At 58.6% G+C, this 56005-nt stretch carries 59 protein-coding genes (2 of these 59 only partly in view); 20 read left to right on the top strand and 39 right to left on the bottom strand.

Annotated features, from left to right (window positions below; all coding sequences use genetic code 11):
* From mnmG to Q0908_RS04955, 4 genes are all read right to left on the bottom strand, one after another.
* Positions 1-397, bottom strand: partial view of a tRNA uridine-5-carboxymethylaminomethyl(34) synthesis enzyme MnmG gene (mnmG, locus tag Q0908_RS04970; RefSeq protein ID WP_299281839.1) — the beginning only. It extends 1475 nt beyond the left edge of the window; only the first 397 of its 1872 coding nucleotides appear in the window; it begins with the start codon at positions 395-397; the stop codon falls past the left edge of the window.
* A gap of 4 nt (positions 398-401) precedes the next feature.
* Positions 402-1685, bottom strand: a complete 1284-nt coding sequence (gene mnmE / locus Q0908_RS04965; RefSeq protein WP_299281494.1) for a tRNA uridine-5-carboxymethylaminomethyl(34) synthesis GTPase MnmE — start codon at positions 1683-1685, stop codon at positions 402-404.
* A gap of 22 nt (positions 1686-1707) precedes the next feature.
* Complete coding sequence (gene rho, locus Q0908_RS04960) at positions 1708-2979, bottom strand: transcription termination factor Rho (RefSeq protein WP_299281493.1); 1272 nt, start codon at positions 2977-2979, stop codon at positions 1708-1710.
* Between the two features lie 122 nt (positions 2980-3101).
* Complete coding sequence (locus Q0908_RS04955) at positions 3102-3551, bottom strand: CopD family protein (RefSeq protein ID WP_299281491.1); 450 nt, start codon at positions 3549-3551, stop codon at positions 3102-3104.
* A 405-nt stretch (positions 3552-3956) separates the two neighbouring features.
* Between Q0908_RS04955 and Q0908_RS04950 the strand changes: the two genes are divergently transcribed.
* From Q0908_RS04950 to dnaQ, 4 genes are read left to right on the top strand one after another with little or no spacing between them, the layout of a single operon-like run.
* The gene (locus Q0908_RS04950; protein ID WP_299281489.1) at positions 3957-4556 is read left to right on the top strand and encodes a Maf family nucleotide pyrophosphatase; all 600 of its coding nucleotides are present in this window, start codon (positions 3957-3959) and stop codon (positions 4554-4556) included.
* Between the two features lie 10 nt (positions 4557-4566).
* Positions 4567-5397, top strand: a complete 831-nt coding sequence (locus Q0908_RS04945) for a shikimate dehydrogenase (RefSeq protein WP_299281487.1) — start codon at positions 4567-4569, stop codon at positions 5395-5397.
* Positions 5394-5987, top strand: a complete 594-nt coding sequence (gene coaE / locus Q0908_RS04940) for a dephospho-CoA kinase (RefSeq protein ID WP_299281486.1) — start codon at positions 5394-5396, stop codon at positions 5985-5987. The genes Q0908_RS04945 and coaE overlap by 4 nt, the downstream gene beginning before the upstream one ends.
* Positions 5980-6660: a DNA polymerase III subunit epsilon gene (gene dnaQ / locus Q0908_RS04935; RefSeq protein ID WP_299281485.1), complete on the top strand. Its 681-nt coding sequence runs from the start codon at positions 5980-5982 to the stop codon at positions 6658-6660. Before coaE ends, dnaQ begins: the two co-directional genes overlap by 8 nt.
* Before the next feature lie 57 nt (positions 6661-6717).
* Here the strand turns inward: dnaQ and secB are convergent, their stop codons facing one another.
* Together secB and Q0908_RS04925 are read right to left on the bottom strand one after the other, a co-directional pair.
* On the bottom strand, positions 6718-7194 hold the full coding sequence (secB, locus tag Q0908_RS04930) for a protein-export chaperone SecB (RefSeq protein ID WP_299281484.1): 477 nt from the start codon (positions 7192-7194) through the stop codon (positions 6718-6720).
* A gap of 58 nt (positions 7195-7252) precedes the next feature.
* The gene (locus tag Q0908_RS04925; RefSeq protein ID WP_299281483.1) at positions 7253-7720 is read right to left on the bottom strand and encodes an FxsA family protein; all 468 of its coding nucleotides are present in this window, start codon (positions 7718-7720) and stop codon (positions 7253-7255) included.
* 115 nt (positions 7721-7835) lie between these two features.
* Between Q0908_RS04925 and Q0908_RS04920 the strand changes: the two genes are divergently transcribed.
* Genes Q0908_RS04920 through Q0908_RS04910 form a run of 3 tightly spaced genes read left to right on the top strand, consistent with a single transcriptional unit; the run spans position 7836 to position 10107 of the window.
* The gene (locus Q0908_RS04920) at positions 7836-8492 is read left to right on the top strand and encodes a Tim44/TimA family putative adaptor protein (RefSeq protein ID WP_299281482.1); all 657 of its coding nucleotides are present in this window, start codon (positions 7836-7838) and stop codon (positions 8490-8492) included.
* Between the two features lie 41 nt (positions 8493-8533).
* On the top strand, positions 8534-9520 hold the full coding sequence (locus Q0908_RS04915) for a murein transglycosylase A (protein ID WP_299281480.1): 987 nt from the start codon (positions 8534-8536) through the stop codon (positions 9518-9520).
* Positions 9517-10107 carry a Smr/MutS family protein gene (locus Q0908_RS04910; protein ID WP_299281478.1) on the top strand — a complete coding sequence of 197 codons (591 nt, stop codon included), beginning with the start codon at positions 9517-9519 and terminating at the stop codon, positions 10105-10107. Before Q0908_RS04915 ends, Q0908_RS04910 begins: the two co-directional genes overlap by 4 nt.
* On the opposite strand, the gene Q0908_RS04905 is transcribed toward Q0908_RS04910, so the two are convergent.
* From Q0908_RS04905 to hslU, 3 genes are read right to left on the bottom strand one after another with little or no spacing between them, the layout of a single operon-like run.
* Complete coding sequence (locus Q0908_RS04905) at positions 10090-11328, bottom strand: MFS transporter (RefSeq protein ID WP_299281476.1); 1239 nt, start codon at positions 11326-11328, stop codon at positions 10090-10092. The genes Q0908_RS04910 and Q0908_RS04905 overlap by 18 nt on opposite strands.
* Positions 11328-12422 (bottom strand): alpha/beta fold hydrolase, encoded by a 1095-nt coding sequence (locus tag Q0908_RS04900; RefSeq protein ID WP_299281474.1) that lies wholly within the window; start codon positions 12420-12422, stop codon positions 11328-11330. The genes Q0908_RS04905 and Q0908_RS04900 overlap by 1 nt, the downstream gene beginning before the upstream one ends.
* A 54-nt stretch (positions 12423-12476) precedes the next feature.
* Positions 12477-13784 (bottom strand): ATP-dependent protease ATPase subunit HslU, encoded by a 1308-nt coding sequence (gene hslU, locus Q0908_RS04895; protein WP_299281472.1) that lies wholly within the window; start codon positions 13782-13784, stop codon positions 12477-12479.
* Between the two features lie 132 nt (positions 13785-13916).
* Here hslU and Q0908_RS04890 point away from each other — a divergent pair, with 132 nt between their 5' ends.
* Positions 13917-14291 (top strand): DM13 domain-containing protein, encoded by a 375-nt coding sequence (locus Q0908_RS04890; protein WP_299281470.1) that lies wholly within the window; start codon positions 13917-13919, stop codon positions 14289-14291.
* A 51-nt stretch (positions 14292-14342) separates the two neighbouring features.
* Here the strand turns inward: Q0908_RS04890 and Q0908_RS04885 are convergent, their stop codons facing one another.
* Together Q0908_RS04885 and hslV are read right to left on the bottom strand one after the other, a co-directional pair.
* Positions 14343-15380, bottom strand: coding sequence for an aldo/keto reductase (locus tag Q0908_RS04885; RefSeq protein ID WP_299281468.1), 1038 nt, complete (start codon positions 15378-15380; stop codon positions 14343-14345).
* Complete coding sequence (hslV, locus tag Q0908_RS04880) at positions 15377-15934, bottom strand: ATP-dependent protease subunit HslV (protein ID WP_299281466.1); 558 nt, start codon at positions 15932-15934, stop codon at positions 15377-15379. Before hslV ends, Q0908_RS04885 begins: the two co-directional genes overlap by 4 nt.
* A gap of 87 nt (positions 15935-16021) precedes the next feature.
* Here hslV and Q0908_RS04875 point away from each other — a divergent pair, with 87 nt between their 5' ends.
* Positions 16022-16993, top strand: a complete 972-nt coding sequence (locus tag Q0908_RS04875) for a phosphotransferase (RefSeq protein ID WP_299281464.1) — start codon at positions 16022-16024, stop codon at positions 16991-16993.
* 41 nt (positions 16994-17034) lie between these two features.
* Here Q0908_RS04875 and trxA read toward each other — a convergent pair whose 3' ends face one another.
* From trxA to regB, 8 genes are all read right to left on the bottom strand, one after another.
* Positions 17035-17355 carry a thioredoxin gene (trxA, locus tag Q0908_RS04870; protein WP_299281462.1) on the bottom strand — a complete coding sequence of 107 codons (321 nt, stop codon included), beginning with the start codon at positions 17353-17355 and terminating at the stop codon, positions 17035-17037.
* A 39-nt stretch (positions 17356-17394) separates the two neighbouring features.
* Positions 17395-20760: a double-strand break repair helicase AddA gene (addA, locus tag Q0908_RS04865; RefSeq protein ID WP_299281460.1), complete on the bottom strand. Its 3366-nt coding sequence runs from the start codon at positions 20758-20760 to the stop codon at positions 17395-17397.
* Positions 20757-23708, bottom strand: a complete 2952-nt coding sequence (gene addB, locus Q0908_RS04860) for a double-strand break repair protein AddB (RefSeq protein ID WP_299281458.1) — start codon at positions 23706-23708, stop codon at positions 20757-20759. The genes addA and addB overlap by 4 nt, the downstream gene beginning before the upstream one ends.
* Entirely contained in the window at positions 23701-24393 is a 693-nt protein-coding gene (locus Q0908_RS04855; protein ID WP_299281456.1) for a nucleotidyltransferase family protein, read from the bottom strand. The genes addB and Q0908_RS04855 overlap by 8 nt, the downstream gene beginning before the upstream one ends.
* On the bottom strand, positions 24369-25391 hold the full coding sequence (locus Q0908_RS04850; protein ID WP_299281455.1) for a phosphotransferase: 1023 nt from the start codon (positions 25389-25391) through the stop codon (positions 24369-24371). Before Q0908_RS04850 ends, Q0908_RS04855 begins: the two co-directional genes overlap by 25 nt.
* The gene (gene tsaE / locus Q0908_RS04845; RefSeq protein WP_299281453.1) at positions 25384-25857 is read right to left on the bottom strand and encodes a tRNA (adenosine(37)-N6)-threonylcarbamoyltransferase complex ATPase subunit type 1 TsaE; all 474 of its coding nucleotides are present in this window, start codon (positions 25855-25857) and stop codon (positions 25384-25386) included. The genes Q0908_RS04850 and tsaE overlap by 8 nt, the downstream gene beginning before the upstream one ends.
* Before the next feature lie 45 nt (positions 25858-25902).
* Positions 25903-27408: a PAS-domain containing protein gene (locus Q0908_RS04840; RefSeq protein WP_299281837.1), complete on the bottom strand. Its 1506-nt coding sequence runs from the start codon at positions 27406-27408 to the stop codon at positions 25903-25905.
* 105 nt (positions 27409-27513) lie between these two features.
* Positions 27514-28911, bottom strand: coding sequence for a sensor histidine kinase RegB (gene regB / locus Q0908_RS04835; RefSeq protein WP_299281451.1), 1398 nt, complete (start codon positions 28909-28911; stop codon positions 27514-27516).
* 93 nt (positions 28912-29004) lie between these two features.
* On the opposite strand from regB, the gene Q0908_RS04830 reads away from it, so the two are divergent.
* Together Q0908_RS04830 and Q0908_RS04825 are read left to right on the top strand one after the other, a co-directional pair.
* Positions 29005-29625 carry an SCO family protein gene (locus Q0908_RS04830; protein ID WP_299281449.1) on the top strand — a complete coding sequence of 207 codons (621 nt, stop codon included), beginning with the start codon at positions 29005-29007 and terminating at the stop codon, positions 29623-29625.
* Between the two features lie 87 nt (positions 29626-29712).
* Entirely contained in the window at positions 29713-30267 is a 555-nt protein-coding gene (locus Q0908_RS04825) for an ActR/PrrA/RegA family redox response regulator transcription factor (protein ID WP_299152594.1), read from the top strand.
* 57 nt (positions 30268-30324) lie between these two features.
* On the opposite strand, the gene Q0908_RS04820 is transcribed toward Q0908_RS04825, so the two are convergent.
* The 3 genes from Q0908_RS04820 to Q0908_RS04810 are packed head-to-tail and all read right to left on the bottom strand — an operon-like array spanning position 30325 to position 32113.
* Entirely contained in the window at positions 30325-30810 is a 486-nt protein-coding gene (locus tag Q0908_RS04820) for a GNAT family N-acetyltransferase (RefSeq protein ID WP_299281448.1), read from the bottom strand.
* The gene (locus tag Q0908_RS04815) at positions 30807-31403 is read right to left on the bottom strand and encodes an HD family hydrolase (RefSeq protein ID WP_299281446.1); all 597 of its coding nucleotides are present in this window, start codon (positions 31401-31403) and stop codon (positions 30807-30809) included. The genes Q0908_RS04820 and Q0908_RS04815 overlap by 4 nt, the downstream gene beginning before the upstream one ends.
* Positions 31404-31411: 8 nt before the next feature.
* Complete coding sequence (locus tag Q0908_RS04810) at positions 31412-32113, bottom strand: FkbM family methyltransferase (protein WP_299281445.1); 702 nt, start codon at positions 32111-32113, stop codon at positions 31412-31414.
* Between the two features lie 176 nt (positions 32114-32289).
* On the opposite strand from Q0908_RS04810, the gene Q0908_RS04805 reads away from it, so the two are divergent.
* Both Q0908_RS04805 and ahcY read left to right on the top strand, forming a co-directional pair.
* A complete protein-coding gene (locus tag Q0908_RS04805; protein ID WP_299281444.1) occupies positions 32290-32583 on the top strand; it encodes an S-adenosyl-L-homocysteine hydrolase in 294 nt (97 codons plus the stop codon).
* Between the two features lie 82 nt (positions 32584-32665).
* The gene (gene ahcY / locus Q0908_RS04800) at positions 32666-34057 is read left to right on the top strand and encodes an adenosylhomocysteinase (RefSeq protein WP_299281442.1); all 1392 of its coding nucleotides are present in this window, start codon (positions 32666-32668) and stop codon (positions 34055-34057) included.
* Positions 34058-34130: 73 nt separating this feature from the next.
* Here ahcY and Q0908_RS04795 read toward each other — a convergent pair whose 3' ends face one another.
* The 4 genes from Q0908_RS04795 to Q0908_RS04780 form a co-directional block, all read right to left on the bottom strand.
* Positions 34131-35147, bottom strand: coding sequence for a polysaccharide biosynthesis/export family protein (locus Q0908_RS04795; RefSeq protein ID WP_299281441.1), 1017 nt, complete (start codon positions 35145-35147; stop codon positions 34131-34133).
* A gap of 225 nt (positions 35148-35372) precedes the next feature.
* On the bottom strand, positions 35373-36848 hold the full coding sequence (locus tag Q0908_RS04790) for a heme biosynthesis HemY N-terminal domain-containing protein (RefSeq protein WP_299281439.1): 1476 nt from the start codon (positions 36846-36848) through the stop codon (positions 35373-35375).
* A 12-nt stretch (positions 36849-36860) separates the two neighbouring features.
* Positions 36861-38135, bottom strand: a complete 1275-nt coding sequence (locus Q0908_RS04785; protein ID WP_299281438.1) for a hypothetical protein — start codon at positions 38133-38135, stop codon at positions 36861-36863.
* A 93-nt stretch (positions 38136-38228) separates the two neighbouring features.
* Complete coding sequence (locus tag Q0908_RS04780; RefSeq protein WP_299281436.1) at positions 38229-38894, bottom strand: uroporphyrinogen-III synthase; 666 nt, start codon at positions 38892-38894, stop codon at positions 38229-38231.
* A gap of 88 nt (positions 38895-38982) precedes the next feature.
* Here Q0908_RS04780 and tsaD point away from each other — a divergent pair, with 88 nt between their 5' ends.
* From tsaD to Q0908_RS04755, 5 genes are all read left to right on the top strand, one after another.
* Positions 38983-40077: a tRNA (adenosine(37)-N6)-threonylcarbamoyltransferase complex transferase subunit TsaD gene (gene tsaD, locus Q0908_RS04775; protein ID WP_299281434.1), complete on the top strand. Its 1095-nt coding sequence runs from the start codon at positions 38983-38985 to the stop codon at positions 40075-40077.
* Positions 40074-41015: an NAD(P)H-dependent glycerol-3-phosphate dehydrogenase gene (locus Q0908_RS04770; protein ID WP_299281433.1), complete on the top strand. Its 942-nt coding sequence runs from the start codon at positions 40074-40076 to the stop codon at positions 41013-41015. Before tsaD ends, Q0908_RS04770 begins: the two co-directional genes overlap by 4 nt.
* 1 nt (position 41016) lies before the next feature.
* On the top strand, positions 41017-41292 hold the full coding sequence (locus Q0908_RS04765) for a YciI family protein (RefSeq protein WP_299281431.1): 276 nt from the start codon (positions 41017-41019) through the stop codon (positions 41290-41292).
* A complete protein-coding gene (locus tag Q0908_RS04760; RefSeq protein WP_299281430.1) occupies positions 41289-41708 on the top strand; it encodes an EVE domain-containing protein in 420 nt (139 codons plus the stop codon). The genes Q0908_RS04765 and Q0908_RS04760 overlap by 4 nt, the downstream gene beginning before the upstream one ends.
* A 63-nt stretch (positions 41709-41771) precedes the next feature.
* The gene (locus tag Q0908_RS04755; protein WP_299281428.1) at positions 41772-42164 is read left to right on the top strand and encodes a DUF1761 domain-containing protein; all 393 of its coding nucleotides are present in this window, start codon (positions 41772-41774) and stop codon (positions 42162-42164) included.
* 228 nt (positions 42165-42392) lie between these two features.
* Here Q0908_RS04755 and Q0908_RS04750 read toward each other — a convergent pair whose 3' ends face one another.
* The 13 genes from Q0908_RS04750 to mutM all read right to left on the bottom strand — a co-directional run bounded on the left by Q0908_RS04750 (position 42393) and on the right by mutM (position 55111).
* Positions 42393-42734, bottom strand: coding sequence for a DUF2853 family protein (locus Q0908_RS04750; protein ID WP_299281426.1), 342 nt, complete (start codon positions 42732-42734; stop codon positions 42393-42395).
* 180 nt (positions 42735-42914) lie between these two features.
* A complete protein-coding gene (locus Q0908_RS04745; RefSeq protein WP_299281424.1) occupies positions 42915-43517 on the bottom strand; it encodes a PRC-barrel domain-containing protein in 603 nt (200 codons plus the stop codon).
* Positions 43518-43589: 72 nt separating this feature from the next.
* Positions 43590-44303, bottom strand: a complete 714-nt coding sequence (locus tag Q0908_RS04740) for an extensin family protein (protein ID WP_299281423.1) — start codon at positions 44301-44303, stop codon at positions 43590-43592.
* Between the two features lie 3 nt (positions 44304-44306).
* Complete coding sequence (locus tag Q0908_RS04735; protein ID WP_299281421.1) at positions 44307-44996, bottom strand: nitroreductase family protein; 690 nt, start codon at positions 44994-44996, stop codon at positions 44307-44309.
* A 1-nt stretch (position 44997) separates the two neighbouring features.
* Entirely contained in the window at positions 44998-47415 is a 2418-nt protein-coding gene (gene gyrB / locus Q0908_RS04730; RefSeq protein WP_299281420.1) for a DNA topoisomerase (ATP-hydrolyzing) subunit B, read from the bottom strand.
* Positions 47416-47495: 80 nt separating this feature from the next.
* Entirely contained in the window at positions 47496-48116 is a 621-nt protein-coding gene (locus Q0908_RS04725) for a LysE family translocator (RefSeq protein WP_299281418.1), read from the bottom strand.
* Positions 48113-49222 carry a DNA replication/repair protein RecF gene (gene recF / locus Q0908_RS04720; protein WP_299281417.1) on the bottom strand — a complete coding sequence of 370 codons (1110 nt, stop codon included), beginning with the start codon at positions 49220-49222 and terminating at the stop codon, positions 48113-48115. Before recF ends, Q0908_RS04725 begins: the two co-directional genes overlap by 4 nt.
* Before the next feature lie 163 nt (positions 49223-49385).
* Entirely contained in the window at positions 49386-49823 is a 438-nt protein-coding gene (locus Q0908_RS04715) for a type II toxin-antitoxin system PemK/MazF family toxin (protein WP_299281415.1), read from the bottom strand.
* Positions 49824-49827: 4 nt separating this feature from the next.
* Positions 49828-50946, bottom strand: a complete 1119-nt coding sequence (dnaN, locus tag Q0908_RS04710) for a DNA polymerase III subunit beta (RefSeq protein ID WP_299281413.1) — start codon at positions 50944-50946, stop codon at positions 49828-49830.
* A 168-nt stretch (positions 50947-51114) separates the two neighbouring features.
* On the bottom strand, positions 51115-52482 hold the full coding sequence (gene dnaA, locus Q0908_RS04705) for a chromosomal replication initiator protein DnaA (protein WP_299281835.1): 1368 nt from the start codon (positions 52480-52482) through the stop codon (positions 51115-51117).
* A gap of 528 nt (positions 52483-53010) precedes the next feature.
* Positions 53011-53274 carry a 30S ribosomal protein S20 gene (gene rpsT / locus Q0908_RS04700; RefSeq protein ID WP_299281412.1) on the bottom strand — a complete coding sequence of 88 codons (264 nt, stop codon included), beginning with the start codon at positions 53272-53274 and terminating at the stop codon, positions 53011-53013.
* 145 nt (positions 53275-53419) lie between these two features.
* Positions 53420-54196 carry an enoyl-CoA hydratase gene (locus Q0908_RS04695; protein WP_299281410.1) on the bottom strand — a complete coding sequence of 259 codons (777 nt, stop codon included), beginning with the start codon at positions 54194-54196 and terminating at the stop codon, positions 53420-53422.
* Between the two features lie 63 nt (positions 54197-54259).
* Positions 54260-55111 (bottom strand): bifunctional DNA-formamidopyrimidine glycosylase/DNA-(apurinic or apyrimidinic site) lyase, encoded by an 852-nt coding sequence (gene mutM, locus Q0908_RS04690; protein WP_299281408.1) that lies wholly within the window; start codon positions 55109-55111, stop codon positions 54260-54262.
* An 87-nt stretch (positions 55112-55198) separates the two neighbouring features.
* Here mutM and ubiE point away from each other — a divergent pair, with 87 nt between their 5' ends.
* Both ubiE and ubiB read left to right on the top strand, forming a co-directional pair.
* Positions 55199-55945, top strand: coding sequence for a bifunctional demethylmenaquinone methyltransferase/2-methoxy-6-polyprenyl-1,4-benzoquinol methylase UbiE (ubiE, locus tag Q0908_RS04685; protein ID WP_299281406.1), 747 nt, complete (start codon positions 55199-55201; stop codon positions 55943-55945).
* Positions 55946-55955: 10 nt separating this feature from the next.
* Positions 55956-56005, top strand: the 5' end (the start) of a protein-coding gene (gene ubiB, locus Q0908_RS04680; protein WP_299281404.1) for a 2-polyprenylphenol 6-hydroxylase. Its footprint extends 1483 nt past the window's final position; 50 of the gene's 1533 nt are visible here — the first part of the coding sequence; its start codon is at positions 55956-55958; its stop codon lies off the right edge, out of view.

Here is a 56005-nt window from a genome sequence, read left to right as displayed (position 1 = left end):
CACCAGTCATAGCAAAATCAACCACCTCGCCTTCAATGACTGTCAGATTCCGCGTATTCTCCATGATATCCAGCATCGTTGCGCGATAAATCTGCCGATCTGATTGTGCACGAGGCCCCTGTACCGCTGGACCTTTTCGACGATTTAACAGACGAAACTGGATGCCGGCAGCATCGGCAACGCGGCCCATCACGCCATCCATCGCGTCAATCTCTCGCACGAGGTGGCCCTTTCCGAGTCCCCCAATCGCGGGATTACACGACATAACCCCAATACCAGAGCGCTTCATCGTCACCAAAGCGGTCTTGGCACCCATGCGTGCCGCAGAATGCGCCGCTTCACAACCCGCATGCCCTCCACCGATGACCAAGACGTCAAATTGTTTCACGTGAAACACTCCGCTATTTTCCCAGGCAAAAACTTGAAAATATCTCGTCCAGCAAGCTTTCGACATCCACGCGCCCAACAATCGCTTCTAGCGACCGGATCGCGATTCGAATTTCTTCTGCGGCAATATCATAATGGGATGATCCCGCACCAACAAACCGCTCTGCTTGATCAAGCAAGGTCACGGCTTCCACCATTGCAGCCCGGTGCCGTTCATGCGTGGCCAATCCGGCACCTTGGGCCATGGCCGAAAGACGCTGTGTGACTTCCAAAACCAATCCACGCACGCCATAGCCAGTCAAGCCTGACACCGCGTTCATCTTATCGGCCCGTTCGTCCGCTTTCGGAGCAACAACAATATCGTGTTCTTCGGGCTGCACCGGCAAATCATTAACGTCGTCCGTTAAGAACACCCTCAGATCAGCAGCCTCAGCCCGTTGCAACGCACGTGAAATGCCTTCCGCTTCGATCTCATCCTCTCCATCGCGCAGGCCGGCCGTATCCAGCAGAGTTACCGCAAGACCGCCCAAATCCATTCGCACCTCGATCACATCTCGGGTCGTTCCGGCGCGGGCTGACGTGATTGCCGCATCACGCTTTGCCAGGGCGTTCAACAAGGTCGACTTCCCAACGTTGGGTGCGCCAACAATAGCGACTTCAAACCCAGCGCGGATGCGTTCTGCCGCGGAAAACCCTGACAGCTCAGCAGCGACATCGGCTTTGACCTGTCCAAGCAGCGATTGGACTTCCGGCGTGACGTCAGCAGGAACATCTTCATCCGCGAAATCGATTGTAACTTCGATAAGCGCCGCAGCGCGTATCAAATCACTACGCCATGCTTCGATTTTCTTTCCAAACGCACCCGACACTGTGCGCAAAGCCTGTTGTCGTTGCGCTTCTGTTTCGGCCTCGATCAGATCACCCAGACCTTCGACTTGTGCGAGGTCCATCTTGTCGTTTTCCAAGGCGCGTCTGGTGAATTCTCCGGGTTCAGCGATCCGCGCGTCACCTGATGCCAAGAGCCGCAAAACGGCTGAGACCACGGCGATGCTGCCATGCAGGTGCAGCTCAACCACGTCTTCACCAGTGAAACTGGCAGGGCCTTGGAACGTCAGCACGAGAGCTTGGTCAACTGGCTCTCCCTCAGCGTCCGACAACATTCGAACGGCAGCCTGGCGCGGAGACGGCAACGTACCCGCGAGTTTCGATGCGCAGGCAAAGGCCGACGGACCAGATATCCGGACGACAGAAACGCCCGCGCGCCCATGCGCTGATGCCAAGGCAAAAATCGTGTCCATCTTACAGGCCTTCGCGGCTGCGTCAGGTATTCATGGAATCGAAGAAATCGCTGTTTGTTTTGGTCTGTTTCAGCTTCGAAATCAGGAATTCGATCGCATCCGTGGTGCCCATTGGGTTCAAGATACGACGAAGGACAAATGTCTTCGTGAGATCCACCTTGTCGACCAATAGTTCTTCTTTCCGAGTGCCTGACTTGAGAATGTCCATCGCAGGGAAAACACGCTTGTCTGCAATCTTGCGATCCAGAACAATCTCCGAGTTGCCCGTCCCTTTGAACTCTTCGAAGATAACTTCGTCCATGCGGCTGCCTGTATCGATCAGCGCAGTGGCGATGATCGTGAGCGATCCCCCTTCTTCGATGTTACGCGCAGCGCCAAAAAAACGCTTGGGCCGCTGCAAAGCGTTCGCATCCACACCACCAGTCAGAACCTTACCTGACGATGGTACCACAGTGTTGAACGCTCTACCAAGTCTTGTGACTGAATCCAAAAGGATCACAACATCTCGCTTGTGCTCCACAAGGCGCTTGGCCTTTTCGATCACCATTTCCGAAACAGCAACGTGCCGTGTCGCAGGCTCGTCAAAGGTCGAGCTGACAACTTCGCCTTTGACCGAGCGCTGCATGTCCGTGACCTCTTCCGGCCGCTCGTCGATCAGCAGAACGATCAGGTAGCACTCTGGGTGGTTCTTTTCGATGCTGGCCGCGATGTTTTGCAACAAAACCGTCTTACCGGTCCGCGGCGGCGCCACGATCAATGACCGCTGGCCTTTTCCGATAGGTGCAACAAGGTCGATGATCCGGGCCGAGCGGTCTTTGGTGGTCGGATCGTCTGTCTCCATTGTCAGGCGTTCGTCCGGGTACAGCGGCGTCAGGTTATCAAACGCGATCTTGTGGCGCGCTTTCTCGGGCTCTTCAAAGTTGATCCGGGTCGCACTGGTCAGGGCAAAGTAGCGCTCTGTGTCTTCGGGCGCTTTGATCAGGCCATCGATGGTGTCCCCCGTGCGCAGCGCGTATTGGCGGATCATCTCGGGCGAGACATAGATATCATCAGGACCTGGAAGGTAGTTCGCTTCGGGTGAACGCAGAAAGCCGAAACCGTCTTGCAGCACTTCGAGAACACCGTCGCCGTAAACCTCCCATCCTTCATCCGCGCGTTCACGCAGGATCTGGAACATCATCTCGCCTTTACGCATCGTCGATGCGTTTTCGATTTCCAGCTCTTCGGCCATGGCGAGCAGGTTCTTGGGGGATTGCGCCTTGAGGTCAGCAAGGGCGAGAACGTCGGTTGTCATATGAATACTCGTAGGGCGCACGAAAACGAGCGCCTCAGGTCCAATCAGGGAAAATAGCTGTCGCGGACCCCGGACGGGGTGCGCCTCAGCAGATAGGGGCTGTGAGGCCACGAGTCAACGCGTTAGAACTTCACGACCACCGACAGCACGATCAACACCATCAAAAGTGTCGGTACCTCGTTCATCATCCGATACTCGCGCCCAGTCTTAATCGCGCCACCAGCCGCAAAGATCTTTCGCTGCTTTGCAAGCCAGCCGTGAAACCCGCTCATCGCCAGGATCCCGACCAACTTGGTCCAAGGCCAGACCGCACCCCAATCAATGACCCCTGGGATGAGCGACAGACAAATACCGAATATCCATGTCGCGATCATGGCTGGGTTCATGATGACCTGGAGCAGTTTGTACTCCATGGTCTGGAACAACGCATGCGCCTCGCCTGTCAGCCCTACCTGCTCAGCGTGATAGACATACAGGCGAGGCAGATAGAACAACGCCGCCATCCATGCGATCACTGACATGATATGAAGTGCTTTGATCCAAGGATAAAGCCCAACCAGTATATCACTCATCGCATGGTCCTCACTCTGCCCGCCCTACCTATAAATAAATAAAAGAAAGTAAAAAGGATGATGATTCTGTAGAGCAGAGATTTTCTGTGGATTATTGGGTTACACTTGGGGTTTTCCACGGTGTTGATAGTTTACCAGTCCTGATCCAGAATTTGGTAAAAAGGAAAATAATACATATAAATCAAATAACTAAATAAGGTCTCGACAGTGACCCCTTTGATATCCTTGTGGATGAATTTGTATAGTCAAGGTTACGCACAGCCACATACTTGTTCTTTCCCCGAGCGGATAAAACTGTCAAAACCGACCCGAGCCATGCGGGTGTTCCACATGCTCTGCCACCAATGTGTTTTCCCACCATAGTACCCGTCCCATCCTACACGGTCTGCACACAGGGTTACCCACATGCACACACCTCTCATTCTCGCATCCGGGTCGGCCATCAGGGCGGATATGTTGCGCAATGCAGGCGTGTCCTTTGATGTTCAGACCGCCCGGATTGACGAGGCGATGATCAAAGACGCGCTTGTCGCCGAGGGTGCACCGCCCCGTGACGTGGCTGATACATTGGCTGAGGCCAAGGCCCGCAAGGTCGCTGATAAGAACCCGGACGCGATGGTCATTGGTTGCGATCAGGTGCTGTCATTTCGCGGTGCGTTGCTTTCTAAACCGACATCCCCTGATGATGCCGCAATCCAGTTGCGCATGATGCGGAGTGAGCGTCACGCTTTGTTATCCGCGGCCGTCATCTACCACGAAGGCAAACCGATCTGGCGTCACATCGGGCAGGTTCGTTTGCGGATGCGCGATGTGTCCGATACGTATCTTGACGATTATATTGCGCGGAATTGGGATGACATTCGCCACTGTGTTGGCGCATATCAACTTGAGGCCGAGGGGGTTCGCCTGTTTCACAGCATTGAAGGGGACTATTTTCATGTCCTTGGAATGCCGCTGTTGGAACTTCTGGCATTCCTCGCGCTTCGCGGGGTGATTGACGGATAGTGGTGACGACATGACGGGTAAAATTCCATTGGCGGGGGTCATTGGCTCTCCGATCTCTCATTCTAAATCCCCTCAGCTGCATCGCCACTGGCTCCGGACATACGGGCTGGCCGGCGACTACATTCCGATGGATGTGGCGGCTGCGGACTTGGAACAGGTCCTGCGCACACTGCCCAAAGCGGGGTTCGTCGGGGTGAACATCACCATCCCGCACAAAGAGGCTGTGTTGGAGCTGGCAGATTTGGTCACAGATCGCGCCACGCTGATCGGTGCCGCAAACACGCTGATCTTCCGCAAAGACGGTCAGATTCATGCGGACAACACCGACGGGTATGGCTTTCTGGAAAACCTCAAATCAGGTGCTCCAAATTGGCGACCTGCTGCTGGTCCTGCGACAGTTCTTGGGGCGGGTGGTGCTGCGCGTGCGGTTGTGGCGTCTCTTTTGGATGCGGGTGTGCCCGAAATCCTGATCTCGAACCGGACACGTGTGCGTGCTGAAAAGCTGGCGGATGACTTTGGCAACCGGGTGACGGTGATCGATTGGGTGCAAGCGGGCAATATCCTGGAAGAATCCGCATTGGTGGTGAATACGACCTCGCTCGGCATGCTGGGCAAACAGGCGATGCGGGTGCCGCTGGACGGCTTGCAGCCCGGGTCAGTAGTGACCGATCTGGTTTATGCGCCCTTGCGGACCGACTTGCTGGTCGCGGCGGAAAACGCCGGGTGTGTGACCGTCGATGGGTTGGGTATGTTGCTGCACCAGGCCGTCCCCGCATTTGAACGCTGGTTTGGTCAACGTCCCGAAGTTGACAGCGCCACGCGCGCCGCTGCTCTCAGATGACGTTCACGCTGGGTCTGACAGGCTCAATCGGGATGGGCAAATCCACGACTGCTGCGATGTTTGCCGACGCAGGGTGCGCGGTATGGGATGCGGATGCGGCGGTGCATCGTCTTTATCGTCGTGGCGGTGCAGCGGTTGCCGCCATGCGCGAGCACTTCCCAGATGCGGTACGGGATGGTGAGGTGTCGCGTGAAGCCTTGCGCGCGATCATTTCGGATGACCCAACAGCATTGAAGCGGATCGAGTCCATTGTGCATCCTCTTGTGGCGCAGGATCGGGCCAAGTTCCTGCAAGAGGCCTCAGCGGACATTGTCGTTTTTGACATCCCCCTGCTTTTCGAAACGGGCGGGGACGCCAACGTGGATGCGACGGCTGTGGTACACGTATCCGCCGATGTGCAAGAGGGCCGGGTGATGGCACGTGGCACCATGACACGCGATCAGTTTCTCGCAATCAAGGCCAAACAAATGCCCTCAGACGACAAAGTGGCCCGCGCGGATTACGTCATCGAAACGGACACCGTTGAATCCGCCCGCGCGCAGGTTCATCATGTCGTTGATCAGATAAGAAATGGGATGCGACATGCGTGAGATCGTCCTCGATACAGAAACCACAGGCTTTGACCCATCCACCGGCGATCGCATTGTCGAGATCGGTGCGATCGAGTTGATCCGCCATGTGCGTACAGATCAGGAATTTCACGTCTATATCGACCCCGAGCGGTCTATGCCCCAAGAGGCTTTTGAGGTGCATGGCCTGGGCGACGACTTTCTGCGGGGCAAACCGAAATTTGCGGCCGTCGGACAGGACTTTTTGGATTTCATCGGGGATTCCAAGCTGGTGATCCACAACGCCGCCTTCGACATGAAGTTTCTGAATGCTGAGCTGAAATGGATGGGCCTGCCCGAAATTCCATATGATCGGGCTATCGATACCCTCGAAATCGCACGGCGTCGTTTCCCCGGCTCGCCTGCATCACTTGATGCGCTGTGTCGTCGCTTTGGCATCGACAACAGTTCACGGACTTTGCACGGGGCCTTGCTTGACAGTGAAATTCTCGCCGAAGTCTATCTGGAACTTATCGGGGGGCGTCAGCCGGATTTTGCTCTGTCAGCCGAGAGCACCAAACAAACAAGCGCCGGGGATCGCGGACATTGGTCGCCGCTCCCGCGCCCAAACGCTCTGGGTGCGCGGATCACCGAGAAAGAGCGTACCGCGCATGCAGCTTTTGTGGAAAAGCTAGGCGACAACACATTGTGGTAGAAACGAAAAACGCCCAGCCTGATCAGGACCGGGCGTTTTTGTCGGATACAAAACCAATCAAGCGTCAGCAGGCGACGCCTCGTTCTGGCGGCGCGCAATCTCGTTGCGGTAAAGCGAGATGAAGTCGATGTTTTCAAGGTTCAGGGGCGGGAAGCCACCGTCGCGTGTAATGTCGCTGACAACACGACGCAGGAACGGGAATATCATGCGCGGGCATTCGATCAAAAGGAATGGGTGCATCTGATCGTCGGGCACGTTTTCGATGTGGAACATGCCGACATAGTCGATTTCCAGAACGAACAGGACGGTATCGCCCTCTTTGGCCTTGGACGTAATGTTCAGCTTGATCGCGGTCTCGTACTGGTTGTCGACCGGGCGCTTTTTGGCATCCAGATTGACCTGCACCTGCACATCTGGCTGTACGTCGGGTGCGGCACCCTTTTGCGCGACGATATTCTCAAACGACATATCGCGGACATATTGCCCCAGAACGCGCATCTGCGGCTGCGGCGGTGTTGCTTGTTCTTCGGCCATCACATTTCTCCCAGAGGCAAACGAATTTTGCCCCTCGTATCAGCTTGGGTCAGGGGCCTCAATGCTTGGTCCAGCCGGATGGTTGATCACTTTGTGGTCGATCCGGCGTCACATCTTCATAGGTGCCATCAATGGCCTCCGATTGGTGCGGTGGGGTTGGGTGAGACGAGAAGGTCGAGACCTTGATCCTGGTCCGGGCCCAGTTGAAGACGGCGACGCGCACCCCCGGTACCAGCAGGGCAAAACCGACAGCATCCGTAAAAAACCCCGGCGTCAGCAGCAATGCGCCGGAAAACAGGATCATCGCGCCATGCGCCAATGCTTCGCTTGGATCCTGCAACTGGTTGAACGACGATTTGACTTGGCCAAGTGCCTGAATGCCTTGCGCACGCACCAGATAGGTCCCAATCACCGCCGTGATCACCACGATCAGCAGCGTCAGTCCCAACCCGATTGCGCCCCCGATCTGGATAAAAAGCGCGATCTCGATCAGCGGTACGAGAAGAAAAGCAACAAACAGCCACATCTGCGACATCCTTTCCAACGACCATTCCGGTCACCCAGTGGACTTGGTGCCACCTTGCACCTACATAAGATGCTGACGTGGCCGTTGCCACCCAGCCCCGCTTAACGAGGTATGAATGAACTCTCCGCTGATCCAGTTGCTTGTGCTTGCAGGCATCGCTGTCTTTCTTATCCTGCGCCTGAAAAACGTGTTGGGCACCCGCGAGGGGTTTGAACAGCCCCCCGTGCCCAAACCGATGAATGATCGCCGGCGCCCCGACCTTGAAGTGATCGAAGGTGGCCCCGATCTTGATATCACCGACCACGTTGACGAAGACAGCGACGCGGCCACAGCGCTGACCGAGATGAAGCGGATGGAGCCGTCGTTCAACGTCGCTGATTTCCTTCAAGGGGCCCGCGGTGCCTATGAGATGATCGTGATGGGTTACGAGCGTGGCAATCTGTCCGAAATCCAGCCGTTCCTGTCCGAGGAAGTTTACGAAAGCTTTGTTGACGGTGTGGCCGCCCGCGAAGACCAGGGGCTGACCATTGAGGCGGAATTCATTGGCGTGCGCGAGCTGAAGTTGATGGACGCGACCTTTGATCAGACCACCGGTGAAGGCGAGTTGACGATACGTTTTGTCGCCGAACTGACATCTGCTGTTCGCGATCAGGGCGGAGATATCATAGAAGGCAGCCTGACAGAGGTGAAACGGCAGAAAGACACGTGGTCTTTTGCGCGAACCATGGGGGCTGACGACCCAAATTGGCTATTGGTGTCTACAGACGCGTAATCCGATTTTGTGCCGGTGCGATATGTGCGGTTGCGAGTGTGATGCCTGCAACCGCTGAGATACGTTATACGGTCATGGATTTTGGCACGTTGGATGGTTGGGCCGATGATGATCACGCTGCGGCCCTGACGGTCTTTCGAAACACCTGCCGGGATATGAAAAGTCCGGATTGGTCGTCGCTGTGCCGTCTGGCTGCTGACGATCCAAACCCCCGTGCCTTTTTCGAGCTGTTCTTTCGCCCCGTGATGATCGAGGACGGGCAAGACGCGCTTTTCACCGGCTATTTCGAACCGGAACTGGAAGGCTCTTTGCGCCGGAGCGCGCGTTATCGCTATCCAGTCTATGCCATGCCGCCAGAGGCGCGGGTGTCTCGGCCATGGTTGACCCGCCGCGAGATCCTGACCGGGGATGCAATGGTCGGCCGTGGTCTTGAGATCGCGTGGGTTGATGATCCGGTCGAGCTGTTTTTCCTTCAAATCCAAGGGTCTGGCCGCATCCGCTTGCCAGGGGGGCGCATGATCCGCGTCGGCTATTCCGGGTCAAACGGGCATGAATACCGCTCGGTCGGGGCTGAATTGATCCGTCGGGGCACCTATGAACCACACCAAGTCAGTGCGGAGGTCATCAAGAACTGGGTGCGGCGCAATCCGACCCTGGGCCAGGAATTGCTTTATCACAGCCCTTCTTATGTATTTTTCCGTGAGGTCAGCGAAGTGCCGTCTGACCGCGGCCCGTTGGGTGCCATGAACCGGTCGATTACCACGATGCGCTCCATCGCGGTTGACCCGGCGTTTGTGCCTTTGGGCGCGCCGGTCTGGGTCGAGAAAGATGGCGAAAACCCGTTGCGCCGCTTGATGATCGCCCAGGACACCGGGTCGGCGATCAAAGGATCGCAGCGGGCTGACGTATTCTTTGGAACTGGTGACAAGGCAGGCCGTGAGGCCGGGCGCTTGCGCGATCCGGGTCGGATGATGGTGCTGATGCCGATCCAGCGCGCCTATGCCCTGCTGCCCGAAAGCGCGATATGACCCGCCGTCGTTTGCGCCCCGAAGAAGAAGAGTTGTGGCGTCAGGTCGCCTCCAAAGCCGAGCGGCTGCATCCGGAAAAGAAACTCAAGCCTGAAGATTTTGTCACAACGCCCACGCCAAAACCACGGCGCAAAGCAGTTTTTGAGTCCGCCCCAACTGTTCCGGTTCCGAAGCCCTCTAAACCCACAACCTCTTTGAGCTTGTCGCCCACAATTGCGGATCATGTGAACGGCCAGCCTGTGCAAATGCATCGCAAGTCCTTTGATCAGATGAAGCGGGGCAAATTGCGTCCCGAGGCGAAGATTGACCTGCATGGTATGACGCTTGACCGCGCGCATCCTGCACTGACCCGGTTCATTCTCTCGGCTCAAGCCGACGGCAAACGGTTGGTTCTGGTCGTCACTGGTAAGGGCAAGGCGCGCGACGATGGGGGGCCGATCCCCGTGCGCTTTGGCGTTTTGCGCCATCAGGTGCCGCAATGGCTGTCGATGCCACCGTTGTCCTCGGCGATCCTGCAAGTCTCGCAGGCGCATCTGCGCCACGGTGGCGGCGGCGCATATTACGTCTATCTACGCAAGCTGCGCTAGGTCGGTGCGGGCCCGGCTGATCCCTACCCACATCGCCAAAGTTGCCATCACGAAATAGACGGCCACCCCGATATATTGCGTGTTCAAGTCGACCTCCAGATCGATCAACACGCCAGTGATCCCGGGGCCAAGTGCTGAGCCCAGAACCATGACGGCAGCGGCCATGGCCTTGATCGACCCGATAAACCTTGTGCCATAAAACTCGGCCCAGAACGCATTGGGCAAGGTCGAGTTCGCACCCGAGGTCAGCCCGAAGAACACAAAGCCAAGCATGGCCGTGGCCAATGTGTTTGCATTGGCAAAGATCAGAAAGGCGATGACCATGGGCAGTTGATAGAATGGGACGAGCCGCACGGTGCCAAACCGATCCAGGGCAATCCCTGACAACACCATCGCTGCAATCCCCGTCACGGTGTACACCGGGAACAGTCCAACAAGTGCCAGATGGCTCCAACCCTTCAGACTGGCGAAATAGGCCTGATGGAAAAAGAACGCGGTGCCAAAGGCAGAAAGCCCTAGCAGGGCTGGCACCATAAACCAGAACAGCGGATGGCGCAGCGCCTCGGTTCGCGTCCAATGCCGCTCTTGCATCCCGAAACTTTGGTTTTCATGGGCCATGGACTGCGGCGTACGTTCCTCGCGCAGCAAGGCCAGCACCAGCGGGATGCCCGCGAGGGCGATCAAGGCCGCCACCACCCACAAGGCGCGCCAATGGAACACCGACATCAACGCGACAAAGGTGAGCGGCAAAACAGCCTCGCCTACTGAAAAACCCAATGTCGCCACGGACAACGCGCGCCCACGTGTCGCAACAAACCAGCGCGCCATTGCGACCACCGCGATGTGGCTTGTCATGCCTTGCCCCGTCAGGCGCAGGGCAAAGATCACGACCGGCAGTAAAATGGCGTATGGGTTGACGGCCATCGCGAGGCAGGCGAGCGCCAGAAGCAGCAGGACCCAAACGCCCAATGTGCGGGCACGGAACATGTCCGTTAGTCCTCCGGCCCAGATCATCACAATGGCGGAGGCTGTGGTGCCGACGGCATATATCGTGCCCCAGCCGGCATGGCTGAGCGTGAAATCAGCCTGAATCTTTGCCGCAAAGATCGAGATGAAAAACGTCTGCCCGAATGATGACAGAAACGTCAACAAAGTACCCGCGGCCAACCAGCTTCGGTTTTCGGTCAGGAACTCAAAGAGGCCGGGCCGGATGGGTGCCACTATCGATCTGCCGCAGAACGGGGGATCGGGCGTGTGGCGCCTCCGCGCGACACGATCCGGCGTTGCCCGGAAACAACCACCGTCGATCCTGAACGGCCGCGCAAAAAGCCGCGATCCAGATCCGACGACCTGCGCAAAAGCTGGATCAAGGCAGGCGATCCGCCAGCGACAAAGTGGTTCGCGGATCGGCGATCCGAAAACTCGGTCACATCAACCACGGTGATCGGCAAGTCGCTGACTTCATTGGCGTTGGCGATATTACCCAATTGCGACTCCACACCGCGCAGACGTGACGACACCCGCAAGACTGCATCCTTGCGCGACACGATGACAACGAACCGTTCGGGGACGGATTGCAGACGCGCCATCTGGCTGCGGAACACATCGACGTTGATGTCCGGTGAGATCAAAATAATGGCTCCGATATTGCGGGCCGCCCATCCCGGCTCTGCGATATCTAGCTGGCGGAGCGTTTCCATCACCAGCGCGCCACCCATCGAATGGGCGACCAAAACGATATTGGGCTGGCCCGCAGACCGAACCGTACGCAGCAAATCAGCCAGCCCATCGCGCGCAAACAGGGCGCTGTCCCTGTCGTATTCATAGCCCAATGGATTGCCTCGGCTGGGCCAGGCGTAGCTGACATGCGTGCCCGGAATTTCAAGGTCATGGGCCAGTTGCGCCATTCGAAAGGCGGCGTCGGAAAAGCTGTTGTTGAACCCATGCACAAATACGGTGACATCGCGCGATTTGCTGGCGTCTATCTTTGTCCGCAGACCGCTGGCAAAGCTGCGGCTGTCCGCAAATTTCGCCAACTCTGCGATGACAAAATCACGCTCGGGTTTGGGCTTGTCGAACCCGTCCGACACGCTGCCAATCTCGCGCTGGGGCGGGATCGAAACGGTTGCCTGCAAAAATTGCAGGGATGTCGCGCGATCAATGCCATACTCGCCCGCATCGTTGAGTTGCCGCGTCGTGCCAATGAATACGGTCTTGTTCAGCCCGAAATTCAGCGCGTCCGGAACGACCGGGGCTGCGGTGCGATCATTGCAGCTTGCCAACGCAAAGGCCAAGGCGATGATCATCCAGCGCATGTCCATACCGTTCGGCTCAGTTGCGTCGGATGTATCGGAGACGACACCGTAGGGCTAGAGCACATACCGGCTGACATCGGTCGAGCGCGCCAATTCGCCCAAATGCTCTTCGACAAAAGCGGCGTTCACCGTGATCTGTTCGCCGCCGCGATCCGGCGCGGTAAAGGACAACTCCTCAAACACACGTTCCATCACGGTATAAAGCCGCCGTGCCCCGATGTTTTCGACGCTTTCGTTGACTTCGGCGGCGATGCGGGCCAGCGCGCGGATGCCTTCGGGTTCGAATGTCACCGTGACCTCTTCCGTCGCCATGAGAGCGGCGTATTGCAGCGTCAGCGCGTTGTCCGTTTCCTCGAGAATCCGTACGAAATCATCTTCGGTCAGCGCGCGCAATTCGACCCGGATCGGCAGGCGGCCTTGCAGTTCGGGCAACAGGTCCGAGGGCTTGGCGATGTGAAACGCGCCCGATGCGATAAACAGGATATGGTCCGTTTTGACCGCCCCATGTTTGGTGCTGACGGTGGTGCCCTCGATCAACGGCAACAGATCACGTTGGACCCCTTCTCGGCTCACATCGCCGCCACGCGCATCTGACCGCGCGCAGACCTTGTCGATTTCATCCAGAAAAACGATCCCGTTTTCCTGCACCGCCTCAAGCGCGGCTTTGGTCACGACCTCATCATCGAGCAGCTTGTCCGCCTCTTCACCAATCAGCAGATCGTAGCTTTGGGAGACGGTGAGTTTCTTGCGGGTCTTGCGGCCCCCCATGGCTTTGCCGAACAGGTCGCCAAGGTTCATCATGCCCATGTTGCTGCCAGGTTGACCGGGAATGTCCATCATGGGGAACGGGTTTGAGGTGTCGGCAACCTCAAGTTCGATCACGGTGTCGTCCAATTCACCGGCTTTGAGCTTTTTGCGAAACATCTCGCGGGTCCCATCGCGCGCGTCCGTGCCTGTGATCGCTTCGATTACGCGGTCTTCGGCGGCCTTGTGGGCGTTGGCTTTGACGTCCTCGCGCATGTGCTCGCGTGTTTCGATGATGGCGGCGTCCACCAGATCACGCACGATCTGTTCAACGTCGCGACCGACATAGCCCACTTCGGTAAACTTCGTCGCTTCCACCTTTAGGAAGGGCGCGCGGGCCAGTTTCGCCAAACGGCGGCTGATCTCGGTCTTGCCCACGCCTGTGGGGCCGATCATCAGGATATTCTTGGGATAGACCTCATCCCGCAGATCATCGCCCAACTGCTTGCGGCGCCAGCGGTTGCGTAGGGCCACAGCTACCGCGCGTTTGGCATCTGCCTGTCCGATGATAAAGCGGTCAAGCTCGGAAACGATTTCGCGGGGGGTCAGGTCAGTCATGCAATTCTCCTTATCCTGCGATGTAACCTTTCATCACAGAAACGCAACCACGCTCACGTCCGCGTGCGCGGGCATGTAATCTGTGATAGCATCTGCCATGTTGTCCTCACCACAACCCCACGGAGACTTCAGATGAATCGTCGCTCATTTCTTTCCTTTGCCGCAATTGGTCTTGCCACTCTGCCCGCCACCAAATTGCTTGCGGGCGGCCACGGTCGCACGGGCACCTTTGTAGGTGCCAGCAACCATGTCACCACCGGCACCGCCGAAATCGCTGGCAATCAGGTCAACCTGTTGGCCGACTTCACCTTTGATGGCGCGCCCGATCCTAAGGTCGCTCTGGGCAAGGACGGCTATGACAGCTCGACGCTGATGGGTCTGCTGACTTCGAACGAAGGCGCGTCAAGTTATGCAATCCCTGCAGGCATCGACCCAAGCGAATATAACGAAGTCTGGATTTGGTGCGAAAAGTTCAATGTGCCCCTTGGTGTTGCCAAGCTGAACTGATCCGATCGCGATATTTGAAGAAGGGGCCGCAGCATCGCTGGCGGCCCTTTTTTATGACAGTTTGGCGCTGAAGATTTCGTCGGTCATCATGGTGTCAAACCAATGCGGATATCGTTTGCCCGCCGGTGCAACGGAGTTCAACGCCTCGACCTCCTCCGCAGACAGGGTGAGCGTGGCCGCAGCCAGCGCCGCCTCCAGATGACCCATCTTCGACGCTCCAAAGATCGCCGTGTGATCCGCACGCTGTGCAAGAACCCAAGCTAGCGCAATTGTCGCCGGATGTGCCTCATGCGCTTTTGCGATATCGTTTAGCGTCGAAATCGCAAGCCGCGCGGTTGCCTTGTCGATATCCAGAAAATCGCCACCCTCGGCCAGCCGCCCATCACCGTTTTCAAGGTTGTCAGGATCATATTTGCCTGACAGCAAGCCGCCCGCCAGCGGTGACCACGCCATAAGCCCCACCCCCATTTCGACCATCATAGGCAACACATCCTGCTCGATATCGCGCGCGACTGTGTTGTAAAGATATTGTCCAGCTACAAAGGGCGTCATCCGATGATCGCGCTGGTATTGGATCGCGCGCGCACCATGCCAAGCAGGCCAGTTCGAAAACCCGATATAGCGAACCTTGCCGTGATCAATTGCGATTTGCAGCGCGGCGAGGGTTTCTTCGAGTGGGGTCGTAAAGTCGGTCTTGTGCAGCACCAGCAGGTCGATGTGATCGGTACCCATTCGGGACAGGCTGCCCTCGATCTGTTTCATGACATGGGTTCGGCCAAGGCCCGCATCATTGATCTGATCGGACTGGCGAAACCCCAGCTTGGTGCAAATCACGGCCTCGTTGCGGCGTTTGCCAAGGGCCTTGCCAAGCACCTGTTCAGATTCGCCACTGGAATATCCATCGGCTGTGTCAAAGAAGTTCACGCCCGCATCCAGCGCGGATACAACCATCTCGGTCGCGTCCTCCTGCCCGACCTTGGCCACCCCCGGTAGCCAGTCCGAGCCGAGGTTGAATGTCATCGTGCCAAAGCACAAACGGCTGACGATCAGTCCGCTGTTGCCCATGCGCGTATATGTCATATCACTCATTTCTTAAGGCTTTCCACGGTTAGACGGCCATTGGTGTAGACGCAGATATCCGCCGCAATCGCCATCGCATCGCGCGCCACGGTTTCGGCATCGCGGTCGCTGTCCATCATGCCGCGTGCGGCAGCTAGGGCAAAGTTACCACCCGACCCGATGGCGGCCACATCATGTTCGGGCTCCAGCACATCGCCAGCACCGGTGATCACGAACATGTCCGCGCCGTCTGTAACAATCAGCATGGCCTCCAGCTTTTGCAGGTATTTGTCGGTGCGCCAGTCTTTTGCCAGCTCCACACTTGCGCGGGCAAGCTGGCCGGGAGTGGCCTCCAGTTTCGTCTCGAGTCGTTCAAGCAGAGTAAACGCATCCGCCGTCGATCCGGCAAAGCCCGCAACTACGTCGAACCCCCCGGGGCTGAGCTTGCGCACCTTTCGGGCCGATCCTTTGATCACGGTCTGACCAAGCGAAACCTGCCCGTCACCGGCAATCACCACCTCGCCGCCCTTTTTGACGCCGATAATCGTGGTCCCGTGCCATCCGGGAAAATCGGAATGAGGCATGCTGTGTCTCCTGTTCTTGGGCTGCTCTTTATATGCGCGGTTCGCCCGGTGGCTTCAATCCGTTCAGGCAATGTGCTTGGATAAGTCATGGTATTTGGCCGATCAGATCCGCGCGTGACGCAGGCGCTTAGGGAATGGGACACGGTCGCGCCGGACCTTGGCATGGACCCACGGACCTACCGATCCAAATTGATCTGGCAGAAGCAGGACAAAGGCCGCTCGCATGTGGTGATCGGGCTGAACGGACCGCGTCGGTTGATTCTCAAGCGGTTCTTCGAGGTGCCTGAAGATGCCGCATTGATCGAAACAGTGGCCGCGCAGCGCGATGCGTTCGAGAGGTTGCGCGAGAACGGCCAAGCCCACGCGCCCGAGGTCTTATATGCCTCGCCAGACGCTGGTTTTGTGCTGATGGCCGAGGCGACGGGCAAGACGCTGAATGATCACCTCGTTGCAGGGCGCGCCCATGCACCGTTGTTGCGTCGGGCGGGGGCGTGGTTGGACGCCTTCCACCGAAGCGGACAAGTTGAGCGGCGCACCTATCAGCCAAAGTTCATGATAAACCACATGGCGCGACTGTCAGAGTCGGTAGCGTCTGGCGATCTGCGAGTGAACGAAGCGGAGGCTTTCATAAGGTGCTGCGCAAACTTGCCCCAAATGGCGGTGCATGGTCAGGAAACCGTTTCGACGATCAAGCATGGCGATTTCAATTTGCGCAATATTCTGTTGGGGCCGGATGGTGCAACCGGTCTTGATTTCAAACCGATGACCAACGCGCCTGTGGGCTTTGATATCGCGCGGCTGCTGATGGACTACGCCGAGTTGTTTCAGCCCGAGCGGCAGTTTCTTAACGACGAGACCCTTGACGCGTTTTTCGATGGGTACGATTTGGTGTCGCGAGATGATCCGGGAGTGCGGTTTCTGCCTTATGTCCAGCTGCTCACCGATTGGCGCACGGTTCCGGCGGATGCGGATCAGCGCAGTTGGCGGCAAGATCAGCGGATGGCGGCGATTGCCCGACTTGCCGACGTCGCCTTTTGCACAACAAAAAACGGCCCCTGACGATCAGAGGCCGCTTTGAATTTCTAAAGATAAGCGCCGGCTCAGATCGACTCTTCGATCCAGCTTTGCAAGGCCGCTTTGGGTTTGGCACCGGCCATGTTCGACACGACCTCACCGCCCTTGAACACGAACAGCGCCGGGATACCGCGCACACCCATCTGGGCGGGAGAGTTCGGGTTCTCGTCCACGTTCACTTTGACGATTTTCACTTTGCCTTCCATCTCGGCCGACAGCTCTTCGAGCGCTGGGCCGATCTGTTTACAGGGGCCACACCACTCGGCCCAGAAATCCACAACAACGGGGACATCGGAATTTTTGACTTCGGCGTCAAAGGTTGCGTCAGTTACGGCCACGGTCGCCATTTGGGTCTCTCCTGCAAGGATCAAGCGTAGGTGAGCAACCTAAGAACCCCCCCGCCCATCGTCAAGATATTGCGTGGCCGATAGCGCCGCTGTCACGATATCGTGCGGCAGATGCATCAGTGTGGCGGTATTGGTCCACAAAACACTCAAGCGAATGCGATGGGTCGGATAGATTTGGGCGATGGCATGAGCGTAAGCGCCCATTTGGCGCAAAATGCCGTCCGGGCAAGTGTCGGGCGTCGTTGGCACAGCGCGGTTCGTCTTGAAATCCACTACGTGCACGGTGTCGTCGTTAATAATCAGACGGTCAATATTTCCATGCAGGCGCTGGTCACCCATGTTCGCTGTCACTGGCACTTCGGCCAAGGTGCCCCGTGCAAAAACATGGCCAAGATCAGGTGCCGCTAACACCGCAACCGCTTCTGCAACTGCCGCAGACTTGAGCTCATCCGCCAGCTTTGAAGCAAGAGTTGCCACCCGCGCCGCCGCATCGCGATCCTGTGCGGGCAACGGCGCCAGCGTCTCAAGCAGGTTGTGTACAAGAGTGCCATAGGCTTTGGCGGTATCCTCATCCATGCCATCACCGGGCATCGCCTTGGCCCCACCCAGGTTCGACGGCAATATAGTCACCATTTTGGGCGGCAGAGCGGGTGCAGGTTGCTCATAGATCGCGGCCAGCGCGGTTGATGCGGACAGGTCGGGCGCGGCGTCACTTGTGTCAGCGAAATCCCATGCCCCGTGTTCCATTCGCAGACCAAGGCCCACAGGCGTCTTTAGATCCACCGCATCATGCGCGGTCATGGCGGTGCCCACGCGTTGGTGCCAATCGTCACCATTGCGATCCAGATCTCCGGACGCGCCGACGATCAACCACTTTTCGGCCCTTGTCAGAGCCACATAAAGCAAGCGCAGCGACTCCTGGCGCTGTGCCTCCTTCATCTCGTCCAGCCGCGCCACCATCGCATCTGGTTGCGCGTCAGCCGGGGATTTCCAAACCGGAACGCCCTGCACTTCGATCACATCATCGCGGATCTGAAGGGTTCGTTTGCCACATTCGGGCAAGATCACGATGGGCGCCTCCAGGCCTTTTGATCCGTGCACCGTCATTACCCGGATTTGGTTCGACTTGCTGTCAATCTGGCGTTTGACCTCAAGATCGTCCGTCTCCATCCATGTCAGAAACCCGGTGAGGCTGGGGACCGAGGCGCGCTCATAGGCGAGTGCCTGCGACAGCAGTGCGTTGATCCCATCTTCGGCCTCCGCGCCCAAGCGCGCGAGCAGGCGTCGGCGACCCTGATGGCGCGTCAACATACGCTCGATCAGATCATAGGGACGCAGGAAGTCGATGTTCTCGCGCAGGTCGAACAGGGTCGAGACCGTGTCGGGAAAGGCTTCGATTTTGGTGCGCAGCGCGGCCCACAAATGAGTCTCTGCCCGCCCGTTGGCCAGGGTGAACAGCGCTTGTTCGGACCAGCCGAACAAAGGTGATCGCAGCGCGGTCGCAAGAGAAAGACTGTCATCGGGGGTCGCGAGAAATGACAGCAGCGCACCCAGATCACGCACCGCCGTTTCGGCTCCGACCTTCAGACGATCCGCGCCCGCGATAGGAATATCAGCCTCCTTGCAGGCCCGAATGATATCCGAAAATATTCCGCCGCGCCGCTGCACAAGGATCAGGAAATCCTGCGGCTGAACGGGCCGTCCGCCCGTCTTGTCGGGGATCAGCGTCTTGGCATCGATCATCTGCTTGATTTGGCCTGCAATGGCTTGCGCCAATATACGGTGCTGGTGCTGTGGATGGCGGCGATCCACCGGATCGAACCAATCACGCTCTGCCTCTTTTTCCGGTTTGGGGACCAGCGGCCAAAGGTCCACGCGACCTGGCAGATCGGGGTTAAAGGCAATGTGCGTATGGGTCCCGTCAAAACCAGCCGAGGCCGCGCCTTGGAACACGGAGTCTACCACTTTCAGGATCGCAGGCGAAGATCGAAACGAGTGATCCAAGGTCAATCCGCGCAGCTCTTGATCCGATTCAGCTAGTTTAGAGCCGAATTCTGACTGCATCCGGTCAAACTCACGCGGGTCAGCCCCTTGAAAGGAATAGATGCTTTGCTTTTTGTCGCCGACCACGAAAATGGTGCGGACAACTTCGGCGCGGGCACCTTGCCCGGACGAGAACTCTTCGGCGAGTTTGCGGATCACGTCCCATTGGGTGGGGCTGGTATCTTGCGCCTCGTCCACAAGAATATGATCGATGCCGCCATCAAGGCGGTAAAGCACCCATGCCGCGACATCCTTATCGTTCAACAGCGCCCGCGCCTTGTGGATCAGATCGTCAAAATCGAGCCAGCCGCGCCGCTGCTTGGCGGTGTCATAAAGGCGCACGAAACGGTGGGCGAATTGGTGCAGGACAACCGTGCGCTCTGCTGCCTCAAGCGCAAGACGGCGGGGCCGCGCATCAGCGACCCTTTGCATCAACCCATTCAGCGCATCCATCATGTGAGAGGCGGCGTCCCGCGTCGGCTTCGTTGGAAAACTATCGATCTTGGCCGTGTGCGGTGCCTTGGTTTTCGCCCCAAACACAAACACACTGATCAAGATCGGCAAGGCGTCGTAATCAAGTCGCGTGAGGGTTCGCAGCTTGTCAGCGGCCTTGGCATCATTGCCGCCTTTGGCTGCAAGAAGAGGGATAAGATCCTGGATCATTTGCCAGTCACCGGGCGCAAACGCATCGTGCACAATGCGGTCACGATCCAGACCCGGTGGTTGGCCAAACAACGCCAGCGCCTGATCCATCGTCAGGTCCGTGAATTGATCCGTGCCGCCGACGATTTCCTTGGTCAGTTTCAGAAAATCCTCGCCCGTATATTGCGCTGCGAGGGCTCTCAGGGCGGCCGCATCCGCACCATCTGCCATTTGATCGACGAGTTCGGCACGCAACAGATCGGCAGCGCGATCTTCGATTTCGGTGAACTGCGGACTGACCCCTGCCTCAAGTGGGAAACGCCTTAATAGAGCCGCACAAAACGAGTGGATCGTCTGGATTTTCAAGCCCCCCGGCGTCTCGATCGCGCGCGCGAACAAGGTGCGGGCATGCGCGAGGTCGCAGGCATCGGGGGTCCGTTCCAAGCCCAAATCCGCCAAAGCGGTGCGCAAGGCGTCATCATCCAGCATCGCCCACGCGCCTAACCGTTGGAACAGCCGGTTCTGCATCTCGGAGGCGGCGGCCTTGGTGTAGGTCAGACACAGGATGTGCTGCGGTTCGACATCCTCAAGCAGCAGACGTGCAACGCGGTCCGTCAGAACGCGGGTCTTACCCGACCCTGCATTGGCCGACAGCCATGTCGATGCCATGGGCTGCGCCGCCATGTGCTGACGTTGCGTGGCGGCGTTAAGCTGCGTCATTCCAGCACCTCTGGCACGGGCAAATCCGTCACGTCCCATTCACCAAACCGCGCCAGTTGGTCGTAATCGCGGCTTTCGCGTTCTTCGTACAAGGCGCGGCGCGAGGTATAGCCCTTGTCCCCTTCGAGGTAGGCCCCCAGCAGACCAACCAATTCGGTCAGAATGTGGCCGGGTGGTTCGTCCATCAATGGCGCGTCTTCGATCCGTGGATTTGTTCCCAATCCTATGAATTGCGCACCACGCACCGTACAGGGGCCAAGTTCGGCAAAGGCACCCTCTTCCACCATGGCAGCCTCAATCAGCAACTGTTTGTCGAAATGCTTTTGCTGATCCTGAGTCGGAGGCGATCCGGTTTTGTAATCGTACAGAATGACCCGCGCTTCCGCGTCCACATCTATCCGGTCTGCCCGCCCCTCAAGCGTGGTTGCGATTGACGGGATTTGAAGAATGCCCTTGGCCTTGTTTTCGAACAGCGTTGGTTTTGCGGTGGATTGCCGGACCTTTTCCGTTTTGACGATCCAGGCCGCGGCCCGTTGGAACCGTGCCAACCACAGGGCGCGGGCTGCGGGCCACGGCACCTGATCCGTCAAAATCTGATGCGCATGGGCCATCAGATCATCCACGGTCAGAGTGCTTGGGTCGTCCAGTGTCGTTTTGACAAATCGCTCCATCACCTCATGTGCAAGGATCCCCCTCAAAAGTGCATCTGGGGTCTGAACCAAGGGGCGCAGCGCGCGCAGCCCGAGGCAGTGTTTGGCATATATCGCGTAAGGGTCGCGGATCAGGGTCTGGATTTCGGTAACCGTATAGCGCCTTGGGCGGGCGGCTACCGGGGGGCAGGGCGCAGGGCGGTGCGCCTTGGGCGCAGGCAGGGTGGTATCAAGATGTTGCGCGCGGGCCAGCCACAGGTCGCCTCGCGCGCGCATCTGGTCCCAGACGTCCGGCGCGCCTTGCTGGGTTAGGCCGGTCAAAAGGTTTTGCAGGCGGTTCACCCAACGAGACGGCACTGTCTCTGCGTCGTCTGATCGAATTGATCGGGTCAGCCATACCTTGGAGGCGGCAATGGCCTGTTGAAAGTCATGCGCAGACAGGCCAATCTTGCGCTCTGGCAGCAGCAGCCCGGCGTCCATACGCATCTTGCGATTCAGCCACGGATCAGGGGCGGGCGGTTCGGGCCAAGTGCCGTCGTTCAGGCCAGACAGAATCACAAGATCGGCCCCCTGCACGCGCGCCTCGAGCGTGCCCCAGATCATGATGGATGGGTGGGGCGCGTCCGGGTCGCGAACCTCATCCTGACTGAGAACGGCATTCACCAAGGACACATAATCCGACGCGGTCATCACGCCGCCAAATGGGGCCTGTTCGACCAGATCGTCCATCGTGGCACGGGCGGCTTTGCCAGCCTCATTCTTCCACAACAAACCCGGATCGGACGCCGCCTGACCGGCGGCGATGCTATGGGCCAGAGTCATATGGCGCGCAACCCATGTCGACAAATCAGCGGTGACGTCGGTGCACTGATCGCAAAGGTGGTCGGCGATCCAATTGGCCCAACGCTCCATCGGTTCGGGCGCGTTCTTGTCAGCCTTGAGCGCATATCGGATCAAGCCGTCGCGATCAGGATAGGGCAGCCCGTCATTGCGGATCACCAGTTCGAGCTTTTGAGTGCTGAGTTGATGCAGATTCCGGTGATCGCCCGAATGCGTCAATGGATGCTTGAGGAGGGTCAGCAACGCCTCAGCATCGAGCGCCTTGTCAAACAGACCCGCGACATGGCGCAAAAAGCGGCCAGGTGGTGAGACGTTCACGGGCGTGCCCGCACTGTCATCGGGAATGATATTCCAACGGTCAAGTGCGGCGGTGACCTGACGCGACAGCATGCGATCAGGCGTGATCAGCGCCGCCTTTTCCCCCGTTTCGGCGGCTTGGCGAAGGCGCATCGAAATGGCTATCGCCTCGGCGCGGGGGGTTTCCGCCTCGACCAGTGTGATATCTTGCGTCGCGGTTTCAAGATCGTTGAGGAGCGGCCCCTCGCGCCGCCATGCATCCGTCACGGGCGCGGGGCGCAGGGCCAGCGATACGACCTTATTGCGCGATACGCAGACCGGTGCGTTAGAAGACCATGCTGGAATCGCGCCGGGCGACAGATCCAACGCCCGCGCCAGTTTCAGGAACCTGAACTGAGGGTGGTCCTCGCCCCCGGGATCGGTGGCCATCGTCTCCCAAACGTCGGCAGGCATATGGGTGTCGAGGCCCGGCAATATCGCAGCACCCTGCGGTAGACGCGCGATGGCCTGTATTAGCAACTGCGTGGTGCCCCGCGACCCGGTCGATCCTGCGATCAGGATCGGATCAACGGGTGGCTGATCGATCCAGTGCGCCATCAATCGCAGCACCGTTTCGCGTTGTCGCGCCTCTGGGTCCGGCGCGCCGTCTGCGGCATCGATATATGACTGGGCGATGGCGATGAACGATTGCGCCCGTGCCCAGTGCCCGGATTGATCGGACACATCAAGGCCCGCGATATCGCTGGCGGTTACACCTTCGCCCTGCATTTCGTCCATCAGGGTGGCGAGGCTGTCGGCCAGATCGAAACTGGCTGTGTCGGGTGCAAGATCAGGCTGTTGTTCGATGAGTTTGCTGACCAGCGTGACCAGCTCAAGCCGTCGCCGCAACGCCGAGGCGGGTGGTGGCAGTGCCGTGCCCGGCAACAAATCATCAAGGTCGGTTAGCATTCGGATACGGGGCAGCAAACGCGGCGGGCCTGCGTCAAACAGGTCGCGCATCCGTCGTGCCATCCGGCGCGTGTTGACGAACAAGGTGACCCGGGCCCAAGCCTCGGGCGGTTTGCCCCTAAGCCGCTCTTCAAGCCCCTGGATAACCGCGACAGGAAAATCGACGCCCATCGCGCATCCAAACAGGCGTGGTTGGGGTTGCGGCTTAAACATCCGAATGCGCCAGCATCGCTTCGGCTTGTGCGATCCCCTCAGGATGGCCAACATCGCACCACTGACCCGGGTAGCGCAGGCCAAACAGCCGCTGTCGGGTGTGGATCATGTCCCAAACAACGTTCAGCGAGAACGCGGCATCCTCAACGTCGTGCAACAGGTCGGTTCTGATGATCTGTGCGCCGCCATACACGGTGTCGCCGCCACGGCTCAGACGGCCATCCGCATCCATCGCAAAATCGCCCGCTCCGTCACGCCCTTGGACCTGAGCCATGGGTACGCAGATCAACAAAGCGTCCATTTTTTCCGGATCCCAAGCGTCCAATAAGAGGCGCAACGGGTTCGGCCCAGCCCATATCGCGTCACTGTTCAGCGTGAAAACCGGGTCGCGCCCCAACAAGGGCAACGCGTTACGCAAGCCCCCGCCCGTGTCGAGAATGTCTGGCTCCTCTCGCACCGTTTTGACTTCCGAGCCTTGCAAGTGCGCCTCAAGCATCTCGGGCAGGTAATGCAGGTTTGCCACGATCGGCGATGCGTCTACTTCGCGCGCAAGGTCCAATGCGCAATCAATCAAAGGGCGTCCGCCCACAGGGACCAACGGTTTGGGTTGGCGCGCTGTCATGTGCCGCATCCGTGTCCCGAACCCGGCTGCAAACAGCATCAGCGCAGAGGGAACGTGGCGCATTGATCTTTCAGCTCTTGCAGGATTTTCGGGGTTGGTACGGGCAAGGCCGCGTTGATCAGCGGCGCGATGTCGGACAGCGCGGGATGCGCCAGATTGGTTTGGATATGCCCCCAGACGCGAGGGATCAGATCGACATAATGTGGCTTTCCATAAGCCATCGACAGGCGGGCAAACACACCGAGGATGCGCATGTTGCGTTGGACGCCCAAAAGCGCGTAGGCGGACTGAAATACTGTCCGGTCCGCCCCGGTTACGGAGAGATACCGATCCTGCATTCCTTGCGCGATATCGGGCACCACATCGCGCCGCGCATCCTGCGCAATCGACACCAGATCGTAAGCGGGATGGCCCAACATCGCGTCCTGATAGTCAAGCAAACCAACCCGCTTGTAGCTCTGCCTGTCGGGCATCCAAATCAGGTTCTCGGCATGATAGTCGCGCTGGATCAGCACTGAGGGTCCCGCATCCAGCGGCGCGAGGGCGGCATGAAAGGCGGTGCTGAACGCCGCCTTGGCGGCTTCGTCGATGGATCCGATCGCACCGCGCCGATACCAATCAAAAGCCAGCGCGGCGAGTGGGGTCATGGTATCCGCGTTGTAAGGTGCAAGACCTTTGATCGACGCATCATGAAGGTGGACAAGAACATCGACCGACGCGTCGTAGAGGGTAATCTCGACACTGGGATCTGCGGCCATGACACGCGCGAACAGATCGTCGCCCAAGTCTTCGATGAGCAGGAAACCATGTGCCGTGTCGTGGGCATAGATCTCGGGTGCGGATAATCCTGCATCCCGCAAATGGGTGGTGATATTGATAAAAGGTTGGACGTCTTCCCCTTTTTCCGGCGGCGCATCCATCAGGATAACGGATCGGTGGCCATCTTTGGTCAAACGCTCGTACCGTCGGTTCGATGCGTCGCCTGCCACCACAACGCGGGCGGCATCTGCCCATCCGGCAGATGACAAGAAGGTGTCAGTCAGCTGCGCGCGCTCAGACATGTTGCACCATGCCTTGCAGTCGCTCCACCCAACGTGGGGCCGTCCACGTAAGAGTGGCGGAGCGCGCGTCACCCTCCGGAACGATATCGATATTGAGCGCATTTTCAGGCTGTAAAGCCCCTAGTCTATCAGGCCATTCCACGAGGCATATTGCATCCTCAAAGGCTTGGCTGAGGCCCAATTCATCTACCTCTGTATCCGCGGTGATCCGGTAGAGATCGGCGTGCCACAATGCCCCAAGCGATGTGTCGTATTGCTGCACAAGCGTGAAGGTAGGGGACGGCACGTCCTCGGGCGCATCGAGGACAGACTGGATCAGCGCGCGTGCAAAATGGGTCTTGCCCGCCCCGACGGGGCCGTTCAACAACACCACATCCCCGGCAGTCAAACGCGGCCCCAACGCGACCGCGCAACGGGCGGTGTGGTCGGCGTCTGGCCAATCAAGAACAAGAGGGCTTTGGATCATTCCGACAACCTATCGGCATCCCCCGGCGCTGCAAGCAGAATGACCCTATGCGTTGACCAGCGGAGGGTTGACGGGCTGTGGCGCAATTTCGGCAAACCGGATCACGGTCGCACCTGACACGATAGGATGCAGATGCACCCGCAGCGGTCCTTTGGTTTGATGCCTAATCTGCGCGTCCCACGCGGTCCGTTCACCCAGTTTCATCACATAATCGCGCATGTCGCCCCATGCGGGGTCGGGGTCAGAGACGGCTTGCCACTCTTTCATGGCATCCACGATTGTGACGTCAGCAAAGCTGTTGTCCGGGTCCATTTTCCACATCTCGCGGTAAGCCGCATTGCAGAATGTCAGCACGCCCGCGGACGAAAATGCGACGAGCGCGTCGTCGAATGTGTCCATCAGGGACTGCCCCATTTCCAACTCGGCCCGGAAGTTGCGGGCCAGCGAGATTTCCGCGGTGATATCCTCGATCAGAAACGCGACTGCACCATCGGGATGCGGCCTGCCAATGACCCTGAAGGTGTGACCAGTGTCGAGCGTCCATGTTTCCTGATAACTGCCGTGGGTCGCGGCGGCGATCACCTGCGATATCTCGTGGCGCCATGATTTGTAGTTCTTGGGTTCAGGCATAACCCGATTGTCCCGCAGCCGATCAAAGAACGATAGCAAATCAGGCCGCGCGCTCAGGAACTCAGCGGGAAGCGAGGTCAGATCGACGAGCGCGGGATTGAACAGTGCCAATTGTCCGTTGCGATCAAAAATAGCGAGACCAATCGACAATTGGGCAAACGTCTTGGCCAGCGTTTGTACAAAGTTACGCTGCGCAACCTCGGCCTGAATAACTGCATCAATGTCCACCGCATGAAAGACGATCACACCGTCTGCGCGTGTTGCGGTGACGTTGTACCACTGCGTCGCATCGGTGTTGGCGATTTTGACGGGTACCCTCAGCGTTTCCTTGTTTTGCAAATCATTTGCGGCAACATCAAAAAGCTGCTTTTCCGCGTCGATCTGCGCAATGGAGGACAGCGCAGCATGGGCCTCATTGTGCCACGCTATATTGCCCTGCGCGTTGGTGAGCCAAATCGGATAGGGCGCGTCGCAGGCCGCAAGCCGAAGCGTGTCCAACTCGGCCTCCATCGATTTGAGGTGATGCAGGGTGCCGGGATCGATCAAGGCGTCCTGCTCAATGACAACGCGGGTCATGTCGTTTTCGCGGCTCAGATGCAGAACGCCGGGATCGTCACGTGCTGTTGCGCTGAGGGTCAAACTGTTCACATCCTGCAAGTCCTCGGCAGGCGGCAGACCCGGAAACCGTAAGGACAAGCCGGCGCGCAAGGCGTGCCAATCGGTTTCGGAGGCATCGGTCTTCATCACGGACTTTGCGCCCCGCGATGCGTGTTCCAAATTCAAGTCCGAGAACAGGAAGTGCAGCCCTTGTGCAGTGCCATCCGAGCCCGGCCGGCGCTGGGAGGTGGCGCGCGACAAAAAGATCAAACCGGCCATCACCGACACGATTGCGCACCCACCTACAAAGAACATTTCGATCATCGACACGCCGCGTGACCCTTCGCCTAAATCAGCCTCGGCTTATGCGTCATCGAAGTTAACGCACCGTTAACTGTGTGGGATCACGACGAAGTTGAAACAGTGGGTTCAGGTCTGAATTTGAGCGTTATGTCCGGTGCGAATGGCATAGTCTCCGGTTCGCGCATCGACCTTGTTGCGCGGCCATGAGACCTGAACAATCGCGCCGATATGTTTGTCCGCAGGCGTGGACACTGCATAGGGATCGGACCCGTTGGCAAAGGTCAGCTCGGCACCGGACCGTTCCAGCAAGGTCTTGGCAATAAACAGCCCCAACCCCATCCCTTCGTATTCGGGTCGTTCGTGCTGATCCGATCCGGCCTTGCGACGGCGTACAAACGGATCCCCGATCCGACCAAGCAACTGGGGCGGAAAACCGCGCCCATCATCAATGATGCGCAAAGTCACCCGCTCGGCCGTCCAATGCGCTTCGATCCAGACGGCGGTTCGGGCGAAATCGACAGCGTTTTGGATCAGGTTGCGCAGGCCGTGGATAATCTCGGGTTGGCGCAGGATTGCCGGCTGGTCCATCTCATCACCCGCGTCGGGATCATGAGTGTATTCCACCAGTTTGCCACGATGTGCATGGGGTTCGGCTGCCTCTTGCACGACGGTCATGAGAGGGGCTTGGCGCAGATGCAAATCGTCTTTGCCCGCCCGTCCCATATCTCGCAGGATATCGCGGCAACGGTCGGCTTGCTCGCGGATCAGGGCGGCATCGTCGCGCAGTTCGGGGTGATCTGCCAATTCGTCAATCAACTCGGCGCTTGTCAGCTTGATCGTGGCCAGCGGAGTGCCAAGTTCATGCGCCGCGGCGGCGACGACACCACCCAGATCAGTCAGTTTTTGTTCGCGGGACAAGGCCAGTTGGGTGGCCGACAGCGCGTCGGACATGGAGTGGATTTCAGACGTGACCCGGCGCGAATAGAGACCAATAAAGCAAATTGCGATCACCAGAGCGATCCAGTTGCCAAAAACGAAAAGGTCCGGAATGCGCAACACAAATCCATTCTGGGTGCGCAGCGGCAGATGATAATCTGACAGGACGGTTACGATCACAATTGCCGCTGCACCGACTAATACAGTCGAGCGGGTGGTCAGCACTGCAGCCGAGATTGTCACAGGCCCCAGCATCAGCAACGCAAAGGGGTTGTTCAGCCCACCGGTCAGAAATAACAGGAACCCAAGCTGGAGCAAGTCAAACAGAACCATCAGCAGGTTCTCTGACTCCGTAAGCCGCTTGTTTTCGGGGAAGACGAAGATCGCGATCAGATTGCCGATCACCGACACGCCGACTGCCAGATAACACAGGCCCAACTCCAATTGCAGGCCGTACATCCGCTCGGCCACAGTCAGTGCGACGAGCTGGCCGACAATGGCCACCCATCGCAGCAAGATCATCGTGCGCAGTCGGATCCAGTTGGACCGCTGCTGGCCTGTCAGAAGGCCGATATCGGGTTGCGCCATTGTGTCACTACTTCGTTTGTTGATCTCTGGGCGGGGGTTGATAGCTAGGGTTCTGCATTCACCCGCGCGGCCCTTTGGCCTGAAAGGATTGTCATGACCCGTATCATCGCACCCGTTGCCGTCCTTGTCGCGGCCCTTTTTGTCGCCGCGACTTTCTGGTTTTCGAACCGGGGCGGAGAAGACGGTGCCTTTGCGCAATGCAATGCGACCCAGATTGCGGGTGACGGGAACAGTATTGGTGGCCCTTTTGAACTGGTCAACGCGGCGGGCGAAACGGTGACAGACGCCGATGTCATCACCGAACCCAGCCTGATCTATTTCGGGTACACATTCTGCCCGGATGTCTGCCCGCTCGATACCGCACGCAACGCCGAGGCGGTGGATGTGCTGGCCGAGCGGGGGATGTCGGTCACGCCGGTGTTCATCACCATCGACCCCGAACGGGACACGCCTGACGTAGTGGGTGATTTCGCCTATAATCTGCATGAAAAGATGATTGGCCTCACTGGTTCGCCTGAGCAGACGGACGCGGCCAGCAAAGCCTATCGCACCTATTACAAGGCCCACGACAAGTCCGATGAATTCTACCTGGTCGATCACTCGACCTTCACATATCTGGTTTTGCCAGAGCACGGATTTGTCGAATTTTTCCGCCGGGACATTGACGCAAACACAATGGCGGACCGTGTTGGCTGCTTTGTAGAAAACGCCTGAAAAGGCGGAATAATTTGACCACACCCGTGCCGCGCTCCATATTCAGTCCCAACCAAAAACAAAAAGACATAGAAACTGGAGACTGAGATGGTCGACGCAGCGCAGCCAAATCTGGGTGAGGACAAATCGCTCTTGCTGGTGGATGATGACGAACCGTTTCTGCGGCGTCTGGCCAAAGCCATGGAAAAACGTGGGTTCGAGACGGAGACCGCCGACAGCGTCGCCGCCGGCAAGGCCATCGCGACTGCGCGCCCCCCGGCCTACGCGGTCGTTGACCTGCGTCTTGAGGACGGCAATGGGCTGGATGTGGTCGAAGTGCTGCGTGAAAAGCGCCCCGACGCACGCGTCGTTGTTCTGACGGGCTACGGTGCGATTGCAACAGCTGTGGCGGCTGTGAAAATCGGTGCCACCGACTATTTGTCCAAACCTGCGGATGCGACCGACATTATCAACGCGTTGCTTGCAACCGGTGACGATCTGCCCCCGCCCCCCGAAAACCCAATGAGTGCGGACCGAGTGCGTTGGGAACACATTCAGCGCGTCTATGAGCTATGTGACCGCAACGTGTCCGAGACGGCCCGCCGGTTGAACATGCATCGCCGGACGCTGCAGCGCATCCTCGCAAAGCGGTCCCCGCGCTGAGGTATCGGCCCGAGGGTTATTGGATCAAAGAGTAGCTTTCGAACCTTGAAGCGGTCTTCAAAGATCGTAACGCTTGAGGATCTTATCCACCAATTGGCCGTCCGCCAGTTCGTAGTCCTCAATCCGCCCGTAGTCCTGAAAACCACGGGATTGGTAATAGATCAGCCCGCCTTCGTTGTCGGCGCGGATATTGGCGTTGATCCATGTGTATCCCAAGGCCTTGGCGGTCTTCTTGGTCGCATCAAACAGCTTTGATCCGATGCCCAGCCCGGTCTGCCCGACCTCAACAAATGTTGCGATTTCGGCGGCTTCGACCGGCAGATAATCGGCCGCGTCAATCCATTGAAAGCCCATGACTTTCTCGTTGTCGTTCACCGCGACATGCCAGGCGGCACGTCCACTGTCGCTAGCCATGCGATCCTTGAGGTCGGCGGCGGTCACCTTGGTCACCAGCGCAGTTGTACCGCCCTGCTCGATGATCTTGTTCAGCAGGGCCGCCATGGATGAGGCGTCAAGGTCGATCGCGGGGCGGACATGTATCATGTGCATTGATCCAACAGCTGTGCGTGGCGGGCGGTAAAGTCACGGCGGGTTTCAACGGGGGGGCGCAGCACGAGGGTCAGTCCGTCTATGACGCCGGGATCAGGTTTCCCGAACAGCTTGTCCGCCTCTTCTCGGGTGAACCCGGCAATTTGAGTGGCCTCCATCCATGCGCTGATTTTATCGGCCTTCTTGATCTGGCGCTTGATCGTGGCGGGTACTTTGGCGGGTAGGCCAAACCGGATGTGCACCGCGGCCTCGAGCCGTTCATCCAGCGCGCCATATCCGGGGCCCACCGCCGCCTTGACCGGAGAGATCATGTCGCCAATTACGTATTCCGGGGCATCATGCAGCAGCGCGGCCAGCCGCCATTTCGCCGGGGCCTTGGGCGCAATCCGACCAAATAGCGTTTCCACCAAAAGGGAATGCTCGGCCACGGAATAGGCATAGTCCCCGACCGTCTGCCCGTTCCAGCGCGCCACGAAGGCAAGGCCGTGCGCGATGTCCTCAATCTCGATATCCATCGGTGTGGGATCAAGCAGGTCAAGCCGACGGCCTGAAAGCATGCGCTGCCAAGCGCGGGGTTGTTTGGCCATGATGTGCGTTAAATCTTTATATCTGGGTTCGGGGCGGCGTATACCACGCTGCTGTGGACTTTCCCCAATTGGTCATAGCGAAAGCCCGGAAACGTGTTCTGTACCCATTTAAAGTCATAAAAGTCATCGACAACCAGAATTGGACGACACCGGCGGATCAAGTGGAAGGCACCGCGCAACACCTGCTTTTCATGTCCTTCGACGTCGATCTGCAGAATGGACACATTGCGCCAGCGGGGCACCGCGAAATCCAGCATCACCGATTTGACCACCTCAACCCCTGCCCCTTTCTGAGGGACGACCTGGGCGTTCCCGCCAAGGGATTTGCCGAGCGGGTCATGCGATTTCAGAAGCACACTCGTTTCACGATCAGACACGGCCACATTACGCAGTTGCGCGTTGTTGATGCCATTCAGCTCAATAGTCTTGGCCGTTGCATCATGATTTTCGGAGTGCGGCTCAAACGCCCATATCTTGGCCTTTGGAGCCATCGCGCTGCTCAGGCCGGGCAGGAAATCTCCAAAGAACGTTCCGACATGGATGATGTCGCCTGTCCCGGCATTGTCGCGCATGAACGTGACCGTATCGGGGTGATGGACACCACCAGACAACACGGTCCGGCAGGTCAGGCGATCCTCAAGCCCTTCGGGGATATGATACCGGCCGTACTTGTTTTCGGCGGCGCGGGGCATGTCAAAGTCCTTGGCCATATGACGTTCCTTGCCGGCATCTCGTGCTCTGCGATCACTTTGCCGGAATCGGTTGGTTTCAAAGACTGTACATTAGATCGAAAATAGTGGCGAGGTTATGGTCAGTGCGAACAAAATGGACACCAAGGCCGGAACCATTTGGAATGTCTCGCGTTTCCTTGCTGAAGGAGCATGACATGAAACGCGCATTCGCCATTTTGACCACCTTGATTGCCACCAGCACAGCCAGTTTTGCGGAGTCGGTCTGTATGCCAGCGCCTGAACTCGAAGCTGGATTGATCGACTGGTACGGGGAAGCTCCTGTTGAGGGTGCCGAAAAAGCGACAGCGCAAATGTGGGCTTCGGAAAAGACGGGCACATGGACGTTGGTGCAGTACTTGGCCGATGGCAATTCCTGTGTTCTTGCCCAAGGCGACGATTGGGCCCCTGCCCGCACAGAAGATCTGCTTTTGGCGGTCTTGGATGGTTAGATTTCGTGCGGCACAAGCGCCGCATTGAGCCGACGAGAAGAACCTGATAGCGCATCCGCAAGCAATTGTAAGGATGATGCACATGTCGCAGGACTATAAGGTCAAAGATATCGGACTGGCTGAATTTGGCCGGAAAGAATTGAATATCGCAGAAACCGAGATGCCAGGCCTGATGGCGCTGCGCGAGGAATATGGTGAAAGCAAACCGCTGAGCGGGGCCCGTATCGTCGGCTCGCTCCACATGACGATCCAAACCGCTGTTTTGATCGAGACCCTCGTCGAGCTTGGCGCGGATGTGCGTTGGGCGTCGTGCAACATCTTCTCAACCCAGGACCACGCCGCCGCTGCCATCGCCGCTGGCGGCACGCCCGTCTTTGCGGTCAAAGGCCAAACGCTGGAGGAGCACTGGGACTATCTCGACAAATCTTTCATGTTCGAGGACGGCCCCAATCTGATCCTTGACGATGGTGGCGACGCGACGCTTTACATCCTGCTCGGCGCACGCGTGGAAAATGGCGAAGACGATTTGATCGCTGTGCCGACCTCTGAGGAAGAGATTGCCGTGTTTGCCCAGATCAAAAAACGCATGGCGGCCAGCCCCGGTTGGTTCACCAAGATGCGCGATCAGATCAAAGGCGTGTCCGAAGAGACAACAACCGGTGTCCACCGCCTCTATGATCTGGTGAAACAGGGCCAACTGCCCTTCCCTGCGATCAACGTGAACGACTCGGTGACCAAGTCGAAATTTGACAATAAATACGGCTGTAAGGAATCTCTGGTCGACGGCATCCGTCGCGCCACCGACACGATGATGGCGGGCAAGGTTGCGGTCGTCATGGGCTACGGCGACGTAGGCAAAGGCTCTGCCGCATCACTTGCGGGTGCGGGTGCCCGTGTGAAAGTCACTGAAGTTGATCCGATCTGCGCGCTGCAAGCGGCCATGGACGGGTTCGAGGTCGTGCTGCTTGAGGATGTGGTGGACACCGCTGACATCTTTATCACCACGACAGGCAACAAGGACGTCGTCCGCATCGAGCATATGCGCGAGATGAAGGACATGGCCATCGTCGGCAACATCGGCCACTTCGACAACGAAATTCAGGTCGCAGCCCTCAAAAACCACAAATGGACCAGCATCAAAGAGCAGGTCGATATGATCGAGATGCCCAACGGCAACCGCTTGATCCTGCTGTCCGAAGGGCGCTTGCTGAACCTTGGTAATGCGACGGGTCATCCGTCTTTCGTGATGTCCGCATCCTTCACCAACCAAGTGCTGGCGCAGATGGAGCTTTGGCTGAAAGGCGACGAATACAAGAACGACGTCTACATCCTGCCCAAGCATCTGGACGAGAAGGTGGCACGCCTGCACCTCGACCGGATCGGTGTGAAGCTGAGCAAGCTGGATGCGGAGCAAGCCGCTTATATCGGTGTGGCACCCGAGGGCCCATTCAAGCCCGAACACTACCGCTATTGATCGAGCGGGGCGGTGGACACCTCCGCCTTACATCACAATCCAAGGCCCCGTGCGCGTGATCGCCGGGGCCTCTTTAGTTGTTATCAAGTGCGTTCCCGACTCCAACTGCCGATCCGATCAGCCCGAACACGGTTCGCACAGAATTGACTGGGCTTTCGGTGGCCAACACCAGATCCTTGGGGTTGATGTGGAACTTGCGCGCGGCAAAGATGTCTTCGGCCGAGGTCAGGTCAATGCTGAACACCACCTGCTGTTTCGAGGGGCCAGTCCCGTCCGCGCGCACGTGTTTGGCGCTATAGTCGCGCAGGATCAGGATACCCTTGGGATTGGCCCGCGCATCGTTGATCCCGCCAAGCAAGGCCAGTGCTTCGATGGCGGTGATCTGTTCCTGACTGAACGGCACAATGGTTTCGCTGCCTGTCGCACCAAGGGCGACAAAGTACCTGTCATCTTCCTGTGCGATCACTTTGTCACCGCCACGTAGGATCACATTGGAAGAGGCCCGTTGAAACAGGATGTCCGCCCGAATCTCATAGGTCTTACCGGCCCGGATCACCCGGACCAGCGGGTTCTCCAGATCGCTCGAGATGCCACCTGCCGCTGCAATGAGGCTCAGCACTGAGTAATTGCGGTTGGGTAGCGGATAAGCCCCCGGTGACGCAAACCCGCGCACCGCATCCACCGAATTGTCAGGACCGGATTGCAGCGTCAGTTGGACCTGCGCGTCCGGCACCACGCGGTCCAGCTCCGTTTCGATCATCTTGCGCGCCTGGTCAGGGGACGAGCCGCTGATCCGTACCTCGTCAATGTAGGGAACAAAGATTGTGCCCGAGGGGGACACCACAAGATTGTTCATCGTCACGTTTTTCTGCGAAGCAGGGATCAGGAGCGAGTTCAACTGGCTGTCCCAGATCACCAGATCGACCTTGTCGCCTGCGCGGATCACGTTCGATTTGGGGCCGGATGTGCCGCTGAACCAATGATAACGACCAGCCCATCCTGTGGCTGGCCATGTGCGCAGCCGGCCAATATTGGCAGGTTTGATCGGCACGACCACAAAGGAGGCTGTGTCGGTATTCTGGCTACGCACGATTTCGCTTTGGATGGCAGCGCCACGGGGCAATGTGCATGCAGCTAAAACCAGAAGACCGATCAAGGCGGTCAAAAAACGAAATGAATGCTGCACCGTGTCTACGTCCCCTTGATCGCCCCCCAAGCGATCCTTCACGCAGCATTACCGCGAAAGCGGGCCGTTGAACACAGATTTTTCAGCCTAAAGTTGTGAAAGCGCCCGGCAAAGGCGAATCTCGATTTGTCAGGATGCAGCCTTGGACGGTGGGTTGCCCAAATCTTCGGCCTCCAACACGTCAGCATCTCCAATGACGGTGACGGCGTTTTTCGATGCCTCGTCAGACGGGGATCCCACCAGCAATGGCAAGACTTGCGTGCCGCCGGGCATCGCCACTTCGCTCGCAGGGGGCCGTTTCCACGCCAGCGTATCAAAGGCTGAACAGTTGTCGCAGGTCGGGGACCAATCGGTGTGGATATTCTGGCAGTTTTCGCAGACCCACTGAGGGCCACGCGGTGCCGTCAGCGCACGGGCCAACCACCCTTGAATTACGGCATCGCTCGCGCCTTCACCCCTTTCGATCGCAGCCATAAGGGTCACGGACCGCGTTGTCGGATCGGCCTCGACCAGATCACCAAGGGCACGTCGCGCATTCGGGAAATCCTCTGCCGCGAGATGCAGTTCAGTCATCAGCATTTTCGTTTCGGGGTCGTCCGGATGGCTGCGGATGAGTTGAGCAAAGCGTTTTACACGCGCCTCAGGCGTTTCGTCTGGTTCGATTGCAGCAAACGCGGCGGCAAGGTCGGGATGCGGTCGCGCCTCCCACGCTTTTTTCAGCACGCGGGTGGCATATTTCTTCTGGCCCTGATCGATATAGCCATGCGCGGCCATGACGGCGGCGGGGATCAGATCAGGCGACAGGCGGTTTGCCTCAATCGCGGCCTCGCGCGCCTCGATTGTTTCGTCCTCCGCCAGCACGTCGCGCGCTTCGCTCAACGCCAGCACGGCATCACGGCGTTTGTGCACATCGCGGGGCAAAGACCCGTGTTTCAGCTTGGCGGACAGAGTTTGGCGCGCGCCGGACCAATCCTTCTTGTCCGCCTGAAGTTTCAATAAGACGTCTTGCGTATCTTCGTGCTTGGGCTTCAGCGCAAACGCCTTCTGGGCCAGTTTCAGGGCCGTATCGGTATCCCCATCCGCCAGCTTCTGCTTCATGATCCCGCGTACACCGACAAATCGCGTGGCATCGTTTTCAACCAGCTTGCGATAGGTCTGCTCGGCCTTTTGGCGATCACCTGCCATCTCGGCGGCTTGTGCCGTCAACAGGTTCGTCAATTCGGGCCGGTTAAGGTATCTGTCCGCCTTCTCCGCTTTGGCCAGCGCCACGCGACCCTCGCCAGAGGCCAACGCCATCATCCCTTCGGCGAGCGCATCGAATCCTTTGGCGGCTTTGTTCCGGGCAAAGTAGCGGGACAAGGCCGTCTCGTCCCCGTTCAGGAACTTCCAGCATGCCAACAGCAGGCTGAGCAATTTCAGGCCCAGCCAAATCACGATCACGAGGATCACGAAGCCAATGACCGATTGGAGAGGGCCGAGGGAATATTCACTCCCCGCCACAACCACTCGTACGCCGCCTTCGGATTCCAGCAGCCAGCCAGCGCCCAACGCGAGTGCGGCCACCGCGACGACAAAAACGATAATTTTAACCAATGACCAGATCATAAAAAGGCCCCTTCAGAGTGCCGACAGGCGTTCCGCCAATGCGTTCGCCGCAGATACGGCATCGTAGCGCGATTGCGCCTGTTCTATCCAAGTCGCGAGGGCAGCCTTGGCTGGATCCGGCAGCGTCTCTGCCTCAGCCAGTGCATCACTTAATCTGTTGTTGCGCACTGCGTCTTCAATCCGCGACAGGACAGCATCCGGGTCGGACCCTTCGCGCGGCGCAATCGACCGTGCGCCCAATTGACGTTGGAAAAAGGTGCCAAGGCCGCTTTCCGTGTCGCCCGCACGTGCTGCGGCCAGCGCGCCGCGCGCCGCATCTGGAATGTCGGCCTGGAGGGACGACAGGGGCGTCACCCCGTCCTGCGCCGCGATCCGCAGGGACACGGGTATATCGACCGTGCCGGTTTGCTCCAGATCAGCCAGTGCGGCGTCAAACGGGGATCCACTGTCGATTGCGGACTGAATACGGGTCACGGCCGCGCGCGCCAGCGTCGCATTCGCCTCGCTTTGCGTATCGCGCTTGATCAGTCGAGCGTCTGCAATCAGTTGATCAATTTCCGCCTGTTGCGCCTCAGCGGTGGCGCGCAAATCGGCAAGGGCGGCGTCAATCGCTTCGGTGGGAAGCTCGACAAGTGGCGCTGGTGCGGCGGGTTCCGGGTCAGGTTGCGCCACAAGAACATCTAGGCGCGTGGCCAGGGTTAAAATCTGTGCCTCGATCTCGCTCAGGTCCACGGGCTCGGGCGGGGCGACGGGTGTCTCGCTCGGCTCTGGCAGTGCCGCGACGGTCGCCTCAAGATCGGCAAGGCGTTGGGTGGCCTCTTCCAGATCATCGACAACAGCTTCGTCCACGACTTTGGCGCGCATGCTTGGTGGTAGGATCGGATCAAGGACCTCGGCACGGGCAGCGATGAAACCCATAAGCGCCGCGATGACACCACCAAAGAAGAGGGTGAGCGCGCTTGGCCCGGCCTGCTCATTATGGACAGGACGCGGCGGGGGGGCAGTATTCTCTGGCTCTGGCTCTGGCTCTGGCTCTGGCTCTGGCGTCGGATCGTCGACAACTTTGCCATGGGCATCCGGGGTCACATCTACGGCTTCGGATTCGATCACGGCCTCCGAAGCATCCTCCGACGTCTTCACCAAATCAGTTGTTTCAACATTCGCATCCGGCAGCAAATCGTCCGAATTGGTGTCGATATGCGGTGTGCCAGTGTCGACGGGCGGCGTCGTATCATCCGACGCAGGCGTTGGCGTCGTCGCCTCATTCGGCTTCTTACGTTTGGCCAAGGTCTTCCCCCGATTCTACTTTGCGGTGCTGCACCACGTTAAACACTACTCCGCGACCTCGTTACCCTCAACCCGGTCGCGGGTCCCTTGTCGTCAAACCACTGATGCGATGGCCGTTCGCATTGCGTCCGCATCCGGGCGCGCGGCTTTGGTCACAGACGCAACACCCAAAGCGGACAATGGTTCCGCGACTGCATCGCTCAGCGCGACAATATGAACAGAGGTAGGGTGGATAACATCCGCAGCAAATTGCGCTGCTGTACGGGGCGAGAATAAGGGAACACATACAAGAGGTGCAGTTTGCATAATCGAATGCGCTGCGTCCGATAACGGGCGCAGTGGTTGGTCATAGACGGCGTGCCGCTCAACCTGCAATCCCGCACTGCGCAACTGGCCCACGACGCTGCCCCGTATGTGTGTGCCAGACAGATAAAACAGTCTCTGCACAGGGCAAATGCGGATGATCACTTCGATCAACGACTGTGCGTCAACGCCTGCCTGCTGCGCCGACCATCCATAGGATTCGGCCAGTTCGGTCGTCGCGCGCCCAACGCAATAGGCCACCTGCCCATCACCGCGCGGCGCATGACGCACGCCATTCCCGGAGGTGAAAATGACACTGTGATCAGGTGCGATTTGCAGCCCAGAGTGGATGCCGACAATGTCGATAAGCGGGCTATAGATCGGCGTCACCCGGTCGGCGACATCACGGCTCAGCTTCGCCACAAAGGCTTTGGATGCCGGACGCGGGCGGGTCATCACCAATGGGACAGGGGTGCGGGGTGCATTGTTTGCCACAGCTTATGCTGTTACCCCGCGCAGACCTTTGGTGCAACGGAACATGGCAATGGATCAGCCCGTCACAGTCCTGGGAATTGAAAGCAGTTGTGATGATACGGCTGCTGCGGTCGTGCGCGGTGTCGCCGGCGATATGGAGGTCTTGGGTGCGGTCGTTTACGGGCAGACTGACCTGCACGCGCAGTTTGGCGGGGTTGTGCCCGAAATCGCCGCGCGCGCCCATGCAGAGCGTTTGGATGTCAGCATTGTAGCCGCGTTAGAGCAGGCGAAGCTGCCGTTGAGCAAGATTGATGCGATCGCTGTCACCTGCGGGCCCGGCCTGATCGGGGGCGTCGTGTCTGGTGTCATGATGGCCAAGGGGCTTGCGATGGCGACGGGCATTCCACTTTATGGGGTGAACCACTTGGCGGGTCATGCGCTGACTCCGCGGCTGTCGGACGGTGTCGCCTTTCCCTATCTGATGCTGCTGGTGTCCGGGGGCCACTGCCAATTCCTGATCGCACATGGGCCCGACCGGTTCGAACGGCTCGGCGGCACAATTGATGACGCGCCGGGGGAGGCGTTCGACAAAGTCGCGCGCCTGCTCGGACTGGCGCAACCCGGTGGTCCCGCGATTGAGGTCGCGGCACGCGATGGCAATGCGGCGCGGTTTGCGTTTCCCAGACCGCTTGCAAGCAAACCTGGTTGCGATCTCAGCTTTTCCGGTTTGAAGACGGCGGTGTTGCGTGCGCGGGATGACATTGTTGCGGATCAAGGCGGACTCACGGCGCAAGATCAAGCCGACCTTGCCGCATCGTTTCAGGCGGCTGTCGCGGACAGTTTGGCGGGAAAAAGCGAACGAGCGCTTGAGGTCTACCTGGCGTTAAATCCGGCCGTCCCAACATTCTGCGTCGCGGGCGGGGTTGCCGCAAATATGTACATTCGGACCTTGTTAGGGACCATTTCTGAGCAGCACCGCACCACTTTTCTAGCGCCGCCATTGGCGCTGTGTACGGACAATGCGGCGATCATCGCGGCCGCAGGGATCGAACAGATTCAGGTGCGCGATCCTGACGGGATGAGCTTGACTGCGCGTCCGCGCATGCCTCTTGATACGCAAAGTGCCTCGATGCTCGGGTCCGGCAAAAAAGGGGCCAAAGCGTGAGCGTTGCGGTCATCGGCGCAGGCGCATTCGGAACGGCGTTGGCCGTCGCGCTCGATCAACCTGTGACCTTATGGGCGCGCGATACAAACCACGCACAACAGATCCGAGACACGCGCCGAAATGACCGCCGTTTACCCGGTGTCGAAGTTCCGGGTCATGTCGCCATAACGCCCAATATAGAGACTATTTTGAACCATGATATCCTCATTCTGACGATACCGATGCAGCAGGTACGGCAGTTCATAACGGGTCTGGATATCTCGGCGCACACCATCGTCGCCGCGTGCAAAGGCATTGAGGTGGCAACCGGCGTTGGCTCCTCAACGATCCTGAGCGAGGCGCGGCATGTTGCGGTTCTGACCGGCCCCAGCTTTGCCCATGATATCGCCGCTGGATTGCCAACTGCGCTGACCCTCGCCTGCAAAGATCTCGATGTCGCAGCGAACATCCAGACCCAACTATCGACACCCGCACTCAGGCTTTACCGCACGGCGGATGTCATCGGAGCCGAGCTTGGCGGTGCCCTGAAAAACGTCATCGCCATCGGCTGTGGCGCAGTGATGGGTGCCGGTCTGGGTAACAGCGCCCGTGCGGCGTTGATGACGCGGGGCTTTGCCGAAATGCAGCGGGTCGCGGCGCGCATGGGGGCCCAAGCAGAAACGCTCATGGGGCTGAGTGGGCTCGGCGATGTGACGCTGACCTGCAACTCGGACCAGTCGCGAAACTACCGACTGGGACTTGCCCTTGGTGCGGGGACCGACTTTGATGACAGTATAACGGTAGAGGGGGCCGGCACCGCGCGTGCGCTGCGGTCCTTGGCGAACCGGCATGAACTTGATTTGCCGATCTGTGATACCATTGCGGACCTGGTGGACCACAAACTAGATATCAGCGGCGCGATGCATCAGCTGCTCGCCCGTCCGCTCAAGGAGGAATGAGATGTTGTTTGCATTGATGGCCTGGGACAAGCCGGGCGCGCTGGACGTGCGCATGGAGAACCGGGCTGATCACCTCGCCTACCTCGATGCGACGGGCGTTGTGCGGCAGGCAGGCCCCTTTCTGGACGCCGATGAAAAACCGTGCGGATCGCTGATCGTGCTTGAGGTCGCCGATCTGGCCGCGGCCCAAGCCTGGGCGGACAATGATCCTTACGCCAAGGCGGGCCTGTTTCGGGATGTGACAATCACGGCGTGGAAACAGGTGATCGGCGCATGAACTACTGGCTGTTCAAATCCGAACCCAGCACATGGAGTTGGGACGACCAGATCGCAAAGGGCGACGCGGGCGAGGAATGGGATGGCGTGCGCAACTATCAGGCGCGCAATTTCATGCGCGAGATGGCGGTGGGCGACCGCGGGTTCTTTTACCATTCGCAAACTGAAAAGGCTGTTGTGGGCATTGTCGAAGTCATCGCCGAAGCGCACCCGGACAGCACAATCGACGACGACCGGTGGGAATGCGTCGATATCAAAGCGATCAAACCTGTCAAAACGCCTGTCACGCTTGAAATGGTCAAGGACGATCCACGCCTTGCCGATATGGCCTTGATCCGAAATTCGCGTTTGTCGGTACAGCCTGTGACTGCCGCAGAATGGGCCGTGGTTTGTGAGATGGCAGGCGTCGATCCTTAGCCCTATTTGGTAAATGTGCATTTTTCTGCCACTCTGCCGACATCAAAGTCGAAGGAGGGAGAGATGGGATTTCTTGCAGTTGTGATTGCGGGCGTCGCTGGATTCATGTTCGGAGCGGTCTGGTACACCGTTTTCGCCAACCCGTGGATGGAAGCGTCGGGTGTGCCGGTCAAAGACGGCAAGCCCGCCAACAGCGCCAACCCGCTGCCTTATATCACCAGCATCGTCGGCGCGATCTTGGTGGCAGGCATGATGCGCCACGTCTTTGTGTTAAGCGGCATTGATTCGGTGGGAGAGGGTCTGGTGTCAGGCTTTGGCGTCGGGCTGTTTCTGGTCACACCTTGGATCGCGACGTTTTATGGGTTCGGCGCGCGACCGTTCCGCCTGGTACTGATCGACGGGGGGTATGCCACGTTTGGATCCGCCGTCATCGGGACCGTTCTGACGCTTTTCTGAACGAAAAAGGGTTCTGACCGGACGAGGATCAGAACCCTTTCTCACCACATAGCACTCCCATGAGCCACCACACGTGTTCGAAATATCGGGCCTGACCGTTCTGGTCTGACTTGATTCTGATACCAAGACCAGGGCCCGAAAGCCACTTCATAGTAGCGCGCATTCAATTCAAAACAGAAACACCCGCCAGCGGGGCGGGTGCATCAAATCGTGAAAAAGGGTGGCTGATCAGCCGTATACGGCCTCTTTGCCAAAGTGTTTGGTCAGCATGTAATAGACAACGGCGCGGTATTTATTGCGCTCGGACTTGCCATAGGTTTCGATGACCTTGTCGATGGCTGCCATCAGGTCGGGGCTGTCAGACAGGCCAAGCTTCTTGATCAGAAACTTGTCTTTCACCGTTTCCAGCTCGGATTTCTGGCTGCCTGCGACGGTCGATGCATCCGCATTATAGATCGCTGGACCGCAACCAATTGTGACCTTGGTCAGCAGGTCCATGTCGGGTGTCATCCCGCACTTATTCTTCAAATCATCTGCATATTGCGCGATCAGATCGTCACGTTTGCCCATATTCTTCTCCCAGCAGTGTGGGGCGCCAGATTTCAGTCTGATCGCCCGGAATTGTGTTCGTGGGTCAGACGTTAACGCGAATGTGAGCGGGTACAAAGAAGTTTTCGGGGGGAAAAACAGCGCCGGACACGCAAAAACGGGACGCCACTGTGGACGTCCCGCCGATTTGTTGTGGACGGATCAGAGCGATGTGCTGATCTCGTAGTCGCTTGGCAGCTCTTCCAGTTCGCTCTCGTCGATCTCTGGCAGGGCTTCCAGCTCGGCTTCTGTCCAGCTTGCCAGGCGCAGCTCTTCTTCGCCTGTCATGCTGAATTCCGACAGCGGCACAGCCACTGTGTACTCACCCAGACCCAGCAAGCCACCGATACCGATCACGGCCGCATAGCCGTCACCTTGGTCGATCACATAGTCGATTTCACCAACGATCTCGTCACCCGAGGTGAGGACGTTCTTGCCGACCAGTTCAGCGACGGTCATTTCTGTCGAGTCGGCGTCGTCACCGATCATGGTATCCATCGTGTCCGCAGTGGCGTCAGCCAGGTCCTGCGCTTCTTCGGTGATCGCATTGTCGAGCTGTGTCGTCTCGGCAGTTGCCGTCACTGTGGGCGTGTCTTCGACCTCCACTTCGGCTTCGGCTGCCACCTCTTCGTTTTCGATTTCGGTCTGCTCCATTTCGACTTCGGCGGACGTGTCCTCGACCTTGTCGTCATAGGACCCGGCGAAGGCGGGTGCGGCCAGAATACCAACAAGGGCAGCGGAAGTTTTCAATACTTTCAGTGTCATAGGTTCCTCCAATAGGTTGCTGGTGTAACAACGAGGAAGCAACAAATCGGTTCCCGGCGGGTCCGAGATTTTTTATCGACACAATCCCCAGCCGGTATGTTGAAGGTGAAAATGGTCAGCGTGCAGGGCGTTGTAATCAGGGCCAAGCGTGACGCGGAACCACATGCAGGCACTGTCGCGCAGGTCTACGAAAAAAGCGCCACGCGGGTCGCTCGCACCCCAACCATTGATCAGATCAACGCGCCTTCCATCGGCCAGAGTGACCCCGGAAATATCGACCGCTTCGGCGGTCGCATGGGTGCTCAGTCGGCCCGACCCGCCGCCCGTCGTTCTGATCTGGCGACAGTTGTAGCTCGAGGCGTGATGCACCTGTCTGACCCCCTGACCGAAATGCTGCGTGGCTGCCGGAACGATCCCATGTTGGTGCCACATGGCCAGCCGCAACGCAGTCTGACATCGCGTTTCAACCGGGCGCATCGTGGCTTGCCCAACTTGGCGTAATGTCACCCGGTCCGCGATCCCGCATTGCGGCGATGTTTCCAGATCAGGCAGCGCACCGAACTGCGCGCCCGTCCCCAAAGCGGCCCGACAACTTTTGCCATCCGTCAACGCACGGCGCAGTTTGAATGCGGTCAGGGGCGTCACGGGATCGGCGATATTCAGCGGTTTCGTTGGGTTCAGCGCATCCGGCAGCGGTGTCTGCGGCGTATAGATCAGCAAAAACAGCCCGACGCAGGCCATCAAGACCAGCGTGAGCAGCGCATACCCCAGCGACACCAGCCGCATGGCCTAGCGCACGGTCATAATTTCGGAGAGCGGTTTTTTGATCTTGGCGACAGACGGGATCGTCGCATCCTGGGCCGCATGACCTACGGCAATGATCATGGTCGCCTTTTCGCTGTCGGGCCGGTCCAGCAACTCACCCAGAAACTTCATCGGGTTCGGTGTGTGCGTCAGCGTCGTCAGCCCTGCGGTGTGCAGTGCCGTCAGCAACATGCCCGTCGCGATGCCGACGCTTTCGGGCACGTAGTAATTCTTGTAGCGGGTGCCGTCATCGAACGTGCCATAGCGTTGGGCAAAGACCACGATCAGCCACGGCGCATCCTCAAGGTGGGGCTTGTGGTCGTTGGTGCCGATAGGCTCCAGCGCCTTGATCCACTCGTCACTTGCGCCGCCGGCATAGAACTTGCGCTCTTCCTCTTCGGCAGCATCGCGGATTTGCTTTTTCGCAGCCGGATCCTTGATTGCCACGAAATGCCAGGGCTGATGATTGGCCCCCGATGGGGCTGTGCCTGCGGCGGCGATACACGCCTCGATCACGTCCTGCGCGACGGGGCGCGTCGAATAATCCCGCACTGTGTGCCGCGTTGCCATGAAGTCGCGATATTCTTCGGCGCGGCGCAGCATCTCGGCATCGTCCAGATCCTGCCGGTGGGGCAGGGGCAATTGGGTGTATTCCAGTGCGTCCTTCGAAAACATGTCAGAAGTCCAGATTTTCCACGCTCAGCGCGTTTTGCTGGATGAACTCGCGGCGCGGTTCGACCACATCGCCCATCAGCTTGGTGAACAGATCGTCGGCCTCGGCCATATCCTCGACCCGCACTTGCAGCAGCGTGCGCGCGTCCGGATCCAGCGTCGTTTCCCACAACTGATCCGGGTTCATCTCGCCCAAGCCTTTGTAGCGTTGCAGGGACAGACCCTTTTCACCTTCGGCAAGAATGGCATCCAACAGGTCCATCGGCCCCATGATCACCTGGCTGCGTTCCTTGCGGTGCAGCGTGGCGGGCGTGCCATAGACGTCCTGCAATGACTCGGTAAAGCTGCCGGTCTTGCGCGCCTCGCCCGACCGCATCATGCGCCCATCGAGCGTGCGCACCTCTTCGACACCGCGCAGGATACGGGCCAGCCGCACGCCCTTGTCTTGGGTGATCCGACCAACCCAGCCACGCTCCCATTCCAGCGCGATCAGGTTCAGCCGCTCGGCTACCTTGTCCGCCACGCCTTGCAGGTCGCTGTCGACCGCACCGGGCACAAATGCGCCCGCAATGGCCGCTTGTTCCAGAATGTGACGGGGGTAGTGCGTGGGAAAGGCTTGCAGCACCCGGCGCAATTGACGCGCCTCGTCCACCACGCGTATCAGGTCCTGGCCTGCGATTTCCTCGCCATTGCCCTGACGCAGCATCGCGCCCTCGATCCCTTGCTGGATCAGGTAATCCTGCATTTCGGCCTCGTCCTTGAGGTACACCTCGGACTTGCCACGGGAGACTTTGTAAAGCGGCGGCTGCGCGATGTAGAGGTAGCCGCCTTCGATCAACTCGGGCATCTGACGGTAGAAAAACGTCAGCAAAAGCGTGCGAATATGCGCTCCGTCCACATCCGCATCCGTCATGATGACGATCTTGTGGTAGCGCAGCTTTTCGATGTTGAACTCATCACGCCCGATCCCCGTGCCAAGCGCCATGACCATGTTGCCGATTTCCTGAGAGCCGAGCATGCGATCAAACCGCGCCCGCTCCACATTCAGGATCTTGCCTTTGAGCGGCAGAATGGCTTGGGTCTTGCGATCACGGCCCGTCTGGGCAGATCCACCGGCGCTGTCACCCTCAACCAGGAAAATCTCGGTGTTGGCAGGGTTCTTGTCCGAGCAGTCTTTGAGTTTGGAGGACAGGAAATTCATGTCCATCGGATTCTTGCGACGGGTCAACTCACGCGCCTTGCGCGCCGCTTCTCGCGCCAGCGCCGCCTCAACAATCTTGCCGACAATGATGCGTGCCTCGTTCGGGTTTTCCTCGAACCATTCGGCGAGCTTGTCATTCACCAGCCCTTCAACGGCAGGGCGCACTTCGGAACTGACCAGCTTGTCTTTGGTCTGGCTCGAGAACTTGGGGTCAGGCACCTTGACGGAAAGTACGCAGGTCAGCCCCTCGCGGGCATCATCGCCGGTAAAGCTGACCTTTTCCTTTTTCGCGATGCCGCTGGTCTGGGCATAGTTGTTGATGGTGCGGGTCAGCGCGCCGCGAAAGCCCGCCATATGGGTGCCGCCATCGCGCTGCGGGATGTTGTTGGTGAAGGGCAGGACATTCTCGTGGTAGCTGTCATTCCACCACATCGCGACTTCGACACCGATGTCGTCCTTCTCCCCTTGGATAAAGATCGGCTCCGGCATGACGGAAGCCTTGGAGCGGTCGAGATACTTGACGAACTCGCGCACGCCACCTTCATAAAACAACTCCGATCTCAGATGCTCGACCGGACGCTCATCCGTCAGGATGATGCGCACACCCGAATTGAGGAAGGCCAGCTCGCGCAGCCGCTTTTCCAGCGTCTCGAACGAATAATCGAGGTTCGAAAATGTCTCGGTCGAAGCAAGAAAGCGCACTTCGGTCCCGGTGCGCCCGTTCGCATCGCCCACGACCTTGAGATGCTCGACCGTGTCACCATGGGCAAAGCGCGCCACGTGTTCCTTGCCGTCACGCCAGATACGCAGATCCAACTCGACCGACAGGGCATTCACGACTGAAACACCGACCCCGTGCAGACCGCCTGACACCTTGTAGGAATTGCTGTCGAACTTCCCACCCGCGTGCAATTGGGTCATGATGACCTCGGCGGCCGACACGCCTTCTTCCTCGTGGATCCCGACGGGAATACCGCGACCATTGTCGCTGACAGAGACGCTGGAATCCTCGTGAATTGTGACGTTTACCGCGTCGGCGTGACCCGCCAACGCTTCGTCGATGCCGTTGTCCACGACCTCATACACCATATGGTGCAGACCACTGCCATCGTCGGTGTCGCCGATATACATGCCGGGGCGCTTGCGCACAGCCTCCAAGCCTTTGAGAACCTTGATAGAATCTGCGCCATATTCTTCTGGGGTCTGCTCGTTATCTGCCATGTATCGGGCCCTTTTTTAGTTGCCCTAAATCTACGCCTTTTGAGGGGGATTGTCACGCGACTGAGGCAAGATTTTGTGTGTCACGTCAGGGGGATAATCAGGCCCACACAGATCAGCAGAGCGCCAGCCGTGACGTTCATCCGGCGCAGGGCGCGCGGGCTCGACATAAGCCGCCGCGCGCGGTCGATGAACAGCGCCATGGCGAGGTTGCCGATCAGCGGTACGATCATCGACAGGGCGACGATCACGGCCACATCCCACCCCGTCAGGCGCGTCAGATCGAAGAAGCCGGGCAGCATCCCCATGTAGAACAGGATCGCCTTGGGATTGCCGAGGATCACGGCCAGCCCGGCCAGAAACCCTGCCCACATGCCCGGGCGCGTCAGCCGACTGTCGGTATTGATCTTGGCGTCGGCACTCCGGATCACCAACACCCCCATGATGACGAATATGCCGGCCGCGACCCATTTCAGTGCCTCAAGAAACCCGCCATAGACGGACAGGATCCATGTGATCCCAAAGATGGCCAGCAGCGACCAAAGGACGTCGCCGACAACGACGCCCAAGGCCAAGGGCCACGCGGCGTGAAAGCCGCCTGACAGACTGCGCGCGATCAATCCGACCCAAACCGGCCCGGGCGTCAGGAACAGAACCAACAGCGCACCTGCATAAAGCGCGATGTCCCACAGGGCGAGGGTCACGGGCGCGCAACCACGCTCGCGCCATCAACGTCGCTCACATGCAGATATTGCGCGCGGGTGCCCATTGTGTCGAACAACTCAGGCCCGGTGCCGGTCATCCAGGCTTGCGCCCCAAGCGTCGAAATCTCGTCATAAAGGGCCGCGCGGCGGTCAGTGTCCAAATGGGCCCCCACCTCGTCAAGCAGCAACAACGGCGGTGCGCCGAACTCGCGGGCCAACGCGCGGGCATTGGCAAGGATCAGCGAGACAAGCAGCGCCTTTTGCTCGCCCGTCGAACAGTCCTTGGCCGGAACGCCCTTGGCGGCATAGATCCCGAACAGGTCCGCCCGATGCGGCCCGATCAGCGTCCGCCCTGCTCCCAGATCACGGGCGCGGTTGTCGGTCAGTGCAGCGCGTAACCCATCAGCCCCGTCAGGCATGCCCAACTCACCCGGCTCAAGCACCAGATCGGCGGCGGGAAAGGCGGTCGACGCATCCCCCTGCGCCTGCGCCAGCTCGTCAAGCGCGTGCAACCGATTGGCATGGATTGCTGCACCTGTTTCGGCCATGCGCGTCTCAAGGGCGGAGTACCAATGTGGGTCGCGCACCATATCTTTGAGCAACCGATTGCGCTCGCGCATCGCCTTTTCATATTCAAGAGAGACCTGCGCGTGGTCCGGCACAAAGCTCAGCGTCATGCGATCAAGGAAACGGCGCCGTCCCTCGGCCCCTTCGATCCACAAGCGATCCATCGAGGGGATCAGCCACAGCACCCGCGCAATGCGACCCAGTGCCGTTTGGGCCGCAGCCTTATCATCGATGCGCACCTGACGGGCGGCCCCATTCTCGGACCACGTTTCGACTTCATGCACGTGCTGCAGGGAGTGTAAGACGGCGGATATCTTCCATCCCACAGCCTCGGGGCGACGGGTCATATCGTCGGCAGAGGATCGACGCAGTCCACGGCCGGGCGACAGCAACGATACAGCCTCGAGGATGTTGGTCTTGCCCGCGCCATTGGGGCCATGGATCGCCACTGGCCGTGCATCAACGCTGATGCGGGCTACCTTGTGGGATCGAAAATGCGACAGGGTCAAAGCTGAGAGAGAGAGGGTCAAGTTACTCATTTCCAGCTCAAGCCGCAAACAAAACAAAACCCTCTACGTCGTGCGCGAGGGTCAAATCTACATATTTGTCTTACGACACTGAACCATGACTTGTTATCGCCGTTAGGTCCAGTGGCCCAAAAAGGGTCTTGAATACGGATGAAAAACAGAGCCGCGACACCCGTTACTTGGGCTTTTGTGGACGTTTTGTCAATCCACCCAGTGACAGGCCTTCAAGAATACACGCTTGAATAGTCCCTAGATCATCCGCCGAAATCGTTTCGGTCTGGTAAATGCGGCGGCCATCAGATCCCTTTCCAAGTGACAGCAGGTCCAATCTATGAAATCCGGCGGCCAGCAGCATATCCCCTTTGACCCACCGCGGTTGATTGCCCCAAGGTGACGGCAGTTCGAATTGCGGATCAATTTGGCAGTGGTACCGCATGACGAACTGCGGCTTTGACAGGCTGAGAGGGACAATTGTGCACAAGCCTCTGCGTGCTTGCATATCTTTGGATACCACAACGGCAAGGCGCGTCTTCACCATTTCAGGTTCTTTGAACGCATGGTCGAACCTGGCGAGGACTATAGTGCCTTGCCGAGGATGGAACTGGAGCGCCAAGACATCAAACGCGCATCGGCATCACGACATAGACCGCCGACTGATCCGTGCCTTCACGCATCAGGGTCGGATCACCGGAGGAGTTGAACATGAACACGGCGTTCTCACGGTCCACCTGGGACGCAATCTCAAGAAGGTATTTCGCGTTGAACCCGATCTCGAGCCGCTCGTCACCGTACGCAACAGCCAGTTCTTCCTCAGCTGCCCCGGAATCTGGGGCGTTGACGGACAAGATCAGACGATCCTCATCCAGTTGCAGTTTCACCGCCCGCGAGCGCTCGGATGATACGGTGGCGACGCGGTCCACGGCCTTGGCGAAATCGGACGCATCGACTTCCATCTTGCGGGTGTTCCCGACCGGGATCACGCGGGTGTAGTCGGGGAAGGTGCCATCAATGACCTTCGAGGTCAGCGTGATGTCCGGCGTGGCGAAGCGCACCTTGGTTTCAGACACCGACACGGCAATCTGCATGTCGTCATCGTCCAGCAGCTTGCGCAACTCGCCCACCGTCTTGCGGGGCACGATCACGCCGGGCATGTCGCCTGCGTTGTCGGGCAACTCGCTGTCGATACGGGCCAGCCGGTGTCCGTCCGTGGCTACGCAGCGCAGCACCTTGCCGTCATCCCCATCGGCGATATGCATGTAGACGCCATTCAGATAATACCGGGTCTCTTCGGTAGATATGGCGAATTTGGATTTGTCGAAAAGGCGGCGCAGCTTGGGCGCAGGCACGGAAAAGTTCGACGCGTATTCGGACGAAGCCATGACGGGAAAGTCTTCTTTGGGCAGCGTCGCAAGGGAAAAGTTGGAACGGCCCGCTTCGACCGCCAGACGGCCAGCGGCGCTGTCGGCGGTCAGGGTCACCAGCGCGCCATCTGGCAGTTTGCGCACGATTTCATGCAACGTGGTGGCAGCGACCGTTGTGGCTCCGGCACGCTCGACCTGAGCCGGGGCCTTGTCCACGACCTCGATGTCCAGATCCGTGGCGCGGAATGTCACGTCGGACCCTTCGGCCTCGATCAGAACATTGGCAAGGATCGGAATGGTATTGCGACGCTCGACCACAGACTGCGCCTGACTGACGGCTTTCAGCAGCACACCGCGTTCAACACTGATTTTCATGGTCGCTCTCCCACCAAGCATCGGGACGGGCACCCTAGCTTACCCACCGTGCATCACAAGCATTTTGTTGCTTGTCGGGTGCAGCGGCATCGGCGTCAAGATGCCGGGTGCCCAAATGCGAAACGGGCACCGAATTCGGCACCCGCTGTGATGAATGTGCGACCTGATTTACGCCTCGAGGGCGCGGCGCAGCATTTCGAGGTCTTCTGCGATCTGACCGTCCTGCTGTTTCAGCTCTTCGATCCGCTTGACGCCGTGCATCACCGTGGTGTGGTCACGTCCGCCAAAGCGGCGGCCAATCTCGGGCAAGCTGCGCGAGGTCATCTTTTTGCACAGATACATGGCCACCTGACGAGGTCGGGCATAGCTGCGCAACCGCTTGGGGCCGATCATGTCGGACAGGCGAATGTTGTAATGTTCAGAGACCTTGCGCTGGATTTCCTCGACCGTGATCTTGCGCTCGGATGCGCGCAGTACGTCGGCCAGACAATCCTGGGTCAGATCCATGTCGATCTTGCGCCCCACAAGCGAGGCAAAGGCAAACAACCGGGTCAACGCGCCTTCAAGCACACGCACATTGGTCGAGATACGGTGGGCGAGGAATTCGAGCACACCATCCTCGACCCGCAGGTCGGGATAGGTGACCATATGCTGCTCGACCTTGGACTGCAGGATGCCAAGGCGTAGCTCATAATCGGTGGGGTGCAGATCGACCACCAGACCGCATTGCAGGCGGGACTTCACGCGATCTTCGAGGTCCTTGATTTCACCCGGTGCGCGGTCGGCAGAAATGATGATCTGTTTGTTCTGATCGACCAGCGCGTTGAAGGTGTGAAAAAACTCTTCCTGTGTGGAGCCCTTGCCGGCGATGAACTGAACGTCATCGACCATCAGCACATCAACCGAGCGGAACAGCTCCTTGAAGTCCATCATCTTGCGGTCGCGCAGGGCCTGCACAAAGCGGTACATGAATTGCTCGGCCGACAGATAAAGGACATTCAGATCGGGCCGGCGGGCCTGAAGCTCCCATGCGATGGCGTGCATGAGGTGCGTCTTACCAAGGCCAACGCCCCCATAAAGAAAAAGCGGATTAAAGGTGACAGGGCCACCTTCGGCCACCCGGCGGGCAGCGGCATGGGCCAGTTCGTTGGGTTTGCCAACAACGAAGGTGTCAAAGGTAAAGCGGCGGTCGAGCGGCGCGGCAGACAGGGCAGCATGCGCGCGGGTCGGAGTGGGCGGTGCAGTCGGGGCCGCGCGGGCAGGCGCATCGATCGCGCTGGGGCGGTTTTGTGAATTGGCAGGCACGGAAAAGCTGAGGCGGCGGATGCTGTCATCCTCGTTCTTCAATTCGTGAAGGATCAGATCGGAAAAGTTCTGGCTGACATAGTTGCCCATAAAGTGGGTGGGCACATCAAATGTGGCGATCCCATCGTCAAGGTCCCTGAAATCGAGGGGTTCAATCCACGTCGTGTAATTATTCTGTCCAACCGTCGTCAGCAGCCGTTCCCGCAGCTCGCCCCATTTTTCTTTTGTCATCGTCATCCAACCATTCATATCTGCCATCAGACTCAACTGGCCACTGCCAGAAGACTCGTCTGTCCCGTTCGTATTGAAGGCAAATCGATCCCACCCCGCTGCCAGATGCCAGCGGGCTCGATCCCTTCGGATTTTAACAGATGAGACGCCCCGCCCAGGCCAAAACATGACCAAACGCGCTCCGCGTCTACCGTACACCAATTTTTATGACAGGTCGGATGGCAGTCTGAGCTGCGCCATTCCAAATGCGGGATGCATAAACTTGTCTACCCGCTCCGTCGACCAATACGGTAACAATCGTATCGATGTCTGGCCTGTCCCCCCAAGGCGATTCCTAATCGCACGATGGTGGTAACAAGTTCGCGCGCAGTGCGTCCATAGAACTTAAATCTTGACTCTGACTTTTTGCGCAAAGAATCTGCGCAGCCCTTGTTTTCATAGGGAAAACGAAAAAAGCGCCGCAAAATTGCGACGCTTCCAACTTGCACATTTTTTATGGCAAATTTTCAAATTTCTTCAGATTTCCAGCTATCCTAGCGATTTTACACGCGCAGATAGACGCGACATTTTACGCGCGACGGTGTTCTTGTGGTACACGCCCTTGGTCACGCCCCGCATCAGCTCGGGCTGTGCCGCCTTTAGCGCGGCACCTGCCGCGTCCTTGTCACCAGAGGCAATGGCCTCTTCGACACGGCGCAGATAGGTGCGGATGCGTGAGCGACGCGCCTTGTTCACTTGAAAGCGTTTTTCGTTTTGACGGGCCCGCTTTTTGGCCTGAGGCGAATTTGCCATATTATCTCGTCCCAATCTATTGGTGCGGTAGTTTCAGAAGTGGCGTCTTTAGGTCTGTCCGCGGTGTGAGTCAACACCTTGCAGGATGGGGGCTCTGCCCCCGGCCTGTGGCCTTCCCCACGGTCTTTTTGGTCAAAAGAAGATCTTACTTGTCCCGGAACTGCGCTTCGCGTTTTTCGAGGAAGGCGGCCATGCCTTCTTTCTGGTCTTCAGTGGCGAACAGCGAGTGGAACACGCGCCGTTCAAAAAGCAGCCCTTCGCGCAGTGGCACTTCGAAAGACCGGTTCACGGCCTCTTTGACGGCCATGGTCGAGATCATGGATTTCTCGGCGATCTTAGCGGCGGCCCCCATTGCCTCTTCCATCAGTTTCTTGGCTGGCACGACACGGCTGACAAGCCCTGCGCGCTCTGCCTCTTCGGCATCCATGAAGCGGCCTGTGAGGTTCATATCCATCGCCTTGGCTTTGCCGACGGCGCGGGTCAGGCGTTGCGTGCCCCCGATGCCCGCCATGACGCCCAGATTGATTTCGGGTTGCCCGAATTTGGCCGTATCGGATGCGATGATGAAATCACACATCATCGCCAATTCGCATCCACCACCAAGCGCATAACCCGAAACGGCGGCGATCACCGGTTTGCGGACCCGCACAATAGCATCGGTTTCAGGACCAAACAGGTCTTCGGAAAAGACCTCGACATAGGTCTTGTCCTTCATCATCGCGATGTCGGCACCAGCCGCAAAAGCCTTTTCCGATCCGGTGATCACAATGCAGCGCACTTTGCTGTCGGCCTGGGCCGCGCCCATCGCATCCGCAAGCTCGCTCATCAACTGATCGTTCAGCGCATTCAACGCATCGGGCCGATTCAGGGTCACCTTCGCGATGTGGTCTTCTATTTCGACGATGATCGTCTCATAGGCCATGGGATTGCTTTCATCTGTTGTCGTTAAGGGGCGAGCATTACCATGAGGTGCCCCCGTTTCAAGTCAAGTTTGACAGGACCGGCAATAGAAGGACGACCGCCCCGACTGCACAATCCGGGTGATGGTGTTGGCACAATCGGCGGTTTGGCAAGGCTCGCCCTCGCGCCCGTACACGTCAAAGCTGTGCTGAAAATATCCAAGCTCTCCATCAGCTTGACGGAAATCCCGCAGCGATGATCCACCCGCCTCAATCGCCTCTGCCAGCACATCGCGGATGATCGGGACAAGGGCGGCCACCCGCCCCTTGCCGATCTTTGCCGCCTTGCGCGTCGGAGAGATGCCGCCACGAAACAGCGCCTCGCACACGTATATATTTCCCAGACCGGCAACGATTCTCTGATCCAGCAATGCGGATTTGACCGGGCTGTTCTTGTTGCGGAACGCGTCGATCAGGTGGGTTTCGTTGAAGTCGTTGCCAAGAGGCTCCGGCCCCAGCACCGCCAGCAGCTTGTGCTGGTCTGCGGTGGCGGTGTCCATCAGGTCCATCGCCCCGAACCGGCGCGGATCGTTGAAGGTGATGCGCGCGCCATTGTCCATATGCAGCACCACATGGTCGTGCCTTTCCGCAGCCGGATGTTCGTGTGCAAAGACCCCAAGCGGATCGCCAGACACCAGCATCCGCCCCGACATGCCCAGATGGACCAGCAGCGTCTCACCCCCGCTGAGGTCGGCAAGGATATACTTGGACCGCCGCCGCAACCCCAACACCTGCTGCCCCGTCAGCCTATCTGCCATATCGGGCGGAAACGGCCAGCGCAGGTCGGGCCGGTTTACATCCGCCTGCTTGATCACCGCACCGGTCATCGCAGGGCTCAGCCCGCGGCGGACGGTTTCAACTTCTGGCAGTTCGGGCATTGGCGTGGTCCTGCGTCAAAAGGGCTACGTTGTGTATGCCCGCCCGCGCTCTATAACAAGGCCTGACAGACAGGAAAGACGTGACGCATGAGTGACGACAAGACCACCCATTTTGGGTTCGAAACCGTACCCGAAAGCGAAAAGGCGAGCCGGGTGCGCGGCGTGTTTGATTCCGTGGCGTCGAAATACGATGTGATGAATGACGTAATGAGCGTCGGCATCCACCGCATCTGGAAAGAGGCGATGATGGACTGGCTTGCGCCACGCGCCGGCCAGACACTGCTGGATGTGGCTGGTGGCACGGGCGACATTTCCTTCAAGTTCCTGAAACGCGCGGGCCACGGCCATGCCACGGTACTGGATCTGACCGAACCGATGCTGGTTGAAGGGCGCAAGCGGGCCGAGGCGGACAAAATGGCCGACAGCCTTGATTGGGTTGTCGGCGATGCGATGGCTCTGCCGTTTGAGGACAACAGCTTTGACGTCTACACAATCAGCTTTGGCATCCGGAACGTCACCCGCCCTGAGGAAGCCCTCAGCGAAGCCTATCGCGTCCTCAAACCCGGCGGACGGCTTATGGTCCTCGAGTTCTCGCAACTGCCCAATGAGGGCATGCAGAAACTCTACGACCTTTACAGCTTCAACGTGATCCCCCGCATGGGTCAGATGATCGCCAATGATCGCGACAGCTACCAGTACCTCGTCGAATCCATCCGCAAATTCCCGGACCAGGAGACATTCCTTGGCATGATCCGCGCTGCCGGGTTCGAACAGGCTAAATATCGGAACCTGACCATGGGCGTCGCTGCGCTGCATTCGGGTTGGAAGATCTGAGGCCGCGCGGATGAGAGGGCCTCACAACATCATCCGTCTGATCCGGACGGGCGCAACGCT

This window comes from uncultured Tateyamaria sp., assembly GCF_947494755.1.
GTDB lineage: Bacteria > Pseudomonadota > Alphaproteobacteria > Rhodobacterales > Rhodobacteraceae > Tateyamaria.
The sequence above is the reverse complement of the archived record's forward strand: the minus strand, read 5'-3'. Positions and strand labels throughout refer to the sequence as shown.

Excerpts from the sequence above, each read along its gene's own strand:
- mnmE (WP_299281494.1), bottom strand. The coding sequence starts at position 1,685 with ATGGACACGATTTTTGCCTTGGCATCAGCGCATGGGCGCGCGGGCGTT.
- rho (WP_299281493.1), bottom strand. The coding sequence starts at position 2,979 with ATGACAACCGACGTTCTCGCCCTTGCTGACCTCAAGGCGCAATCCCCC.
- Q0908_RS04955 (WP_299281491.1), bottom strand. The coding sequence starts at position 3,551 with ATGAGTGATATACTGGTTGGGCTTTATCCTTGGATCAAAGCACTTCAT.
- Q0908_RS04950 (WP_299281489.1), top strand. The coding sequence starts at position 3,957 with ATGCACACACCTCTCATTCTCGCATCCGGGTCGGCCATCAGGGCGGAT.
- Q0908_RS04945 (WP_299281487.1), top strand. The coding sequence starts at position 4,567 with ATGACGGGTAAAATTCCATTGGCGGGGGTCATTGGCTCTCCGATCTCT.
- coaE (WP_299281486.1), top strand. The coding sequence starts at position 5,394 with ATGACGTTCACGCTGGGTCTGACAGGCTCAATCGGGATGGGCAAATCC.
- dnaQ (WP_299281485.1), top strand. The coding sequence starts at position 5,980 with ATGCGTGAGATCGTCCTCGATACAGAAACCACAGGCTTTGACCCATCC.
- secB (WP_299281484.1), bottom strand. The coding sequence starts at position 7,194 with ATGGCCGAAGAACAAGCAACACCGCCGCAGCCGCAGATGCGCGTTCTG.
- Q0908_RS04925 (WP_299281483.1), bottom strand. The coding sequence starts at position 7,720 with ATGTGGCTGTTTGTTGCTTTTCTTCTCGTACCGCTGATCGAGATCGCG.
- Q0908_RS04920 (WP_299281482.1), top strand. The coding sequence starts at position 7,836 with ATGAACTCTCCGCTGATCCAGTTGCTTGTGCTTGCAGGCATCGCTGTC.
- Q0908_RS04915 (WP_299281480.1), top strand. The coding sequence starts at position 8,534 with ATGCCTGCAACCGCTGAGATACGTTATACGGTCATGGATTTTGGCACG.
- Q0908_RS04910 (WP_299281478.1), top strand. The coding sequence starts at position 9,517 with ATGACCCGCCGTCGTTTGCGCCCCGAAGAAGAAGAGTTGTGGCGTCAG.
- Q0908_RS04900 (WP_299281474.1), bottom strand. The coding sequence starts at position 12,422 with ATGCGCTGGATGATCATCGCCTTGGCCTTTGCGTTGGCAAGCTGCAAT.
- hslU (WP_299281472.1), bottom strand. The coding sequence starts at position 13,784 with ATGACTGACCTGACCCCCCGCGAAATCGTTTCCGAGCTTGACCGCTTT.
- Q0908_RS04890 (WP_299281470.1), top strand. The coding sequence starts at position 13,917 with ATGAATCGTCGCTCATTTCTTTCCTTTGCCGCAATTGGTCTTGCCACT.
- Q0908_RS04885 (WP_299281468.1), bottom strand. The coding sequence starts at position 15,380 with ATGAGTGATATGACATATACGCGCATGGGCAACAGCGGACTGATCGTC.
- hslV (WP_299281466.1), bottom strand. The coding sequence starts at position 15,934 with ATGCCTCATTCCGATTTTCCCGGATGGCACGGGACCACGATTATCGGC.
- Q0908_RS04875 (WP_299281464.1), top strand. The coding sequence starts at position 16,022 with ATGGTATTTGGCCGATCAGATCCGCGCGTGACGCAGGCGCTTAGGGAA.
- trxA (WP_299281462.1), bottom strand. The coding sequence starts at position 17,355 with ATGGCGACCGTGGCCGTAACTGACGCAACCTTTGACGCCGAAGTCAAA.
- addA (WP_299281460.1), bottom strand. The coding sequence starts at position 20,760 with ATGACGCAGCTTAACGCCGCCACGCAACGTCAGCACATGGCGGCGCAG.
- addB (WP_299281458.1), bottom strand. The coding sequence starts at position 23,708 with ATGTTTAAGCCGCAACCCCAACCACGCCTGTTTGGATGCGCGATGGGC.
- Q0908_RS04855 (WP_299281456.1), bottom strand. The coding sequence starts at position 24,393 with ATGCGCCACGTTCCCTCTGCGCTGATGCTGTTTGCAGCCGGGTTCGGG.
- Q0908_RS04850 (WP_299281455.1), bottom strand. The coding sequence starts at position 25,391 with ATGTCTGAGCGCGCGCAGCTGACTGACACCTTCTTGTCATCTGCCGGA.
- tsaE (WP_299281453.1), bottom strand. The coding sequence starts at position 25,857 with ATGATCCAAAGCCCTCTTGTTCTTGATTGGCCAGACGCCGACCACACC.
- Q0908_RS04840 (WP_299281837.1), bottom strand. The coding sequence starts at position 27,408 with ATGATCGAAATGTTCTTTGTAGGTGGGTGCGCAATCGTGTCGGTGATG.
- regB (WP_299281451.1), bottom strand. The coding sequence starts at position 28,911 with ATGGCGCAACCCGATATCGGCCTTCTGACAGGCCAGCAGCGGTCCAAC.
- Q0908_RS04830 (WP_299281449.1), top strand. The coding sequence starts at position 29,005 with ATGACCCGTATCATCGCACCCGTTGCCGTCCTTGTCGCGGCCCTTTTT.
- Q0908_RS04825 (WP_299152594.1), top strand. The coding sequence starts at position 29,713 with ATGGTCGACGCAGCGCAGCCAAATCTGGGTGAGGACAAATCGCTCTTG.
- Q0908_RS04820 (WP_299281448.1), bottom strand. The coding sequence starts at position 30,810 with ATGATACATGTCCGCCCCGCGATCGACCTTGACGCCTCATCCATGGCG.
- Q0908_RS04815 (WP_299281446.1), bottom strand. The coding sequence starts at position 31,403 with ATGGCCAAACAACCCCGCGCTTGGCAGCGCATGCTTTCAGGCCGTCGG.
- Q0908_RS04810 (WP_299281445.1), bottom strand. The coding sequence starts at position 32,113 with ATGGCCAAGGACTTTGACATGCCCCGCGCCGCCGAAAACAAGTACGGC.
- Q0908_RS04805 (WP_299281444.1), top strand. The coding sequence starts at position 32,290 with ATGAAACGCGCATTCGCCATTTTGACCACCTTGATTGCCACCAGCACA.
- ahcY (WP_299281442.1), top strand. The coding sequence starts at position 32,666 with ATGTCGCAGGACTATAAGGTCAAAGATATCGGACTGGCTGAATTTGGC.
- Q0908_RS04790 (WP_299281439.1), bottom strand. The coding sequence starts at position 36,848 with ATGATCTGGTCATTGGTTAAAATTATCGTTTTTGTCGTCGCGGTGGCC.
- Q0908_RS04780 (WP_299281436.1), bottom strand. The coding sequence starts at position 38,894 with ATGACCCGCCCGCGTCCGGCATCCAAAGCCTTTGTGGCGAAGCTGAGC.
- tsaD (WP_299281434.1), top strand. The coding sequence starts at position 38,983 with ATGGATCAGCCCGTCACAGTCCTGGGAATTGAAAGCAGTTGTGATGAT.
- Q0908_RS04765 (WP_299281431.1), top strand. The coding sequence starts at position 41,017 with ATGTTGTTTGCATTGATGGCCTGGGACAAGCCGGGCGCGCTGGACGTG.
- Q0908_RS04760 (WP_299281430.1), top strand. The coding sequence starts at position 41,289 with ATGAACTACTGGCTGTTCAAATCCGAACCCAGCACATGGAGTTGGGAC.
- Q0908_RS04755 (WP_299281428.1), top strand. The coding sequence starts at position 41,772 with ATGGGATTTCTTGCAGTTGTGATTGCGGGCGTCGCTGGATTCATGTTC.
- Q0908_RS04750 (WP_299281426.1), bottom strand. The coding sequence starts at position 42,734 with ATGGGCAAACGTGACGATCTGATCGCGCAATATGCAGATGATTTGAAG.
- Q0908_RS04745 (WP_299281424.1), bottom strand. The coding sequence starts at position 43,517 with ATGACACTGAAAGTATTGAAAACTTCCGCTGCCCTTGTTGGTATTCTG.
- Q0908_RS04740 (WP_299281423.1), bottom strand. The coding sequence starts at position 44,303 with ATGCGGCTGGTGTCGCTGGGGTATGCGCTGCTCACGCTGGTCTTGATG.
- Q0908_RS04735 (WP_299281421.1), bottom strand. The coding sequence starts at position 44,996 with ATGTTTTCGAAGGACGCACTGGAATACACCCAATTGCCCCTGCCCCAC.
- gyrB (WP_299281420.1), bottom strand. The coding sequence starts at position 47,415 with ATGGCAGATAACGAGCAGACCCCAGAAGAATATGGCGCAGATTCTATC.
- recF (WP_299281417.1), bottom strand. The coding sequence starts at position 49,222 with ATGAGTAACTTGACCCTCTCTCTCTCAGCTTTGACCCTGTCGCATTTT.
- dnaN (WP_299281413.1), bottom strand. The coding sequence starts at position 50,946 with ATGAAAATCAGTGTTGAACGCGGTGTGCTGCTGAAAGCCGTCAGTCAG.
- dnaA (WP_299281835.1), bottom strand. The coding sequence starts at position 52,482 with ATGACAAAAGAAAAATGGGGCGAGCTGCGGGAACGGCTGCTGACGACG.
- rpsT (WP_299281412.1), bottom strand. The coding sequence starts at position 53,274 with ATGGCAAATTCGCCTCAGGCCAAAAAGCGGGCCCGTCAAAACGAAAAA.
- Q0908_RS04695 (WP_299281410.1), bottom strand. The coding sequence starts at position 54,196 with ATGGCCTATGAGACGATCATCGTCGAAATAGAAGACCACATCGCGAAG.
- mutM (WP_299281408.1), bottom strand. The coding sequence starts at position 55,111 with ATGCCCGAACTGCCAGAAGTTGAAACCGTCCGCCGCGGGCTGAGCCCT.
- ubiE (WP_299281406.1), top strand. The coding sequence starts at position 55,199 with ATGAGTGACGACAAGACCACCCATTTTGGGTTCGAAACCGTACCCGAA.